Origin of the sequence: Photorhabdus heterorhabditis (assembly GCF_001280945.1) — a bacterium.
Lineage (GTDB): Bacteria > Pseudomonadota > Gammaproteobacteria > Enterobacterales > Enterobacteriaceae > Photorhabdus > Photorhabdus heterorhabditis.
Genome location: NZ_LJCS01000025.1, coordinates 1 through 57,671, shown reverse-complemented (window position 1 = coordinate 57,671; position 57,671 = coordinate 1). Strand labels below are relative to the sequence as shown.

The 57,671-nt window shown below is 39.9% G+C and carries 47 protein-coding genes and 3 pseudogenes (1 of these 50 running past the window's edge); 34 read left to right on the top strand and 16 right to left on the bottom strand.

All coding sequences use genetic code 11. The features are described 5' to 3' along the window. Together prlC and rsmJ are read left to right on the top strand one after the other, a co-directional pair. Positions 1-1,533 carry the 3' portion of an oligopeptidase A gene (gene prlC, locus AM629_RS10650; RefSeq protein ID WP_054478770.1) on the top strand. It extends 510 nt beyond the left edge of the window, so only the last 1,533 of its 2,043 coding nucleotides appear in the window; the start codon falls outside the window, past its left edge; it ends in the stop codon at positions 1,531-1,533. A 6-nt stretch (positions 1,534-1,539) separates the two neighbouring features. Continuing rightward, on the top strand, positions 1,540-2,283 hold the full coding sequence (rsmJ, locus tag AM629_RS23420) for a 16S rRNA (guanine(1516)-N(2))-methyltransferase RsmJ (protein WP_054478768.1): 744 nt from the start codon (positions 1,540-1,542) through the stop codon (positions 2,281-2,283). Between the two features lie 35 nt (positions 2,284-2,318). Here rsmJ and gdhA read toward each other — a convergent pair whose 3' ends face one another. Further along, on the bottom strand, positions 2,319-3,662 hold the full coding sequence (gdhA, locus tag AM629_RS10640) for an NADP-specific glutamate dehydrogenase (RefSeq protein WP_054478766.1): 1,344 nt from the start codon (positions 3,660-3,662) through the stop codon (positions 2,319-2,321). 259 nt (positions 3,663-3,921) lie between these two features. Then, positions 3,922-4,353, bottom strand: coding sequence for a universal stress protein UspA (gene uspA / locus AM629_RS10635; RefSeq protein WP_054478764.1), 432 nt, complete (start codon positions 4,351-4,353; stop codon positions 3,922-3,924). Between the two features lie 780 nt (positions 4,354-5,133). Between uspA and AM629_RS23950 the strand changes: the two genes are divergently transcribed. The 9 genes from AM629_RS23950 (at position 5,134) to uspB (ending at position 14,832) form a co-directional block, all read left to right on the top strand. Next, positions 5,134-5,301 (top strand): hypothetical protein, encoded by a 168-nt coding sequence (locus AM629_RS23950; protein WP_161804225.1) that lies wholly within the window; start codon positions 5,134-5,136, stop codon positions 5,299-5,301. 95 nt (positions 5,302-5,396) lie between these two features. Beyond that, positions 5,397-6,980: an AMP-binding protein gene (locus AM629_RS10625; protein ID WP_054478760.1), complete on the top strand. Its 1,584-nt coding sequence runs from the start codon at positions 5,397-5,399 to the stop codon at positions 6,978-6,980. 262 nt (positions 6,981-7,242) lie between these two features. Next, the gene (locus AM629_RS23415; protein WP_054478758.1) at positions 7,243-8,073 is read left to right on the top strand and encodes a cupin domain-containing protein; all 831 of its coding nucleotides are present in this window, start codon (positions 7,243-7,245) and stop codon (positions 8,071-8,073) included. A 28-nt stretch (positions 8,074-8,101) separates the two neighbouring features. Then, positions 8,102-9,028 (top strand): hypothetical protein, encoded by a 927-nt coding sequence (locus AM629_RS10615; RefSeq protein ID WP_054478756.1) that lies wholly within the window; start codon positions 8,102-8,104, stop codon positions 9,026-9,028. Further along, positions 9,015-9,905 carry a multinuclear nonheme iron-dependent oxidase gene (locus AM629_RS10610; protein WP_054478754.1) on the top strand — a complete coding sequence of 297 codons (891 nt, stop codon included), beginning with the start codon at positions 9,015-9,017 and terminating at the stop codon, positions 9,903-9,905. The genes AM629_RS10615 and AM629_RS10610 overlap by 14 nt, the downstream gene beginning before the upstream one ends. Positions 9,906-10,440: 535 nt before the next feature. Further along, positions 10,441-11,022 (top strand): ATP-binding cassette domain-containing protein, encoded by a 582-nt coding sequence (locus AM629_RS10605; RefSeq protein ID WP_054478751.1) that lies wholly within the window; start codon positions 10,441-10,443, stop codon positions 11,020-11,022. A gap of 3 nt (positions 11,023-11,025) precedes the next feature. Continuing rightward, positions 11,026-12,786, top strand: coding sequence for an alpha/beta hydrolase (locus tag AM629_RS10600; protein WP_054478749.1), 1,761 nt, complete (start codon positions 11,026-11,028; stop codon positions 12,784-12,786). Positions 12,787-12,826: 40 nt separating this feature from the next. Beyond that, positions 12,827-14,023: a hypothetical protein gene (locus tag AM629_RS10595; RefSeq protein ID WP_152911997.1), complete on the top strand. Its 1,197-nt coding sequence runs from the start codon at positions 12,827-12,829 to the stop codon at positions 14,021-14,023. A gap of 473 nt (positions 14,024-14,496) precedes the next feature. Further along, complete coding sequence (gene uspB / locus AM629_RS10590) at positions 14,497-14,832, top strand: universal stress protein UspB (RefSeq protein WP_054478745.1); 336 nt, start codon at positions 14,497-14,499, stop codon at positions 14,830-14,832. A 53-nt stretch (positions 14,833-14,885) separates the two neighbouring features. On the opposite strand, the gene pitA is transcribed toward uspB, so the two are convergent. Beyond that, on the bottom strand, positions 14,886-16,376 hold the full coding sequence (gene pitA, locus AM629_RS10585) for an inorganic phosphate transporter PitA (RefSeq protein ID WP_054478744.1): 1,491 nt from the start codon (positions 16,374-16,376) through the stop codon (positions 14,886-14,888). Positions 16,377-16,676: 300 nt separating this feature from the next. Between pitA and AM629_RS10580 the strand changes: the two genes are divergently transcribed. From AM629_RS10580 to AM629_RS10565, 4 genes and pseudogenes are all read left to right on the top strand, one after another. Continuing rightward, positions 16,677-17,861, top strand: a complete 1,185-nt coding sequence (locus tag AM629_RS10580; RefSeq protein ID WP_054478742.1) for a BaiN/RdsA family NAD(P)/FAD-dependent oxidoreductase — start codon at positions 16,677-16,679, stop codon at positions 17,859-17,861. Between the two features lie 29 nt (positions 17,862-17,890). Continuing rightward, positions 17,891-18,106: pseudogene (locus AM629_RS10575) on the top strand (DJ-1/PfpI family protein); the annotation flags it as partial. 787 nt (positions 18,107-18,893) lie between these two features. Further along, positions 18,894-19,769 (top strand): alpha/beta fold hydrolase, encoded by an 876-nt coding sequence (locus AM629_RS10570; protein WP_054478738.1) that lies wholly within the window; start codon positions 18,894-18,896, stop codon positions 19,767-19,769. 26 nt (positions 19,770-19,795) lie between these two features. Beyond that, positions 19,796-21,307: a flavin-containing monooxygenase gene (locus tag AM629_RS10565; protein WP_054478736.1), complete on the top strand. Its 1,512-nt coding sequence runs from the start codon at positions 19,796-19,798 to the stop codon at positions 21,305-21,307. Between the two features lie 100 nt (positions 21,308-21,407). Here AM629_RS10565 and cynS read toward each other — a convergent pair whose 3' ends face one another. Together cynS and AM629_RS10555 are read right to left on the bottom strand one after the other, a co-directional pair. After that, on the bottom strand, positions 21,408-21,878 hold the full coding sequence (cynS, locus tag AM629_RS10560) for a cyanase (RefSeq protein WP_054478734.1): 471 nt from the start codon (positions 21,876-21,878) through the stop codon (positions 21,408-21,410). Positions 21,879-21,929: 51 nt separating this feature from the next. Continuing rightward, positions 21,930-22,112, bottom strand: coding sequence for a hypothetical protein (locus tag AM629_RS10555; RefSeq protein WP_054478732.1), 183 nt, complete (start codon positions 22,110-22,112; stop codon positions 21,930-21,932). A 171-nt stretch (positions 22,113-22,283) separates the two neighbouring features. Here AM629_RS10555 and AM629_RS22200 point away from each other — a divergent pair. Continuing rightward, positions 22,284-22,566: pseudogene (locus AM629_RS22200) on the top strand (type II toxin-antitoxin system HigB family toxin); the annotation flags it as partial. A 164-nt stretch (positions 22,567-22,730) separates the two neighbouring features. Continuing rightward, positions 22,731-22,961: a LysR substrate-binding domain-containing protein gene (locus AM629_RS25255; protein ID WP_200905764.1), complete on the top strand. Its 231-nt coding sequence runs from the start codon at positions 22,731-22,733 to the stop codon at positions 22,959-22,961. Positions 22,962-23,193: 232 nt separating this feature from the next. Here AM629_RS25255 and pulA read toward each other — a convergent pair whose 3' ends face one another. The 3 genes from pulA to AM629_RS24600 form a co-directional block, all read right to left on the bottom strand. Then, the gene (gene pulA, locus AM629_RS10545) at positions 23,194-26,466 is read right to left on the bottom strand and encodes a pullulanase-type alpha-1,6-glucosidase (RefSeq protein ID WP_072161869.1); all 3,273 of its coding nucleotides are present in this window, start codon (positions 26,464-26,466) and stop codon (positions 23,194-23,196) included. A 316-nt stretch (positions 26,467-26,782) separates the two neighbouring features. Continuing rightward, the gene (locus AM629_RS25125) at positions 26,783-27,055 is read right to left on the bottom strand and encodes a hypothetical protein (protein WP_338049382.1); all 273 of its coding nucleotides are present in this window, start codon (positions 27,053-27,055) and stop codon (positions 26,783-26,785) included. Positions 27,056-27,207: 152 nt separating this feature from the next. Further along, positions 27,208-27,543 (bottom strand): hypothetical protein, encoded by a 336-nt coding sequence (locus tag AM629_RS24600; protein WP_054478727.1) that lies wholly within the window; start codon positions 27,541-27,543, stop codon positions 27,208-27,210. Between the two features lie 683 nt (positions 27,544-28,226). Between AM629_RS24600 and AM629_RS22190 the strand changes: the two are divergent. Further along, a pseudogene (locus tag AM629_RS22190) lies at positions 28,227-28,361 on the top strand (pirin family protein); the annotation flags it as partial. 79 nt (positions 28,362-28,440) lie between these two features. On the opposite strand, the gene pckA reads toward AM629_RS22190, so the two are convergent. The 4 genes from pckA to AM629_RS10515 form a co-directional block, all read right to left on the bottom strand. Then, positions 28,441-30,060: a phosphoenolpyruvate carboxykinase (ATP) gene (pckA, locus tag AM629_RS10530; protein WP_054478725.1), complete on the bottom strand. Its 1,620-nt coding sequence runs from the start codon at positions 30,058-30,060 to the stop codon at positions 28,441-28,443. A 200-nt stretch (positions 30,061-30,260) separates the two neighbouring features. Next, positions 30,261-31,133, bottom strand: coding sequence for an Hsp33 family molecular chaperone HslO (gene hslO, locus AM629_RS10525; protein ID WP_054478723.1), 873 nt, complete (start codon positions 31,131-31,133; stop codon positions 30,261-30,263). A gap of 26 nt (positions 31,134-31,159) precedes the next feature. Beyond that, entirely contained in the window at positions 31,160-31,576 is a 417-nt protein-coding gene (gene hslR, locus AM629_RS10520; RefSeq protein WP_054478721.1) for a ribosome-associated heat shock protein Hsp15, read from the bottom strand. A 63-nt stretch (positions 31,577-31,639) separates the two neighbouring features. Further along, a complete protein-coding gene (locus AM629_RS10515; RefSeq protein WP_054478720.1) occupies positions 31,640-33,745 on the bottom strand; it encodes an IgaA/UmoB family intracellular growth attenuator in 2,106 nt (701 codons plus the stop codon). A gap of 335 nt (positions 33,746-34,080) precedes the next feature. Between AM629_RS10515 and nudE the strand changes: the two genes are divergently transcribed. Beyond that, complete coding sequence (gene nudE / locus AM629_RS10510) at positions 34,081-34,629, top strand: ADP compounds hydrolase NudE (RefSeq protein WP_054478718.1); 549 nt, start codon at positions 34,081-34,083, stop codon at positions 34,627-34,629. A 52-nt stretch (positions 34,630-34,681) separates the two neighbouring features. Here nudE and mrcA read toward each other — a convergent pair whose 3' ends face one another. Then, on the bottom strand, positions 34,682-37,210 hold the full coding sequence (gene mrcA / locus AM629_RS10505; RefSeq protein WP_054478716.1) for a peptidoglycan glycosyltransferase/peptidoglycan DD-transpeptidase MrcA: 2,529 nt from the start codon (positions 37,208-37,210) through the stop codon (positions 34,682-34,684). 120 nt (positions 37,211-37,330) lie between these two features. Between mrcA and pilM the strand changes: the two genes are divergently transcribed. From pilM to trpS, 11 genes are all read left to right on the top strand, one after another. Next, the gene (pilM, locus tag AM629_RS10500) at positions 37,331-38,161 is read left to right on the top strand and encodes a type IV pilus biogenesis protein PilM (RefSeq protein WP_054478714.1); all 831 of its coding nucleotides are present in this window, start codon (positions 37,331-37,333) and stop codon (positions 38,159-38,161) included. Continuing rightward, positions 38,161-38,712 carry a PilN domain-containing protein gene (locus tag AM629_RS10495; protein WP_217277133.1) on the top strand — a complete coding sequence of 184 codons (552 nt, stop codon included), beginning with the start codon at positions 38,161-38,163 and terminating at the stop codon, positions 38,710-38,712. The genes pilM and AM629_RS10495 overlap by 1 nt, the downstream gene beginning before the upstream one ends. Then, positions 38,699-39,244: a hypothetical protein gene (locus AM629_RS10490; RefSeq protein ID WP_054478710.1), complete on the top strand. Its 546-nt coding sequence runs from the start codon at positions 38,699-38,701 to the stop codon at positions 39,242-39,244. Before AM629_RS10495 ends, AM629_RS10490 begins: the two co-directional genes overlap by 14 nt. Continuing rightward, complete coding sequence (pilQ, locus tag AM629_RS10485) at positions 39,237-40,271, top strand: type IV pilus secretin PilQ (protein WP_054478708.1); 1,035 nt, start codon at positions 39,237-39,239, stop codon at positions 40,269-40,271. Before AM629_RS10490 ends, pilQ begins: the two co-directional genes overlap by 8 nt. A 367-nt stretch (positions 40,272-40,638) precedes the next feature. Beyond that, complete coding sequence (gene aroK, locus AM629_RS10480; protein WP_012776266.1) at positions 40,639-41,160, top strand: shikimate kinase AroK; 522 nt, start codon at positions 40,639-40,641, stop codon at positions 41,158-41,160. A 46-nt stretch (positions 41,161-41,206) separates the two neighbouring features. Continuing rightward, a complete protein-coding gene (gene aroB, locus AM629_RS10475) occupies positions 41,207-42,307 on the top strand; it encodes a 3-dehydroquinate synthase (RefSeq protein ID WP_054478706.1) in 1,101 nt (366 codons plus the stop codon). A 148-nt stretch (positions 42,308-42,455) separates the two neighbouring features. Next, positions 42,456-43,373 carry an SPOR domain-containing protein gene (locus tag AM629_RS10470; RefSeq protein ID WP_054478704.1) on the top strand — a complete coding sequence of 306 codons (918 nt, stop codon included), beginning with the start codon at positions 42,456-42,458 and terminating at the stop codon, positions 43,371-43,373. An 84-nt stretch (positions 43,374-43,457) separates the two neighbouring features. Further along, a complete protein-coding gene (gene dam, locus AM629_RS10465; protein WP_054478702.1) occupies positions 43,458-44,270 on the top strand; it encodes an adenine-specific DNA-methyltransferase in 813 nt (270 codons plus the stop codon). 62 nt (positions 44,271-44,332) lie between these two features. Beyond that, positions 44,333-45,013 (top strand): ribulose-phosphate 3-epimerase, encoded by a 681-nt coding sequence (gene rpe, locus AM629_RS10460; protein ID WP_054478700.1) that lies wholly within the window; start codon positions 44,333-44,335, stop codon positions 45,011-45,013. Beyond that, positions 45,003-45,707, top strand: coding sequence for a phosphoglycolate phosphatase (locus AM629_RS10455; RefSeq protein ID WP_054478698.1), 705 nt, complete (start codon positions 45,003-45,005; stop codon positions 45,705-45,707). The genes rpe and AM629_RS10455 overlap by 11 nt, the downstream gene beginning before the upstream one ends. A 4-nt stretch (positions 45,708-45,711) precedes the next feature. After that, a complete protein-coding gene (gene trpS, locus AM629_RS10450; protein ID WP_054478697.1) occupies positions 45,712-46,749 on the top strand; it encodes a tryptophan--tRNA ligase in 1,038 nt (345 codons plus the stop codon). A 269-nt stretch (positions 46,750-47,018) separates the two neighbouring features. On the opposite strand, the gene AM629_RS10445 is transcribed toward trpS, so the two are convergent. The 3 genes from AM629_RS10445 to sodA all read right to left on the bottom strand — a co-directional run bounded on the left by AM629_RS10445 (position 47,019) and on the right by sodA (position 51,069). Further along, a complete protein-coding gene (locus AM629_RS10445; protein WP_054478695.1) occupies positions 47,019-48,998 on the bottom strand; it encodes an autotransporter outer membrane beta-barrel domain-containing protein in 1,980 nt (659 codons plus the stop codon). Positions 48,999-49,651: 653 nt separating this feature from the next. Further along, a complete protein-coding gene (gene yiiM, locus AM629_RS10440) occupies positions 49,652-50,323 on the bottom strand; it encodes a 6-hydroxyaminopurine reductase (RefSeq protein WP_054478693.1) in 672 nt (223 codons plus the stop codon). A gap of 119 nt (positions 50,324-50,442) precedes the next feature. Continuing rightward, a complete protein-coding gene (gene sodA, locus AM629_RS10435; protein ID WP_054478691.1) occupies positions 50,443-51,069 on the bottom strand; it encodes a superoxide dismutase [Mn] in 627 nt (208 codons plus the stop codon). Between the two features lie 374 nt (positions 51,070-51,443). On the opposite strand from sodA, the gene acs reads away from it, so the two are divergent. The 4 genes from acs (at position 51,444) to AM629_RS10415 (ending at position 57,159) form a co-directional block, all read left to right on the top strand. Next, on the top strand, positions 51,444-53,399 hold the full coding sequence (gene acs, locus AM629_RS10430) for an acetate--CoA ligase (protein WP_054478690.1): 1,956 nt from the start codon (positions 51,444-51,446) through the stop codon (positions 53,397-53,399). A 65-nt stretch (positions 53,400-53,464) separates the two neighbouring features. Continuing rightward, entirely contained in the window at positions 53,465-53,776 is a 312-nt protein-coding gene (locus AM629_RS10425) for a DUF485 domain-containing protein (RefSeq protein WP_054478688.1), read from the top strand. Beyond that, the gene (gene actP, locus AM629_RS10420) at positions 53,773-55,422 is read left to right on the top strand and encodes a cation/acetate symporter ActP (RefSeq protein ID WP_054478686.1); all 1,650 of its coding nucleotides are present in this window, start codon (positions 53,773-53,775) and stop codon (positions 55,420-55,422) included. Before AM629_RS10425 ends, actP begins: the two co-directional genes overlap by 4 nt. Before the next feature lie 222 nt (positions 55,423-55,644). Then, positions 55,645-57,159: a phosphoethanolamine transferase gene (locus AM629_RS10415; protein ID WP_235525453.1), complete on the top strand. Its 1,515-nt coding sequence runs from the start codon at positions 55,645-55,647 to the stop codon at positions 57,157-57,159. The last annotated feature ends 512 nt before the right edge of the window (positions 57,160-57,671 follow it).

Sequence of the window (57,671 nt, the reverse complement as noted above, 5' to 3'; positions counted from 1 at the left end):
CTTGATGCCACTATGGGCTGGACCAAGTTAATTACTGACGTGAAGGATCTGTCTGGTCTGCCTGAAAGTGCGATTGCCGCCGCTAAAGCCCAAGCAGAAGCCAAAGGGCAAAAAGGCTGGTTACTGACTTTAGAAGCACCAAGTTACCAGCCAGTTATCACCTATGCAGATAACCGCGAACTGCGTCAGGAAATTTATTATGCCTACAATACCCGCGCATCCGAACAGGGACCAAATGCAGGTAAGTGGGATAACAGCGAAGTGATCGCCGAAATTCTTGCGCTGCGTCACGAACAAGCTCAATTGCTTGGTTTTAAAAATTATGCTGAACAATCCCTTGCTACCAAAATGGCAAAAAATCCTAAGGAAGTATTGGATTTTCTGAATGATTTGACAAAACGTGCTCATCCACAAGGCGAAGAAGAGGTAGATGAATTAAAAGGTTTTGCTAAATGGCATCATTGTGCCCACAAGCTAGAAGCTTGGGATATGACTTATTATGGCGAGAAACAAAAACAGTACGAATTCTCTATCAATGATGAGCAGTTACGTCCTTATTTCCCTGAACAAAAGGCTATTGAAGGGCTATTCGAGGTTGTTCGTCGTATCTATGGTATTACTGCCAAAGAACGCCATGATGTAGAAACCTGGCACCCAGATGTCCGTTTCTTTGATCTGTATGATGACACCAATGAGTTGCGCGGTAGCTTCTATATGGATCTATACGCACGTGAGAATAAACGTGGTGGCGCCTGGATGGATGAGTGTATCAGCAGAATGCGTCGTTCCAACGGCGAACTGCAAAAGCCTGTCGCTTATCTGAACTGCAACTTCAACAGACCTGTTGGCGATAAACCAGCGCTGTTCACTCACAGTGAAGTCAACACGCTGTTCCACGAGTTCGGTCACTGTCTACATCATATGTTGACCCAGATTGAAACCGCCGGCGTTTCCGGTATTGGTGGTGTACCGTGGGATGCGGTAGAAATGCCAAGCCAGTTCATGGAGAACTGGTGTTGGGAACCAGAAGCACTGGCATTTATCTCTGGTCACTACGAAACTCAAGAACCTCTACCACAATCCATGTTGGATAACCTTTTAGCCGCGAAAAACTATCAGGCTGCTATGCGGATCTTACGTCAGCTTGAGTTTGGTCAGTTCGATTTCCGTCTACATGTTGAGTATGATCCAAAGAAAGGTGCTCAGACCATGAAGACCTTAAAGGAAGTGAAGAAATTAGTCTCCGTAGTGCCTTCACCTGAATGGGGTCGTTTCCCTCACTCATTCACCCACGTCTTTTCCGGTGGGTATGCCGCTGGCTACTACAGTTATCTATGGGCTGATGTGTTGGCAGCCGATGCTTACTCCCGTTTTGAGGAAGAAGGCATTTTTAACCGCGAAACCGGGCAATCTTTCCTTGATAACATTTTGTCCCGTGGCGGTTCAGAAGAGCCAATGGAGCTGTTCAAACGCTTCCGTGGCCGTGAACCAAAACTGGATGCAATGCTGCGCAAGGCCGGTATTAAAGGATAATTTAAGGTGGGTATCTGTTTAATCTGTGAACAAGGCGCTGATAACAGCGCCTTATCTCAACGAGTGGAGCGCTGGGGGTTGGTACATGATGAAAACGCTATTATGGCGTTGGTTCTTACCCCTCAACGCCTTGAACTTCGCAAACTGGATGAGCCAAAGCTAGGTGGTATCTATGTCGATTTTATATCAGGTACCATGGCACATCGCCGCCGCTTTGGTGGCGGTCGCGGCGAAGCAGTCGCTAAAGCCATAGGGATCAAAAAAGATTATCTGCCGACAGTTGTGGATGCTACCGCAGGTCTGGGGCGAGATGCCTTTGTATTGGCATCATTGGGTTGCCATGTAAGGATGCTGGAACGCCATCCTGTAGTCGCGGCATTGCTGGATGATGGGCTGCAACGCGGTTATCAGGATGCAGAAATTGGTGGCTGGTTGCAAGAACGTATGACTCTGCTCCATGCCTCGAGCATTACAGCGCTGGCCGATATTACGCCACAGCCTGATGTCGTTTATCTCGATCCTATGTATCCACACAAGCAAAAAAGTGCATTGGTGAAAAAAGAGATGCGAGTGTTTCAGTCTCTGGTTGGCGCTGATGAAGATGCTGATAATTTATTATCCCCTGCTCGCGCTTTAGCAAAACGTCGTGTAGTAGTAAAACGGCCTGATTATGCAGAGCCTTTAGCTGGAATAGCTGCATCAGCAGCTATCACTACGAAAAACCACCGTTTTGATATTTATCCTTGCTGAAAAGTCAGCCGCATATTGCGGCTGATATCTTCAATTCACAAAATGCCTTGGGCAAGCATGGCATCGGCAACTTTTACAAATCCAGCAATATTCGCCCCCTGAACATAATTGGTCTGTTTGTTCTCGCCACCATACTCAACACAAGCGTGATGAATATCTAGCATGATGTGATGCAAACGTGCATCCACTTTCTCAGCCTTCCAGCCTAAACGTGCTGCGTTTTGTGCCATTTCCAAGCCAGACGTTGCCACCCCCCCCGCGTTAGCGGCTTTACCTGGCGCAAACAACACACCCGCTTCAATAAAGGCTTCAGTCGCTGAAATGGTTGCAGGCATATTTGCCCCTTCAGCAACAGCTTTAACGCCATTCTTGATAAGCACTTTGGCCGCATCCAGATCCAACTCATTCTGAGTGGCACATGGCAAAGCAATATCAACTGGCACAGACCAAGGTTGTAACCCCTTTAAGAAAGTCAGTCCCCGTTCTTTGGCATACTCTTCCACACGACCATAGTGTTGGTTTTTAATTTCTTCCAGATGAGCCAATTTCTCCAGCGTGAACCCCTCCTCATCAACCACTGTACCGCCTGAATCAGAAGCAGTAACCACTTTCGCACCCAATGCCATGCATTTTTCGATCGTATATTGTGCAACATTGCCTGCACCGGAAACCGATACACGCATACCTTCAAAGCCCATACCATGGCGTTTCAACATGGCATTGGTGAAATAAACCAGACCATAACCGGTTGCTTCCGGGCGAATCAAACTACCGCCGAAAGAGAGACCTTTGCCAGTGAATACACAAGCCGTATTATTAGAGAGCTTTTTCATCATCCCTGACATAAAGGCCACTTCACGGCCACCCACACCAATATCACCCGCCGGAACATCGGTATCTGGTCCCAGATGGCGATACAATTCTGTCATTAACGCCTGACAAAATCGCATCACTTCGCCCTGACTTTTTCCTTTAGGATCAAAATCTGAACCCCCTTTACCCCCACCCATTGGTAAGGTTGTCAGTGCATTTTTCAATGTTTGTTCAAAGCCAAGGAATTTCAGAATAGAAAGGTTCACCGATGGATGAAAACGCATACCACCTTTATATGGACCAATGGCCGAGTTGAACTGTACACGCCATGCACGGTTTACCTGAACCTTGCCCTGATCATCTACCCAACAAACCCGGAACTGAATAACCCTTTCCGGTTCTACCATACGTTCCAGTAAGCTTTGTTCTCGATATTTTGGGTTTTGTTCAAGGAACGACCAAAGTGAGGTGAAAACTTCCCGGACAGCTTGGAGATATTCGGGTTGATACTCATCCCTGCGCTGAATTGATCCAAGAAATGAAGACAAAGATAGTAAACAGCTCATTTAACCCTTCCTTTTTTACTTCAGTTGTGATGTCTCCCCCACCATTTTCTGATAATTATTTTTGTCGAAAATGTGAGGTAAGTTGTGTTTGCTCTTTGAATATATCACTGTTCTATATTCATCTTTCAAGAAGTTTTTTTACAGAATGGTAAAAAAAATTTCTTGATGGCACTGGGAACAAACCAAACTACACCTCATCTCATCAAAAAAAATACCTGCATAAGCAGGCATTTTAACCGAATAATTTTTCAATTTGTGGTTATTCATCATCACGCAGAGGAACAATCAACATATCAACATGAACAGTGTTAATTAACTGACGAGCAGAAGACATTAGTTTGCTCCAAAAATCCTGATGATGCCCACAAACAACCAGATCTATGTCATATTTTTTAATTGCATCAACCAATACTTGGCCCAGATCACCGCTACCACTCAAAGTTTCCTGAATGTCATAATCTGACTCTGTGGAAAGCTCTTTTAACGCATTGCGGGTTTCATCAGTAATACGTTGCTGCATGTCACCGAGATTAACGTCAATCAAACCGGTGTAGAGATCAGAATAGTTAACATCAACATGGATCAAGGAAACTTTAGCATTGTACGGTTTTGCCATGGAAACAGCTTTTTGCACCAACACCTGACTTTCCGGGGATAAATCAACCGCAACAAGAATATGTTTGTAAGCCATAAGCGAACTCCTTCCATAATGCTAATTAATGAGTTGGCAGGGAAAATTGCCACTATCCTATGTTTATTACTGTTTAGAATGTCCTGAAAGTGTTGTTTCGATCACAACTCATCGTATTTAGCTATCGAACAAAGAACATTCACCCAACAACATATACCACAATCGCTATTCCTGCCACTTGATGGAGAACAAAATCAGACTCTGGTTTTATGGTCTTTCTTGTCCACCTTATGTCTTTCCATTCTCAAATAGCATTTCTTACGTGAAATCCTAATAATCTGAGGTAGATATTACTGATACGGCTCGCAAACAGGAACAGGACATCTCCAATTAATCTGTGTTCATTCACTAAATCATTACTTATCCATCTGATTTTACTAATTTTAAAAACATTATTTAAATTCTTATATGCTAGTGTTAATTTTTTCTTCAACAAGGGTAAAATAATTATTTTATTTTTATAATATTTCAATAAGTTAACAAAAAATAAAGAAAGCTTAATTTTTAATGTTAAAATATCATTGACATTAAAAAATATTAAGGATAAAAAGGAGAAATGGTCAATATTATTCATATTATAATATATGGAAAATAGATGACCATTGTTAGCCTGATAATCATTTGATATAGATTAATTAACGAAATTAATTAATATGTAATTTGTCATCTATATATACCCAATAGATTTCAAGATGGATCGCGACGGCAAGGGAGCGAATCCCCGAGAGCATAGATAACGATGTGACCGGGGTGAGAGAGTGCAGCCAACAAAGAGGCAACTTGAAAGATAACAGGTATAAACTATTATCAAAGGATATTCCAATGAATGAACCTATAATCGATCAAGAAGAACTTAGCCTTGTAATTCAGGAGCTTGAGTCTTTAGAAATGGTAGAAGTTTTAGACCAAGTAGAAGCTGCTGGTATGGGATGCCTAAGTTGTTCATAACTTAAAATTATCGGGTATTATAAATACCCGATTAATACCTATTTTTCAATGAAGTTAGATTAATTTTTATCTTAAAATTTACAAGAGAGCTGAGTATGTCTAATATTAATTTCGATGACATTTTAAACAGTAATAAGATTCATCTTACTGATTATTTGATCTATAGGCATATAAGAGAAAACAATGGAGATAAAATCGCTTTAATTTATAGAGATAAAAATATATCTTATCATGAGCTAGCTGAAAATATATCCTCAGTTTCTTTTTACCTAAAAAATTTAAACATCATTAATAGCACATCACCTGTAATTATTGCACTATCAGATACTCCAGCATTTGTAATAACTCTTTTTTCGATCATAGCATGCGGTGGTACAGCGGTATTAGTCAATCCTTTAAGCAGTTCTGATGAAATATCATATATGGCAAGAAAAGTCGAAGCAAACATGATTGTCGCGGATATTGGTATAAAGGAAAAGCTATCAACCCTAGATTGGAGTGAAAATATACTATTTAGTGGAGATTTTTATACTTATAGTGGAGAGCTTGAAGAAAAATCAAAAGAATACAAAGTTGTATTCAATACATACCCATCTTTGATTTTCAATCAATATGCATATGTTTTATGTAGCTCAGGAACTACAGGAAAACCCAAAGCAATACCAAGAAGACATAAGGATATACTTTATTGTGCTCGTGCATTTGCCAATGATATCTTAAAAATGTCTTCTAAAGATATAGTCGTTGCTGTTCCAAAATTAACATTTGGATATGCTTTAGGTGGTTCTCTGCTTTTTAGCTTAATCTATGGAGCTACTTGTATTATTTTTCCAGAAAGAACTACACATATAAAAATAGCAGAAATAATGAAAACAAACAAACCAACTATGTTTCTAGGAACACCAAGGCTTATTTCAGACATACTAAAGAACAAGGAAAATAAAGAGTTAGAGTCTTTACGTATAGTGACCTCTGCTGGAGAGGTATTATCAAAAACAATTTTAAATAAATGGAGTGAAGTAACAGAAACTCCATTACTTGATGGTTTTGGTTCAACAGAAGTTGGACATATATTTCTCTCAAATAAACCTCAAGATATACAACCTGAAACTGCCGGTATAACCTTAAATGGGTTTGAAACTAAAATTATCAATGATGATGGAGAAATTTCAAATGATGGTGTTATAGGCAAACTATGTATCAAAGGGCCCAGTGTAGCAAATGAATATTTAAATGATGCTCAAAATACAAAACTTAGTTTTTCTAATGGATGGCATATCAGTAATGACTTGTTCAAGAAAGAAAATGGTCGCCTAATATATATTGGTCGTTCAGATGATATGATAAAGAAAGGATGTGGGGAATGGATTTCACCATATGAAATAGAAAGCGAGGTTTTAAAACATGATGCTATTATTGAATGCGCAGTAATAGGAGAAAAAAATAGTGAAAACGTTATAATATTAAAGGCTTGCATAGTTTGTAAGGAACATGCCGAAATATCTATCAATATTGAAGAGGAAGTCTGCAAAATCACCCAAGAGAAATGGCCTGATTTACCATATAAACACATCAGCGAAATTGAAATTTTGGATTGCTTACCTCGAAACAATTCTGGGAAAATATTAAGACATAAACTTAGCTCTAAAACTCTAAATGAATACTCTTATAATTGTTAATGAAAAAATTAATTTGTTTACAATATCTTAAATTGGCGAAACAATATCATTTAAAATATTTAAAAACAAATAACTTGGAGTAGATAAAGAAAACATACTGACATAATATGAAAAATTTTCGCTAAAAGGAAATGTTAAGAATTTTTACAATGTATTGAGAAAGTATTTATTATTGAAGATTATTTTATTAATTACGGAATTTATAGATTATTTCATCCACATAGAAAAAATCAAATTTAATATCTAACTGAGGAATATTAAAATGTTAATTAATTCATTTGTTAATTTAATTAATCATGAGATCATAAATAAAAATTCAATAGAAAATATGATTACAATGCTTAGAAAAATTACTTCACGCGCAGTGAAAAATGATGAATTTATAGAAAGCTGCATTAATAAAATTTTAAATAATGTTGAGAAATACAATAAAACCAGTACTTATCTTCCCATATATATTGATGAAAATAACAAATGGAGAATGAATTTGTTCCTTTGGAATCCTAAAAGTGAAAATCAACCACATCTGCACAATACGTGGAGTGTTAGCGGAATTGTGTACAATAAAATGTTTATTAAAATCTACAAAAATGATGATCATAAGTTAATCGTCAGCCATCATATTTATGCACAAGAAGGAGATACTGGATATCTTATTCCTCCATGTATACATGCTCTGGGAAATCCTGACGAAAATAATTATAGCATTACTCTACATATATTTAGCGACTCTGAGCAAAAAAATGACAGAAATGGAGATACTGTCTGGCTTGGAGACAATGATCCGAGAGATGGAATTAATCACTATGCTTTATCTATTAGAGGATTAATTATTTGCAATTTACTTATTGATAGAATTAAGAATACATCAAAATTTAGTATATTAGAACGTATATTTAAATTAGGGACTCCAGCTATTAAACTAAATTCTTATAAAAAAATGATAAACATTGATCCTATGAAATCAAAGAAATATAGGTTAGAAATTGAATCCAGCTTAGATGGTGAGCTAAAACAAAAACTAATTAAAATTAATAATAAAATTTACGGTATATACCCAATAGATTTCAAGTTGCAGGGCGGCGGCAAGTGAACGCATCCCCGGGAGCATAGATAACGATGTGACTGGGGTAAATGAACGCAGCCAACAAATCAGCAGCTTGAAAGATGAAGGGTATAGAATTATGAACGCTAGTGATTTTTATCATGACAAGGAAGTTCAAAAAGCTTTAGGGATAATTATTACAAATCCATATAGATTAATGGACATTATAAAAGGAGGAAGTTTTGAAGCCATAAATGATTTTCCTGACAAAAATATTAAAAAAGAAGTCGAAGATATAATAAATAAAAACCATAAGAATATGTTGATTATCAGCAATATATTAGATGAAAGATTGCTAAATAACGTTAAACGCTATATACCATTATTAAATATGAAATTAAAAAATTCTCTATTAAATGAATTTTGGATTCATTATAGAAAACAAAAAAAAGAATACAGAAACAACACAGCTCAGTACGCGTTTGATCTTTTATTATCAATGCCTCATGAAACTGAATTATGGAGTCTTTTAAATATTGATTGTAAAAATATATTTGAATATGAAAAAAACATATTACATGTATCTTTAGGGCTAATAGATAATGAGTTAAATTCCATATGTAAAGGAGAAAAAAACAATCAGTATAATTTACTTTATTTATCCCAACCTATTATTATAAACTTACCTCCCCATATTATAAGAAAAATACATGATTTGAGAAATAATAAAACAGAGGAAATTAAACATAATTCCTATGATGATGAGCATTGCAGTGAGGTTAAAATACTAATTTATAAATCATGGAAAAATAAAAAAGTCCATACATTAAGAATAGATAATAAAACATCTATTTTCATTGAAAATTCAAGTAAATATTTTTTTAATCTTCCATTTATTAATGATATTATGAAAGAATTAGAATTTCATAAAGAACACAATAATACAATCCATTTAATAAACAAATTAAAAATATACGGGGTGATTAATAATGATTTTAAATGATATTATGATAAGAAAAATGTCTGACAAATTACCCTCCGGTGTCGGCATTAACTTCCGCCATGAAATTATGAACGATTTATTATTAAATTTAAACTCTTTCGATTTTATAGAAATAATAACAAATTTATTTTTCGTGACTAATACTATTCCTGATGCTATGGCTAACTTATTGAAAATAAAACCATGTGTTTTTCATAGTCTAAAAACTTCATTAGGTTCAGCTGAAGCACTTGATGAAAGTTATATAGAAAACACCATAAATTGTATTAACAAATGGAAACCTTATTGGTTCAGTGACCATTTATCATACATAAAAATATCTGATATTGATGCTAATCAACTTTTACCTATACGACGTAACAAGAAGAATTTAGATTTAATTGTAGAAAAAATAAAATATATAAAAAGAAAAACAAATTTGCCTTTTCTGATAGAAAATATAACATATTACTTTAACATGGGTGATGACGAGTTCACAGAATCCGAATTCATCAATAATATACTAAACGAAACAAGTTGTGGATTATTATTAGATCTTAATAACCTCTATTTGAATTCCAAAAATCATAATTTTGATCCCTATCAATTTTTAAGTGAAATTGATTTATCATATGTTTATGAAATACATATTGCTGGCGGTTTTCTACGTGACGGCCTCTATATAGATAGTCACGCCCATAGTATCTCTCAACCAGTATGGGAACTTTTAGAATTCACCTGTTCAGAAATCACCCCGAATGGAATAGTTTTAGAACGAGACGCTAATTTTGATATGAAGGATATTTTATTCACTTTAGAAAAGGCTAAAAATATTTTATCCTCTAGTCCATATTATCTTGATCTTAATAACAACGCTTCATGGGAGTGTAGAATATAAACTTTAAACATCAATTTTATATACCTTTACGTAATACTATATAAGTTAGATATTTATCTATGTGAATCATCTTTGATATTCCCACAGGCAAGAGGTGGATGAATATCATAATATTGAGTAGTATTTTTTGTTAATAAATGATAGATCCACTGTTTAGAATTCATCAGCAAAAAACAATAAATAAATTGCAATTAAACCTTATAACCTTAAGTATATTGAATTAAATGTTATGCCCGTTATCTTTCAAGTTGCTTCTTTGTTGGCTGCACTCACTCACCCCGGTCACATAGTTCTCTACGACATAGTTATCTATGCTCCCGGGGATTCGCTCCCTTGCCGCCGCGATCCATCTTGAAATCCATTGGGTATATACTGACATTATGAAATAGTTAATGATATTTTTAATCCATTTCTTTGTATTCTTTTACAACTCCAAAATTAAATTGAACTTTTAAATGATTTACACATCTAATGTATTGTCACGTTTAGTCGTATCAAGAAAATATTGATTTTATATTATCAGGTGATTATGAAGATGATTGAAATAATTAATATTAATAAGAGCTTTAGTAATAATAAAATAATTAGCAATGCTAGTTACAAATTTCCATCAAATGGTTTAGTCCGTATTGATGGTATTAATGGATCTGGCAAATCAACTCTCTTAAGTATCTTAGCGGGTATAATTAAACCTGATTCTGGTAAGATTATCTATAAAGAAAAAAAATTATATGTCCCTGAAAAATGTCCTATATATGGTTTTATTAAAGGATATGAGTATATAAATTTAATTGAATCATTGCAACCTTGCTCTCCTCAAACAAAAAATGATCTAATCAACGGCTTCAAATTACGTGAATTTATGAATGTTAGGTTTTCTGACATGTCATTAGGTACCGCTAAGAAATTTATGTTGGTAACAGCTCTCATGTATTTAGATATTCTTCTCGTGTTGGACGAACCCACTAATGGATTAGATCAAGATTCAATTAAATATCTTATTTCAATTCTTATGAAAATTAAAGATCGTAATTTAATTATCTTTGCCTCTCATGATTTGAAATTCAATAATATTATTGATCCAAATACTATCTCTATAACCTACTTCAAGAGATAAATTATGAACAAACCAATAAAGAACGCCTCTTCAGAAAATAACCTATTCTGTGCACCATATGTGTCTTTTCTAAAAACCATTCAAGGAGAAACTTTATTATCATGGATTATATATAAAAACGGAAAAACACTTCAAGAATGGTTTTCAATTGAAGATAATAAAACAAAATTTTTATACAGCTCAGAAAAAATTTCTTTCAACAATGCTTTCGTTACTCATTCATCTTATCTTATTTATAGCAATAGTAACATAATCATTATTAATAAAAATAACATCCAATCTATAAAAAATATTAAACTGAGGAATGTTAAAAAACTGGTAACTGATAATAAAAACAATATCTTTATTCATGCAGGCCGAAAATTATATATTTCAATTGAACCAAAATATGAAACCTATAGAACTCTTTTTTCAAATGTTGATTGTATGACTTACTTCAATGACAGCATAATCATGTGTGAAGTTATAAATAGCTCCTTTTTAAACTTCAAAGAAATTAACCAACAACTTGAGATTATTAGAGAATTTTCCTTCGATATTAAATTCAATTTAAATGAACAAAAAATTGACATTCAAGTTACTAATCAGTATATCTATATTTTTATTGAACCTAAATTCCATGTTGGTCATATAAACTCCTTATCTATAATTGAGATCAATAGAGAAAATCATAATAATATTAAAATCAAAAAATTCCCTCCTTTTATACATCTTGGATTTAAAGGTTCACATCCTAAAAGATTTGACAATAGAATATTGCTTTTAATAACTGAAATAGATGAGGACATTAGTTTAATCTGTTATAACTTTAATAACAATAAAATAAATAAAATCTCATTACCCAAACAAGACGTATTATCTTATTGTTTTTCAGTTTCCAATGAAGATATATATTATACAGCACTTGATAGCTCAAAAAAACTATCTGCGCGAAACTTATATCATGTTAAATATAATGGAAATGAGTTTTTTGTTGAATTAATACATAGAAATATTGGCGTAAAATTCTCGACAAGAACCCCACTTGGATATATTTTTGAATCATATAATACTGATAAAAAGATCTTCTCAATTCAGTCAGATAAAAAAAATCATTGCAATTTCCATATAAACAAAAAATCTTTACCCCCCAGTGTAGCAAGAAACAATAACGCTTTAATATATTATCCTGGAATGCATAAATATTTAACAAATAATACACAAGATAATTATTTTCAAGAATCTCTACTAAGATTACAACAATCTTTTAATGAATATGAAATGACGCCATTTTTATTTAATACAATAGGTGCTATGGGAAAAGGAAAATACTATAGGGAATCTGTTACTCCAAGTAACCAAGAATTTTTAATTAATTACCTTCATGAATTTATTAAACATATCCAAGAGTCTGGATTTAGCAGAATATTTATTTTATCCGGCAGTTTAGGGGCTTTATCTATTTTAGAGTATCTGAATTATAAAAAAGTCACAGCTTCTTTTTTAATTAATCCAGTATATGATCTAAATATTTTAAATATTCATTCATCAAATAGTAATATCAATGCTGATTCTTTTTCAGAAAAAATAACAACTGATATGCTAATATTGCATGGACGAGAAGATGAAGTAGCGCCTTGGGAACAATCAGTTAAATTTACTATTGGTCACCAAAATAGAAAATTAGTTACCATTGAGAACGAAGGTCATATATTTAATTTTGGGAACTCATGGAATATATGTCGTCGTGAAATATTAGATTTTGTTGATAATATTAAACAATAACCGCGTTGCATTTTTTTACGATAAAGTTGAGGTGAAACAGATGTTTAGTATATATAAAATTATATCATGGAGAATAATGTATTATATTAATAATACATTTAATTTATTAAAGAAAAGAGTGTTATTTTTTTTACTTATATTGTTAATGATTTCTCCTATGGCAGTCCCATTTATTTCACAAATGAGATTGTTATCAATACCAATAATGTCATTTCTTTCAATGAGGGAATTATATAACTCCCTTATTTATTGGTCATTAATTGTAGGTATTTTTGTGTTTTGGATAGGAGCGCAAAAAAAATCTATAATGAGTAATGACAGCGATCTATTTTTAAAAACTTTGCCTTTAAAGAGAAATGCGCGTAGATTAGTTGATTATATTACATATCTTATAATTGATATTCCTTTGTTATTACCTTTCCTTTCTAGCCTTTTTTTCAGAGATTACACTAATGAATCATTATCTTCTTCAATAGAAACTAATGTATTAATTATCGCAATTTTGCTTTTATTAGTTTCATTGCAAATTTTATTCTTAAAGTCTATATTAATGGGATTTATTTTATTTATTATATCCTTATCTATACCTTTATTGTTATATAATTATTACCCCTTATTATTTCTTTGTTTATTTTTAATTTTTTCATCTTTATATTTATCGGATAATTTCAGGATAAATTTCTCTATTCTTAAAAAAGACAAAAAAACACACTCTATAAAAAACTCTTCTTTCTTTAAAAACATCACCTTTATATTATTAAAATTCATATTTAGTCCTGATTATTCATTTAGATTAATAGCTAAACTCTTAATATCTTTTTTTTCAATTATAATTGTTCTTTTCTTTAATGAAAAATATATTTCTTTCAATGAATTTACATATCTTATTGTTCTTTCTTATCTGATGCTTTCTCTTAATATAATAAGCTCTGCATCATATTTTGATGTAATAATGAAAGACTTTTTCCTTTACCTAACCTCAATTGGTATCACTAATCAATATTTATATCTAACTAGAATTTTCTGGCTTACTATTTTAATGTTTGTTTTTTTTGTCCCTGTAAGTATATTTTTGTCTTTAATAAATATCCATCATTCTCTTTGTCTATTTTTGTTGTCATTATTTTTTGTTTTTATTATAGACAGGATCAATTCTGTGAAAAAATACTTAGTCATAACAAATGTATTTTCTTGGTCGCTATATGTTTTCCTTATACACCAAGTCTTAGTGAATTAATTTTTCTTTATTGTGGATTATGTTAATAATCTTTCTTCAGGCGTATTTGATGGAATAATTATGCTTCTCCACTTCCACCAAAAAATGTTCATAAATGTTTCAACTCTAACCGTGTGATTCTGACAGGAGTCACTTCTGATAAGCCCTTCAATCCTATTCAAATGCATATTATCACAAATACAATCGAATTTTCCCTGATGTCCAGAGTCCTGCTCAGAAAGCCTAGAGGATGGATTGCCCTTTCCACGCTCACTACCAGCAGGCCATCACTTGAAAGGCTTAAAGCTTCTGACTATTACTACAATCACCACGACTTAACCGCCACTCTAAAGAAAGACAATAACTTTGCTCCAAAGAAGGTTTTTTTGTACTATCTGACTATCTTTCCTACAATAAATATAAGACGTCGCCGCCTGCAATTTTGATTTTTTCCTTTTGTGACAGCTTTGGCTAACCATTCTAAGGAGGGGATTATGTTCAGTACAATTGCGCTGTTTTGGGCGCTGTGTCTTGTCTGCATTATGAATATGATGCGCTACTTCTCTTCGCTGCGGGCATTGCTGTCTATTCTTCGCCAGTCCGATCCCTTGCTTTACCAATCAGTAGACGGTAACGGTTTTTTTACTACTCATGGACAGCTCAATAAGCAGATTCGGTTAGTGCGCTATATCAATTCACAACGTTATCTTGACCATCATGATCCAGAAGTGGTTCTTCGCTGTGAAAGGCTGAGGAAGCAATTTATTCTGACAAGTGCACTGAGTGGGTTAGTTATTGTTTGCCTTATTTCTATGTTGATTTGGTACTAAAACAAAAGGCGGTGTAGTTAACCCATACCGCCTTTCAATTATCCGTTGAACAATTAAATCAATTTCAAAGCGAACCAGTAGAGAGTACCGGACAGCGCGATTGAAACTGGCAATGTCAGTATCCAGGCCAACATGATGTTCTTGATTGTTTTACCCTGAACACCACCACCATCAACCAACATCGTACCTGCAACCGCAGAAGACAATACCTGTGTAGTAGAAACCGGCATCCCGGTATAACTCGCAACACCGATTGAAACAGCCGCTGTCATCTGAGCTGAAACACCCTGCGCGTAGGTCATGCCTTTCTTACCAATCTTCTCACCAATAGTCACCGCAACACGTTTCCAGCCAACCAAAGTGCCCAGAGACAGAGCCAGTGCTACCGCAATGATGATCCAGACCGGTGCATACTCAACAGTATGCAATAAGTCTTTACGCAGTTTATTCAGGAAACGAGCATCTTCACCACTGGTTTCCGGCAGTTTAGCCACAGATTCCGCAGTATCAGCAATACACATCAACATACGGCGCATATTGTTACGCTGTTCAGGATTCAGCTCACTGTAACTCTGAATGCCCTTCAATATGCTTTCTGTATGATTAAGAACAACTACGGCACGGGTGCTATCACAATGGAATCTCCCTTCCGGTTCATTCTTAACAACAGCTACCGATGGCGTCAGCTCAATGGCATGAGATAACGCGGTGCCATGCTGCTGATAATATTGTTGCAGGTGAGTAACAGCATCGTAAGTACGGGCAATGTCATAACCATTAGCATTCATGTTTACGACAAATCCCGCCGGAGCGACGCCAATCAACACCAGCATAATCAAACCAATACCTTTCTGACCATCATTCGCCCCATGTGAGAAGCTTACTCCCACCGCAGACAGAATTAGCGCAGTGCGCGTCCAGAAAGGTGGCTTACGCTTACCATCTTTCTTTTCGCGTTCAGCAGGCGTCAGATGAATACGTTTGCGTTTCTTGGTTCCACTCCAATAATGACGCAGCAGAAATACCATTGCCCCAGCGATAATCAATCCAATTAAAGGAGAGAGGATCAGCGACAGGAAAATCTGTATCATCTTCGGCACATTCAACGCATCAACCACAGAAGAGCTGGTCACAATGGCATTAGTCAAACCAATACCAATGATGGAACCAATCAGGGTATGAGAGCTGGAAGCAGGTAAACCGAAATACCAAGTACCAAGGTTCCAGACAATCGCAGCCAGCAACATGGAAAACACCATAGCAAGACCATGAGCTGAACTGACATTGAGGAGAAGATCGGTAGGGAGTAAATGTACAATCGCGTAGGCGACACTTAATCCACCAAGAAGAACACCGAAAAAGTTAAATACCCCAGCCATGACGACAGCAAACTGTGCTCGCATAGCACGGGTATAAATAACTGTTGCTACCGCATTCGCGGTATCATGAAAGCCATTAATGGCTTCATAAAACAGCACAAACAGCAGTGCCAGTACTAACATGAGGCTGGTGTGAAAATCCAGGCCAGTAAAAAGATGTAGCATAAACGTTAAGCCAGTTAGTTGGACATGAACGCGGCGCATTATCAGTGACAAATGCTAGCGGGGAAAGTGAAATATGAACTTTTTTTGATTTCATGACAACCAGACAACAATAAGAAATAGGAATATATTTTATATATCATACACTTATATATATTTTGAAAAATTGACAATTTTAAGACAAAAAAAAAGTTTACCTGACAAATTCAGGTTATATGGAGCTTTTTCTCTGTAAATTTATCAAAAATGCAACATGTTAGGGGAAATTCCCCACTAAATTATTCAGTTATAAAGAGAAAAATAGTGGAAAGATTTGATGCAATTATTATTGGCGCCGGTGCAGCTGGTCTGTTTTGCGCAGCTCAGGCCGGGCAACTCGGTTTACGGGTGCTGGTTCTGGACAACGGTAAAAAAGCCGGACGTAAAATTTTGATGTCCGGTGGTGGGCGTTGTAACTTCACTAATATGTATACAGAACCATCGGCTTATCTTTCTGCTAATCCTCATTTCTGTAAGTCTGCACTGGCCCGCTATACACAATGGGATTTTATCGAACTGGTTCAGCGTCATGGTATTGCCTACCACGAAAAAACCTTGGGGCAGCTTTTTTGTGATGATTCTGCCCAACAGATAGTTGATATGTTGCTAAAAGAGTGTGAAGCCGGTCAAGTCACTATCCGTCTGCGCAGTGACGTCAGCCACGTAGAAAAAAAGGAGCAGGATTTCGTTATCACCGTTAATGGAAAAGAAGTAAGTACCCGCTCACTCGTCATTGCTTCCGGTGGATTATCTATGCCAGGGCTTGGCGCTACCCCTTTTGGTTATCAGATTGCAGAGCAGTTTGGTCTGAAAATCTTACCAACCCGCGCCGCTCTCGTCCCTTTTACTCTGCATAAGCCACTACTAGAACAACTCCATGTGCTTTCCGGTGTATCTGTTCCCGCTATTGTCACCGCAGAAGATGGCACTCTGTTCAAAGAAAATATCCTGTTTACCCACCGAGGGCTTTCTGGCCCGGCAATTTTACAAATTTCCAGTTACTGGCAGCCCGGAGAGTTTGTGAGTATTAACTTACTTCCAGATATTGATTTGGCAACTTTTCTAGAACAAGAACAAAGTTCTCACCCAAATCAAAGTGTAAAAAATTCTTTGGCAAAATTATTACCGAAGCGGCTAACAGAATGCCTGCAAACGCTCAGCCAGCTCCCGGATATCTCGCTTAAACAACTTAACTCAGCTCAGCAAAGGCAGCTAGTAACCAACCTTCAATCATGGCAAGTGCAACCCAACAGCACTGAAGGTTATCGCACCGCCGAAGTGACAATGGGCGGCATTGATACTCACCAGCTTTCATCTAAAACGATGGAGGCTAATCAAGTAAAAGGACTCTATTTTATTGGTGAAGTGGTAGACGTCACTGGCTGGCTTGGTGGCTACAATTTTCAATGGGCATGGAGTTCCGCCTGGGCATGTGCGCAGGCGTTGTGACAATCTCGATGCTTGTTTAGTACAGGGACATAGTATCTATCTTGCACTTTAAACCGTGTGGAGTGATTCGTCCCATCTGTACTGGTGCCCTGCTGTTGGCACAGACCGGACTGCTGAAGCAGCGTCGGGTGACAACCCACTGGGCATGTGCCGAACTGCTCGCAATGCGTTTTCCCGAAATCACTGTTGAACCAGATGTGCCCTACATGGCTGACGGTTCTCTGAGAACGGCTGCGGGGGTGACCCCCTCTGTTTACAGAAAAATATTCATACAAACACAGCAGACCGGTACAAATGAAGAAAACTGAGGGCCAGACATAGGACCCTGAGCCGGAATCGCGGAAAATAATGAAGCTTAAATTGCGCCGTCTATACTTAATTATGTGAATTATTACCCAATAAAGTAAAAACAATAAGAAAATTAAATTATTCAACAAAAAACAAATCAAACAGGAAAAATAAAGACTATATTCAATGTAATTACTATGGTATGAAAATGATATGGTATGAAAATGAAAGACCCTGTAAATAATTCTGTGCATTTGCCCTTTAATTAAATAGTTGGTCGATACCCCTTGTTCCTTTAAACTACTTAACAAACGACAATCATCATAATTTTTTCAGATTTATTAGCAGTTCATGATTTTATTTTCAATCACCTCTATACCCAATAGATTTCAAGATGCATCGCGACGGCAAGGGAGCGAATCCCCGGGAGCATAGATAACTATGTGACTGGGGTGAGTGAGTGCAGCCAACAAAGAGGCAACTTGAAAGATAACAGGTATAAAATACAATAAACAAGTCCTAATATTGAACTTTATAATAATAATATTCAATCACGATACTATTTTAATTTTATAATTTGACAATAACTCTATCATTAGTTATTAATTTAATTAAGCAATGATAAGACAATGACTTAATTATTTATACCCAATAGATTTCAAATTGCAGCGCAGCGGCAAGAGAAAGCGACCAACAAAACAGCAACTTGAAAGATGACGGGAATATCAGGAGTGTTTAACTACTATGAATAGATCCGAACAAAAATTCAATGCCAATGAAAGTGTTATAAAAGTAGATGGAAAAGATGTAAAGTTTTTTACCTCTAAACCCCTAGAGCCAATTAAGGATAATGAAAAGAAAAATCCGGTGGTCTTAGTGCATGGTACTGGTGGAAGTACACAAATACATTTCAGTTCTCTGTTTCAATTACTTGCTGCAGAACACTGGGTTATATCACTGGATTTTACTCAACCAGTAAACGCAGACGAAACGCTGACTCTTGAACACCTTGGAAAGCAGGTCGAAGCCGTTATTGAAGCAGCGGCATCAGGAGAATCTGTCACACTGATTGGTTATTCTTTGGGTGCAGCCGTTGTTGCTGCTGTTGCCGCTAAACGTCCGGATCTGGTTCGTAATTTAGTTCTGATCGCAGGATGGATGCAATCAGATTTACAGCTAAAACGATTTGCTGCTGTCTGGCATCAGTTATATGCAATCCAGTCACCCGCTATTACCGACTTTATGATGTATTGCGCGTTCAGAGGTCCCTGTCATGTGAACATGCTTCCAGACCAAATTGCACACGGATTTGAAAATACCCATCCGGGGGAATTTGATGCATTGCAAATAACTCTTGATGCCCAAGTTGATATCACCCAACTGGTTCCTGCCATAAAAGCCACGACTCTGATTATTGGTTGCAAATATGATCACATCATTCCTACTTACCATAGCAAAGCACTTTTTGGTGCAATTCAGGATGCACGTTATACAGAGATAGAGTGTGGGCACGCAGTCATTTATGAACGCCCTTTCCAGTTAGTGCAGGTTATTGACCAGTTCTGTACGGCCCCTTCGTTTTATCCTGCCGGAACTATTATCCCTACAGATCAGCCATAATCTCTCTTACCCTCTGGAGAACTATGATGAATAAAAGTACACCAGACCATAATCGACAAACAGATATATCGCGGGCCACTGATGTAGAAATTATTATCATCGGCGCAGGCTTTGCTGGCCTTGGTATGGGAACCCGGCTTAAGCGCAGATCTCAGCACAGTTTTCTTATTCTCGAACGTGCCAATGATGTCGGAGGCACCTGGCGCGCTAATACTTACCCCGGCATAGCCTGTGATATCCCTTCACATCTTTATTCTTTCTCATTTCGTCCCAACCCTGACTGGTCTCATGTTTTTTCACCGGGACATGAAATACTTGCCTATCTTCAAGCTACAGCCAGAGATGAAGGGTTATGGCCCCATATCCGTTTGGGCGCCAACGTTAAAAAAGCTTACTGGGATAACCAAGAAGAACGCTGGGTAATTGTCACAACCACAGGGGTTTTCAGTGGCCGCTTCTTAGTCGCAGGCACCGGGCATTTAACAGATGAAAATATTCCACAGATTGAAGGACTGAACAGCTTTACTGGGGACGTTTTCCATTCAGCCCGTTGGAAACATCACATCCCTCTTCAAGGTAAACGCGTGGGTATTATTGGATCGGGTGCTTCAGCAGCACAAGTAATTCCTGAAGTGGCTAACAATGTCTCTGAACTCGTTATTTTCCAGCGCAGCGCCCCCTACGTCCTACCGCGTCCTGACCGACGTTATTCAGAGGCTGAAAAGCAGTTGTTCCGACGCGATCCAGAGTCTATTTCTAGTCTTCGTTCAGATATATTCTGGCACTTTGAATCTCTGTATCCCGCTTGCCGTTCTATTCCGCAATATTTGGCAGAATTAAAACGTATAACTTTCAATCATCTTAAACAGCAAATCTCCGATCCAGAATTACGCATAAAACTCACCCCCAATTACGAACCTGGTTGTAAAAGAATCCTGTCCGCAAACAATTATTACCCTGCCTTTCTCCGAGATAACGTTCAACTCGAAACATCAGCCTTAAAGCAAGTTGATGGACAAAATGCAATCTCAGTGTCTGGCAACAGTTATCCACTTGATGTACTTATCTTCTGTACTGGTTTTCAAGCCACCCAGCCGGCTTATACCCATCTGGTTCATGGTCGTGATGGCTTTAGCCTCGCAGATCACTGGACCCAAGGTATGAAAGCTTTTGCATCAACCGCAGTTACAAATTTCCCAAATCTATTTATTATCAACGGGCCAAATGCGACGCTTACCCATAACTCAATTATCTACATAATTGAATCTCAAATAGAATACATTCTTGGCGCTATTGAATACAGCAGGCAAAATAGCAACTATGTCCTTGAAGTTTCTGCCGAAGCTCAGGAGCGTTATGTAACTGAATTACAAAATCAGATTAAAGATACGATATGGGTTAGCGGTAGCTGTACAAACTGGTACCTTGATCCCCGAAGTAAGCGTCTGACACTGGTATGGCCGGATTTTGCTCATACGTTCAGGAAACGTAATAGCAATTTTGATCCTGCTCCCTATATACATCACATTACAACATAACCAATAAACACCAAAAGCCATGAGCTCGGATATTCATTATTGAATTGGCAAAGGACTTTTCCCCTCGAACTTAGTCCTTTGCCAATATTAATTAATCGCTTTAGAACGGTTTGGTCGGTAAATATTTTCCATCTAGTGTAATTACAGCCCGCGAGCCGCCATTAGGGTCATCGACCTTTTTGATATCAAGTTTGAAATCAATCGCACTGATAATGCCATCACCAAACTCCTCATGAACCAACGCCTTCAGCGTTGAACCATAAACTTGCACCATTTCATAGAATCGGTAAATAGTCGGATCAGTTGGTATACCACCGGGGATACTGCCACGCACAGGGATAGTTTGCAGCAGACGGAGAGCGTTTTCGCCAAGTTCAAGTCGCTCAACCACAATCTTCGCGGCACTTTCAGGCAATGGGTGCTGACCAAGCAGTGCAGCAGTGACGAATACGAGACTTAGGCCAGTTCCTTGGGCAATATCCTCAAACGTCAAATTTTTGCGTGTCTTAGCGTCGATGATAGCATCGGTAAGGATCTGGCGGGGCATTTGGGAATATTGTGATTGTGTCATGATGATTCCTTTAGATTGATGAACTATTCAAGTACCGTGGTAAAACACGGATTACGTTGCAGAAACATGCGGATAGTCCGCAAGAGAAACAAATTGACCAACCAAACCGTCTTCGGAGTACGCGATAAACAAAGTACGTGGATTTTGGCTGGTGGCAAGCCGTTTGAAAAGCTCGTAACGCTTTGGAAATACCTCGTGCTGGAATTGTAAAAAGCTTTCAATAATATCCTGCATGTCTTCACTACTCCATCGTGATCGGTAAGAAAGCGGATGGATAAAGAATGAACGAATTTATTTATAGCGTCAAAGATCGAATTTCTATCATCTCTATAGTATTTTCCAATAGTTTATTGTCATTCTGCGGCGACGTATTTGTTTTTTGTTGTTTGCATCTTATAAACGGCAAATGATGCGGATGCGATTATTGCAACGTATGAGCAGTTAAAAGAAAAAGATTTTGAGAACTCTGTAGAATTACGAAATCAGTTCCCCAGTCTTGATAATTTCAAGTACAGAGACGAATGGTGGGTAATAGACATAGACGGGCAAAACTTACGAATGATTGCCTATATAAATTTCGTTAATAAACGCCTAGTATGTCAAGCATATAGCCACTCACGCAGAATATATACCCAATAGATTTCAAGTTGCAGCGCGGCGGCAAGAGAACGCCTCCCCAGGAGCATAGATAACTGTGTGACTGGGGTAAGTGAACGCAGCCAACAAAGCAGCAGCTTGAAAGATGAAGGGTATAACAAATTAACTAAGTAAAGACTTTGCAACGCGAAGCCATATTGATTTGTACTTCCAGAAACAGGGGATCACACCACGCATTGCAATTGAGGCAACTCCATCAGTGCAATCGTAGAAATTGTCCGTCGGGGGCGACTCGCGACTCTGTTACCTGATGTCATAGCCCACGAACAGACCGGGCTTTATTCCATTGCAATTCGACCTACGTTACCGCAACGCAATGCCGTACTGTTGTGGCGCCGTGGTGCATATCGAAGCGCTGCGAGTCAGGCATTCGCCAATCTAATCACGCACCGTTTCGATGTACACCAAGAAAGTGACGATTTCTGATAAATAGAAAACACATCTCATCTGGCGGCTTCCCTTTAAAGTCACCTATTTTGTGAAGAAGAGCGGCAACATAATAGTGAAAAACAAAAACTGCTAGCGCAGACAGATAATTAAGGAAGATAAATAGTGTCTCAATTATCATCAACAAGAAAAGCGGTTGGAGTCCCCTTGCAAGGTAAAAATGGGCGGTTTGTCCAAACCGCCCCGATGCAAACAATGGAAAACGCCTGTATTACTTACTACGGACTGGCAAACCTATGCCACGAACGCCATCCTGCGGCAGAACTAGCACAGCCACCGACCAAGACGGCAAAGTGACAGAACCATCCTCAGCTATTCTGATACCCGCCGCCAGAGAAACACTGCCCAGTTCGCTCTGAATATCATTCAACTTCAATCCCCTGACGTTAAGATCTCTCACCGTGGCCGGCTGCGACGCAGCATTAATCATCACCACCAAACCGTCAAACCGTAAATCTCGGTCATCATTAGTGGTATTACCATCATCTATCGTCATCACTAACAGTCCAAGTTGCTGATGCGGCCCGACGTTGCGAAAATCAATGCGTTGCTTAACTGATGCACCATCCCCCAAAACCATCAAGGGTGAAAATTGACGTAAACGCACCAGTTCCTGATAGAAAGCGGTCATCTGTAATAACTCAGTTTGCCCCGGCTTATCTACTGCGTTTTTCACTTGTTCAATCAATGCATAGTTTTCGCCGTCACCGATTTGGCCCGGCATCCCAACATCATAGTTGTTGTCCTGATAGGTGTAGCTAACACGGTTAAACCAATCACCGGCATTATAGGAATCACGAGTAAAAGACTTTGAACGCAGTAGCTCCGATCCATGTTGGGCAAAAGCCAATCCCTGCCCAAGGAACGTGGTAGCGAGGGATACCGCCTGCATACGAACCCGTGTCGCTAAATTCGCCTCACGTGAAGCTTTATAACTGATGATATCCCACAATGTCTGGTTATCGTGCTTGGAGACATAATTGATTACTTCAATCGGATCAGCGGCATAACCAGCTATAGCCCCTTTGTAGTCAATTTCTCTACCGGTTTTTACCGCCCCATTTTTATCAATCAACACAAAATCAGCCAGATTACCCGCCATACCAAGACGTACCAGATCCGCCAGATGACGTACTTCATCAACGTTTAACCCAGTTATTTCGTTCGGTAGTGTGCCCGCACCGTTACCCACGCCTTGGTTAATGCGAATACTGGCAGCGGAATCGAACGGTCCGCCACCTCGCACCGCGTCGCGCAGTCGATCAGAGAAAGTGCCAATCCCCGTGCCTTTAAGATTAATCTGTGAAGCAATCTCGAAACGGTCATCTTGCCCAGAGTTCCAACCTTCGCCCAAAAAGTAGACCGATGGGTTAATCGTTCGTACCTTTGCCAACGCCGATAACATCTGAGCCTTGGGATGGAAGCCCATGAGGTCAAATCGAAATGCATCTATCTTATAATCCTTAACCCAAGTCACCAAAGAGTCTTCAATGAGCTTAGCGAACATACGGTGTTCTGGCGCTGTATCGTGACAACAAGTGTTGGATTCAACATTACCGCTAATTTCATTCAGACGATGATAATACCAAGGGACGACCTTATCCAACACGGAAGATCTGTCTGTTGGACCCGCAGCATTGGTGTGGTTGTACGCTACATCCATGATTACATTCATTCCCAGCTGTTGCTTGATAGCTTGAACCATAGCGCGAAACTCTTTTATGCGTACTGAACCTTCAGCATCAGTGGCATAAGAACCTTCCGGCGCCGAGTAATGGAACGGATCGTAGCCCCAGTTATAGGAGTCGGTTTCTGCAATCATTGCATTCAGCTCTTGTACCTGCGGGTTATTAGCGCTGTCACCACTCTTCAGCTCCTGCAACACTTCGCCCACAGTCTGTAAGCCATTACAGTAAGCAGTAAAACGGCTGTTCCTCACCGCCGCATTGACCTGACATAAACGACTGAATGGGTGATTAAGATCAGCCACTTGGTTGCTAAATTCATTAATGGAAGCCACATCAAATACAGGTAATAGCTCCATATGAGTAACCCCAGCCTGACTTAGCGCCTTGAGATGTTTGAACATATCGCTGTTATTCGCTGTCAAAGCCAGGTATTTACCACGCCAAGCTTCCGGTACCGTGCTGTCTGCAATGGAGAGATCACGGACATGAGATTCGTATATTGTCATACGCGCAATATCCGCCGGTGTACTTTGCGAACGCGGCATAATCAAGCTATCCCAGTTCTGTGGTTTCAACGCTTCGTCATCCAGGTTAACAACTTGACTGTATTCCGAATTCGTAGACAAACTGTGTGAATAAGGATCGGTAACGACATAATGCTCCACGTTGCGGGAACGTGGGTGGTACACCGTTAAAGCGTAGCGGTAGTAAGCCCCGATCAAATCTTTATCGCCTTGCCATGACCAAGAGCCGCTAGCAGGATCACGGTTCATTGTATGATTGGCGATAACTTGTTTATTTGCATCATAGATAACCAACCCAACATGCTGAGCCGTAGGCGCCCACAAGCGGAAGGTAACACCGGCATCGTTGATTAATGCACCATATTCCAGTGTGTCCGCTGCGCTGGCAAAGCGGTCGTCCAACACGCCAGCCGTTTGTACTTGAGTAGCCGATAATAGTAAGCCCTCTTTGTTGGTCGCCAACGCCACCAGATCGCCAGTAAGTAACGTATCAACATCCACGTCCGTTGGCAGGTGGAATGCTGTCAACTTCGCCAAATGAGGGAATCGATCTGCCGTTTTCTGGCTTAGAGTTGTCGGTGTTAACATCAGATAGCCATCAGTGAAGTTTCCTTCGTCATTCGCTTCTACCTTACCGTTCCGGTTGTAATATAAGCGGACATAAGGCTTATCTGCTCCGCCCGACCATAATAGAGTCCGGCTATCAACCCAATGTGCCGAAGCTTGAGAAACGCCAAACACAGAATTAAAAGCTTCCGCACGACTGCCATAGATTTGATGATTACCTGGTATCACAGAGACGGTACGGTTACTAAAATCAGAGAAGGAAATTTTCAGATCATTGTCGATCAATTTATTATTGTTACCATCACGCACAATAACATTGATACAACCCTCGTTCTTAGTTAAGGGTACTACCCAGTAAGGCCCATAACTATCGCTACCTGTAGGAGTTGCACTGATATCATCCCAGCTCAATGAGGGAGAATCTAAGGCGTCACAGCTTTTATCGTTCCATAGATAAAGTGTGTTAGTGCTGTAGTCATGATTTGTTGTTGGACTTTGACCTAATTTAGCAATGTCCACCAAGTGGATCACTGCCTGAAAATTGCCAGCAATAGCAGCCTCACTAGGTACCTTATTAGGAATATACGCCATCGGCTCCTCCGGGGATTTGGGTAAAGAACTATTGTTATCACAGCTTGCCAGTAGTAAAACAAATGTACTGCTTAATAGGGCTAGGTAAGCCTTTTTCCAAAAATGCTCCACCATAATCAGACCTTTTTAATAGAAATAAATCATCGATGATACTATTGTTAATAAAATAAGAATGAAATATTAAATAATGTCTCAGACAGGTCAACATCCTCCTACACCTAATACAAAGAGGGAGGAGAACGCAGGGGGAGCTGTTTTTTCGTGACATTGCGCACGATAATAATGTAATTATCTTTTATTACATAAGACTGGTGTGAATTTATATGTATTACTTCATACATTATATACTCGGGTAAATCACTGTTATACCCTTCATCCTTCAAGTTACTGCTTTTTTGGCTACTTTCACTTATCCCAGTCACATCGTTATCTATGCTCCTGGGAATGCGTTCACTTGCCACCGCGCTGCAAATTGAAACCTATTGGGTATATTATCAACCAACCTTCCATTAGAATAGGTAATTAATATCGAGAGAATATTCACAGGCTGTAAAATAGAGCTACCAGTTTTCAGTTTATCATGATATTGCGTTAATAAATTCGCGATACGTTGAGTTTGCAAAACTGATGAATCCAATATTGCAATAATTTCATCATATTGCTGATTTTTCATTAGTCGCAGTGCACTCTGGTTATAACTCATAATCGCTGTCAAAGGCTGGTTTAATTCATGAACGATCCCTGTTGCCACTTCATCTATCGTATTCAGGCGAGTGAATTCAAAGAAATGTGCCCGTAAATCAGAAGCCTTTCTCAGTCTTCTATTTTTCTGAATTAAAAAGATAAAATAGATAATTACTGCCCATAAAAAACTGAGACAAGTAATATAACCCCATGGCAGTTTAGCATAGGGAAAATTAATACATACACAGGAATCTCTTGTAATCCGACAATTTGCGGAAAATTTTCCTGTAACTGCTTTAATCCGATATTCGCATCCATGAGCGAAACAATGGCATCATGCTGTGCAAGCTTTTCGCTCAATTCTCGATAAAGAATATTAAATGAAACAGTTTGTTGTTGATAATTTTGATTTAATGAATGATTAATCATTCCCAAAGCGGTCAAGACAGTTAATATAATCCACGCAAAAAAATGCCACCTATGATTACCTGAAAAGATATCTTTCATGACGTTAAAGACGTAATCAGAATATATATACCCAATAGATTTCAAGATGCATCGCGACGGCAAGGGAGCGAATCCCCGGGAGCATAGATAACTATGTGACCGGGGTGAGTGAGTGCAGCCAACAAAGAGGCAACTTGAAAGATAACAGGTATAAAGGAAATGGCTATCAGATTCCAGTACTGGGTTAGCCTTGTTCATTTTACCTACACATTTTTTAACCTAAGATAAAACATTGACATAGGGAAAAGGCGAGTATTTATAGAGATTTCCGCTAAGTAATTGAAGGTAATTAGAACGCTATTTAGTGAACAGACTATATGAAATGATTCTCGTTCAATAAACTCACAAATTTCATCCTAAAAAATACCAATATTATCAATCAATTAATTAAATTCCCCATAATTATTTCCTATTTGATCAGAAAAAACGCTTTACAATCGATAGTGATAATTATTATCATTCGTATCGCTTTCAGATGAACCACCTTCAGGGGACATATGAAGGCACGACATTGCTCACATTGCTTCCAGTGTTTACTTTAGCCAGCCGGGTGCTGGCTTTTTTTTATTGGATCAATGCGATCATTATTGATTCAAAATATTTGAATTATAAGGTTAAATTTTTAAGATTTTATGCTCTCTCCTCTCAATTAGACTGTAAAAAAACATTGAGGAGAACTGAATATGATCTATTTACGTAAAGCATCAGATCGCGGTCATGATAACCATGGATGGTTAAATAGTTGGCATACCGTCTCATTTGCCAACTACTATGACGCCAACTTTTTGACATCCTCCCCCACCTTCGCACTTCGTGACTCAGGAGCGAGATATAAGGCGCATTGGATAAATCCCAAATAAACCTCACCCATACGGATGAGGTTTAAAAAATTTGCAATTACAGTTTAGGGCCTGCTTTTACCAAAGCTTCCCCTGCCGGGGTATCCGTGTATTTATCAAAGTTATCCACAAAACGGTGTGCTAAGTCTTTCGCCTTCTCTTCCCACTGAGATTTATCTGCATAAGTATTACGTGGATCAAGAATATTGGTATCAACACCAGGCAATGCAGTAGGAACTGCCAGCTCGAAGATCGGTAATTCGATAGTCTCGGCTTCCTCAATATCACCACTCAAAATGGCATCAATGATCCCACGGGTATCTTTGATAGAGATTCGTTTCCCCGTCCCATTCCAGCCAGTGTTTACCAAATAAGCTTTAGCTCCTGCGGCCTGCATACGTTTTACTAATACCTCTGCGTATTGGGTAGGATGCAGAGTCAAAAATGCAGCACCGAAACATGCTGAGAATGTTGGCGTTGGTTCAGTCACACCACGTTCTGTACCTGCCAGTTTTGCCGTGAAGCCAGATAAGAAGTGATATTGAGTCTGCTCTGGTGTCAGTCGGGATACCGGAGGTAACACACCAAATGCGTCAGCCGTCAGAAAGATCACTTTGGTAGCATGTCCCGCTTTGGAAATTGGCTTAACAATGTTTTCAATATGGTGGATAGGATAAGAAACACGCGTGTTTTCGGTTTTTGAACCATCATTGAAATCAACTGCGCCATCTGCCAGTACAGTAACATTTTCCAGCAATGCATCACGTTTAATCGCATTGTAGATATCCGGTTCCGCTTCTTTGGACAGATTGATAGTTTTTGCGTAACAACCACCTTCAAAGTTAAATACACCGTCATCATCCCAACCGTGTTCGTCGTCACCAATCAGTTTACGTTTTGGATCAGTAGAAAGTGTGGTTTTACCTGTACCGGACAAGCCGAAGAAGACAGCAACATCCCCCTGTTCTCCAACATTGGCAGAACAGTGCATTGAAGCAATCCCTTTCAATGGCAACAGGTAGTTCATCATTGAGAACATCCCTTTTTTCATTTCGCCACCGTACCAGGTACCCCCGATCAGTTGCATACGCTCTGTCAGGTTAAATGCAACAAAGTTCTCAGAGTTCAAACCCTGCTCTTTCCATTGTGGGTTAGTGCATTTTGCACCGTTCATCACAATAAAGTCAGGTTTGAATCCAGCCAGTTCTTCATCTGATGGACGGATAAACATGTTTTTAACGAAGTGAGCCTGCCACGCAACTTCAGTAATAAAGCGGACTTTCAGGCGTGTATCTGCATTCGCCCCACAGAAAGCATCGACAATAAACAAACGTTTTCCTGAAAGTTGTTTAGTGACCAGCCCTTTTAGATGTGTCCATGTTTCCTGATGTAATGGCTTGTTATCATTCTTGCCTTTCCCCTGATCAGACCACCATACGGTATCACGGGTTACATCATCACGAACAATATACTTATCTTTGGGAGAACGACCAGTGAAGATCCCCGTATCGACAGCTACAGCCCCCAGGTTGGTCAGAGTGCCACTTTCGTAGCCTTCGAGTGAAGGTTCAGTTTCTTCTGAAAATAACAGCTCATAACTTGGATTATAAACAACTTCGCTAACATCATGGATTCCGTAGCCCGCGAGTTCCTGCGGGGTAATGCCTTTAACACTCATGTTATTGCTCCTGGGTAGTCACACTTTTTCTGTGAGCAATAATAAATAATTACGATTAATTAACAGCGATTGTTATCAAAAAATTGAAAACCTATCATTTTTTTAAGGTTAATTTGAGGCGAAATGCACGAAAGGAAGACTTTGAATATTATGGATATTGGCAGAAAGGCGCGAACCCGCGCCCTAAAAGCTGAAACAGATTAGTGTAATCGACCCTTTTTTTCCGACCTAATTGCAGTGATATCATCAGCATCAAAAATATAGTGTGTACCACAATACTCACACCCCATGTTAATGTTGCCATCTTTCTGCAAAATATGATGAATATCTTCGTCAGAAAGTGTCACTAACGTGTCAGCACAACGTTGACGGGAACAAGTGCAACGAAATTCAACCGATTGCGGCTCATATAATGTCACATCTTCTTCATGATAAAGACGATGCAGAATCTCTTTAACTTCCAGTGAGAAAAGTTCTTCACCTTTAATGGTAGCAGTAAGTTGCACCAGATGATCAAATGCTTCTGTACTATCCTGTCCCGCCGTCGGCAGAACCTGTAATAACATACCCGCAGCAGCGATACTTCCATCCTGAATACCGGTACGGATAAACAGACGGGTTAGTAATTGCTCAGACTGTCTGAAATAATCATCCAGACAGTCCGCCAGAGTTTCACCTTCTAAAGCAACCACACCTTGATAACGCTCACCATGCGTTGGGGTAATCGTAATTACCATATAACCTGTCCCAACCATCTGCTTCAGGCCGCTGTTTTCAGCAATTAATCCATCAATACGAGCAACACCACGCATCTGTTGCTGGTGATTACCATTAATCACGGCCAGTTTCACCGGCCCATCTCCCTGAATCTGAACAGTAATATCTCCATCAAATTTCAGTGTCGCAGTTAATAAACTGGTTGCTACTAACAATTCTCCCAATAATTGTTGTACTGACTGCGGGTAATCATGATCTTCCAGAATATGCTGGTAAGTTTCACTGGCTAAAACCAGCTCACCACGTACAGAATAATTCTCAAATAAAAAGCGGTGTAATTGGTCTTGTTTAGACATAAATATCTCTCATCTTTATGAGCAAACTATTCCAGCTCACTCAATTTAGTGTTCTTAAACTTAATCAGTGTGCGCCTTTCTTTTTTATCTGGCCGACGATCAGGATGAGGCATAGTTAATGCATTCATTTTACGCGCTATTGCCATTTTCTCCCGGTTAGCCATACTTGCTTCAGTTTCTCGGTAAAGTAACTGAGCTTCTGGCGCACTGCGCCGAGAGCTGCTTAATGCAAGAACTTCAACAATACGTTCATCATTACCCTGACGTAGTTTAATCTCAGCCCTCAGTTCAACCAATTTACTCGGTTTACTTCTTTGACCATTATAATGAACTTTACCACCATCTATCATTTCCCGTGCAACAGCCCGCGTTTTATAAAAGCGGGCAGCCCACAGCCACTTATCCAGACGGACAGCTTGATCGGAGTCTGAATTATCCTTCATCTTTATCTCCCAATATCAGCGCTGGTAAAAAAACAGAGCGTAACACACCATTACTGATTATCGCTAACGCGTAGGCGGGAAAGTCATATTGAAACAGTTATCATAATACTGCCTGATTTTGCTGAAGCGTTGCTTGTTTTGCCGGTTTTTCTTAACAACGAATACAAGATTAATGATCAAAGTGACAAAAAGAGCCAGGAGTAAAAGGGTTGTACTAATACAACGAGCAAGTGTCATAGAATCCAGCACACTGTGCAACACAACCCGACGGGTTCCACTAGTATCCTCAGATAATTCCGTGATAATTCCCGTTGTCTCAAAGGGCGTTTGCAACAACATTTCTGATAACCGCTGTAAATCACGCCACTGTTCCAACGCATTATGATCATAAGAAATGATTAACGGCATCATATATTCAACCAACTGTTTGCCTTCATCACTGATCAGCAGAACCCCTCCCGGTGAAGGGCTATTAAGCAACATTGCTGCTTTGTCTATTTCCCGATAGATAAAGGACGATGTGGTAGCATCAACTAGCTTTCCCAGCGCTTCAGCCCCTGCCGGACGCAATAAAACGTGGGTATCGTCAAACTTGCCACTTTCTGCATCTTTTAACAAAGTTGCCCAATCATTGGCACTGCCAAGGTTAACCAAAGCATTCTTCAATCGAAAACAGTCTGCGTCTTTCCCACATAAGCTTTTAGTTTTCAATATGATATCAGAGAAATTATCCAACAAAATCATACCAGATTTGGAAATTTCCTGAGCAAGACCTAGATTACTTACATCACTGTTTTCCTGTAAGCGCAGTTGCTTATTAACGGTTGCAATGAGTTTAGCCGCATCTTCTATAATTTCTGATTCTGGCATTGGCAGTGGGTTAGCACTATTCCAATATATTCCTGAGCAATCGAATGGAGAAAAATGTGCGTCTGCTTTGCCATTCATATTATTTGGCGGCACATAACACATACCAACGCCTTTTGCTTTCAATACATCCCCGACTCGCAACTCCATCCCTTCCATCACATTAGCATCGGTGACAACCTTTGTACTACTACCATGCAACCAGGCAAAACTCAGCTTCATTGGGACACTAATTGGCTGATAAAAATAGAGCAGTAACATAATAAGCAAGCTGCTACTAATCATCATCAGATTCTTTCCATAACGGTGATAAGGATAATTTTTCTCTTCATCATGCAGAGAAAGATAATGCCCTTGCCTGACTACCTGACCATTAGTGTAAATATCAATATTGGTTTTTTGATCAAGATTGTGAATAACATAAGGTTCCCAGTGAGGTGGGTAAATCAAATCAATCCCACCAAGAGAAATATTACTCATTTGCCCTTGTTCAAACTCTCCAAATAATCCCCATCGTTTTGGTATGCCGGTAAAACAATGAATATCCTGACGCCGACGTACCGAGAATGGGCAGAATAACAACCAGAAGCTAACAGCCATTAAACTGCCTGCAATCAATATCAGCCAAGGCAAAAATAATGCAGGTGAAAACAAAGCAAGGAACCAAATAAAAAATCCGAGACACAAAAATCCCCCTTCCCAAACACCCGATGAGTGATTCAAACGGTATTCTTCCGGCGTCTCTTTGCGGATACTTTGTAATCTTACGCTGGTATCATCATTTTTCTGGATCGATGCCTGTTGATGAGGCACATCTGAAACGACCAGAGCTGAAAGGAAATCCCGCTGAAAATCTTTTAAAAAATGACCATTAATCGAAATGACAAGCGGTATTGTCGCAGTATGAACTACGTCAATAATATTCTGCTGTTTGATAAAAGGCTCAAAGAAAAACGGCAAATGAACTTCTGCCATATCAATATAATAACGCCAGCTATGTGGTTCATCTGTAGCAATAGCAAACCGGGTAATGGAATTACAGATAGTATAAATCGTGTCATTTTTGCCTACCTGGGCTGGCCCTGTTTTATTGATACGATCAGTCATAACCGGAGGTAATACACGGTTCAGATAACATTCAATAGCCTGATATTCATCAGCATTAAGTTTACGACAGCTTGGCTCAGCAACAGAAGGCAGATAACGGACATTATCATGCAGCTTCCATCTGAAAATCAGAAAGGAAGCCATTATAATCAGGCTAATGATCAAGATAACCAATATAATGACCGTTACGCTCATTTCTCCCCCCACATCCATGACAATATTACTGTTTGCAGAATAACAACCACACGTTAAGTTCTGAATCAGACCATTCCCATTTTTTAATCTACTTTACAACAAGTTATGTAATCACACCCTAAACTATTTATAACATAACTCTATTCCCTATGAGGATTAAAGATAGCAGCAACAGAAATGACAAGCGATAATCACTATCATTTATTAAAATAATCGGCCATATTTAGTCAAGCTATGGAGTAGCTCTAATTTCGCCATGAAATCTAAAGTTAACAAAACAATTCATGATGCATAGATACTCAACTCAACCAATATTAATACCATCAGGGGCAATTATGAATGACCCGAAAAACCCTAAAATCTTGAACATAGAGAATATTGCCCATTCACGTTTATTCCATATTCAATCAGTAGATCTCGAATTCAGTAACGGTGTAAAACGCGTTTATGAACGGATGCGTCCGGCCAATCGGGAAGCCGTTCTGATAATCCCAGTCCTTGGAGACGAATTGTTACTTATTCGTGAGTATGCAGTAGGTATTGAACAATACGAATTAGGTTTTCCTAAAGGTGCTATCGACCCTGGTGAAAGTATCTTTGAAGCAGCTAACCGTGAATTAAAAGAAGAAGTCGGTTTTGGTGCGCAAAGAATGGAACAATTAGCCAAACTCACCATGGCCCCCTCCTATTTTTCTAATAAAATGAACATTGTTATTGCTGAGAATCTCTACCCAGAAAATCTGGAAGGAGATGAACCTGAACCATTGCCACAAATACGCTGGCCAATAGCAGATATGATGTCATTACTGGATCACGTTGACTTCAATGAAGCACGAAATGTTAGTGCCCTGTTTCTGGCACAAAAATACTTACAGCGTCGCTGAAGCTAACAGTAACAGGCACAACAGATCTTTCCCAGTTGTGCCTGTCTTATTATCAGAACAATTCCTGGCTTTCACCATCTTCAATCAAGGTTGTGCCAACTTCCTGTATCGCACTTTCTGTAGGCTGAGTTCCGTCAATGAAGTATTCACTGCGAGTATCCCCGCCTCCACCAGCAAGTTTACCTGTCCTACGATCTATCACGACAGAAACAATGCCCTGCGGAGGCGCTATGTCTTTTTCAGGAACCCCCTCCAGCGCCACTTTCATAAAGTCATCCCAAATTGGCTGTGCGCTCTTCGCTCCCGCCTCACCACCACTGGCGGCAGTACGGCCAAGGCTTCTACGGTGGTCATCAAAACCAATCCAGACGGTTGTCACAATATCCGGCCCATAACCTGAGAACCAAGCATCTTTTGAACTGTTAGTTGTACCCGTTTTACCACCAATATCACGACGTTTCAGATCACGTGAGGCACGCCAACCCGTACCAGTCCAACCCGGTTCACCAAAAATATTGGTATTCAGAGCATCATGGATCAAAAACGCTAGAGGAGTACTGATAACATGAGGAGCATATTTTTGCTCATTTCCATTACCATCAATTACCGGCACTTTTTCCAATTCAGGTAACGGCAATATCTCCTGTTGGCTAACGTGAGATTGAGCGACATTTTCAATCGAGTTTTCAGAAAGTTCGATTGAACGTGCAGTATCACCATAAATCACTGGAATATCGCATTGTAGACATGCAATCTTAGGTTTGGTCTCAAACAGAATATTTCCATCCTCATTTTCAATCTTAGTAATGAAGTAGGGATCAATCAGATAGCCACCATTAGACATCACCGAATATCCACGTACCACCTGCATTGGTGTAAACGATGGGGACCCCAAAGCCAAAGATTCTGTACGAACAATATTTTTCCCTGGGAAGCCAAATCGTTGTAGGTAGTCCGCAGCATAATCAACCCCCATTGCCCGCATTGCCCGAACCATCACGACATTCTTCGATTGCCCTAACCCTTGACGCAAACGAATTGGCCCAACGTAAGTTGGTGGTGAGTTTTTCGGACGCCAATCGGTACCCGCTCCCGCATCCCAGCGGCTGATTGGCAGGTCATTGAGCAAAGAGGCCAGCGTCAGCCCTTTATCCATTGCTGCCGCATAAAGAAACGGTTTAATATTGGAACCAATCTGACGTAATGATTGAGTGACCCGGTTAAATTTACTCAAGTTGAAATCAAACCCACCCACCAGCGCCTTCACAGCGCCATCATTAGGATCAATAGAAACTAGAGCAACATTAACTTCCGGTATCTGTGCCAGCCACCAAATATCTTTTACTTTCCGTACCCAAACCTGTTCACCCGCCTGAACCACTTCACTCACATTACGAGGAACAGCACCCTGCGTACTATCAGATCTGAACTTTCTGGCCCAACGAACACCAGCCATTGGTAATTCTACATTACTGCCATCAGCTAACATCACTGTTGCCTGATCAGTACCTGCTCTGGTCACCACTGCTGGCATTAACGGGTCATAATTTGGCAGCGTCTTAAGCTTCTTGAGGATTTGCTCCTGAGCCCAAGCTGGTTCACCCACTTTCCATAAAACTTCCTGCGCCCCACGATAACCATGACGGACATCATAATCAATGACGTTATTACGAGCCGCCTCTACAGCGGCCAACTGAAGTTTACGGGTAATGGTAGTGTAAACTCTATAACCGTCGGTATAAGCATTCTCACCATAGCGCTCAATCATGTTCTGACGCACCATCTCAGATAAATATGGAGCAGAAAAAGCAATTTGAGGAGCATGGTAATTAGCCACCAGCTTTTCACTTCTGGCTTGATTATATTGCTGCTGAGTAATGTAACCCTGATCGAACATACGACCTAAAACCACATTCCGGCGATTAATTGCCCGGCCATAAGAATAAAGCGGGTTAAAAGTAGAAGGTGCCTTTGGCAAACCGGCAATCATGGCGATCTCGCTCAGAGTCAACTCATTGACATTCTTACCAAAATAAACCTGAGCCGCAGCTCCAACACCATAAGCCCGATAACCAAGATAAATTTTATTAAGATAGAGTTCGAGGATCTCATCTTTATTCAGTAACTGCTCAATCCTGATAGCGAGAAAAACTTCCTTGATTTTACGCGTCAACGTTTTCTCAGGACTAAGAAAGAAATTTCTCGCTAGTTGCTGAGTAATAGTACTTGCCCCCTGAGAAGCACGTCCTGAACTCAGCGCTACAGATGCAGCCCGGATAATTCCTACAGGGTCAACGCCGTGGTGTTCATAGAAACGACTGTCCTCCGTTGCAATGAATGCTTTCACCATAATCGGTGGAATTTCGGACAGTGTAAGAGGCATACGGCGCTTTTCACCATACTGAGCAATAAGCTCCCCATCCGCACTGAACACCTGCATTGGTGTCTGTAATCGAACATCTTTTAATGTCGCCACATCTGGTAGCTGAGGCTCGATATATTTGTACATACCAAAAATCGAGACCGTTCCCAGAAAAATGCAACACACAACAAGGATTAGAAAATACTTTACGAACTTCACCTGAAATTTCCCATGCCACGTTAGTTGGGTGGTTTATAAACAATCGGCGCGTAGTATAAAGGTTACACAGCACCTTGAATATGGTCTTTTATTAAAATTACTGATATGGAGATCACCAATATGTACTCACCAAAGTGGTATGTCGGATTGGACATCCAAAATGGCATCGTTCGTGCCGTCGCAGCCATAAAACGCCGTGATGGTTGGCAGCTTCGCCATTGCTGGCAATATCTTTTACCTGATGTGGTTATGCCAGAAGGTCGTTTACAACGACCAGAAATATTACGTGATATTTTAAATCAATGGCGGCAGAAATTACCTAAAAAAATCAGTTTCAGACTCGCCTTACCTGTACAGCAAACGTTGCAGCGGAATCTGATTTTACCTTCAGATATTAGTCTTAAAGAGCCGGAACAAGGTTGGTTTATCAATGCCAGTGCCGAAAAACAATTTCCCTTTAACACCCGTGAATTGACATTGGATTATCGTATTATTGAGCAAAATGCCTATATCAGCGCAGCTCGCCAGAAAGACCTAGACCTCTGGCTACAATGTCTTGCACAAGCAGGAATATGCCCAGATGCCATTGACATTGCTCCCTGCGCACTTCGCTATATGGCGCAATATTCTGGCGTGCCAATTGATAGCTGGTTATTACATAGGCAACAATCCGGTTGGTTATGGGTATCTCCGGCTAATGCACCTTTTGCCTATGATTTGGTATCAGCAAATACTGTTGTCTCTCCACAACAGGTTATTAGCCAATTACCGGCCTCATCCATTACTGAAAAAAATATTTATTACAGCAGCTTCCAGCAGGAAGCTCTACCTGAAGGAACCTGCTCTTGGGACATGCTGGCAGCATTCCGTCACTATCATCCCCCGCTTCCAATTCAACTAATGGAGTATGTGATAGCCGGTGGTTTAGCACTCAGACCGGATGATAAATAATGTATCAAGTTAATTTTCTACCCTGGCGACAAACACGGCTGAAACATCGCTATCGCTGGTGGGTTGTTCTTCTCTTACTGCAATTGATGTTGTGGCTAATCGTATTTATTTGGATCTCTTTTAAACAACAGGAAACAATTAACCAGCATCAAAGGCAACTGCAACAACTCAACCAGCAGCAATTACATTTGCAACAACAGATAACTCAGACAGAAGAAGCGTTCAATCTTCACAACAAACTGGCCTATAAATTAAAGCAACAACAAACACGGCTGAAACAGAATCAGCAGCATTTGAAATTATTTAATCAACTACCGGATTTGCTTCCGGAAGGGAGTTGGCTGACAGCTTTCGATGACCATGCAGGTCAATTGAAACTCGTTGCTAATAGTCTGGATTATTCCAGTATGACATCTCTACTGGATAATCTTGAAAACAACGAACAACTTTCTGAAATTCAACTAAAAAAAATGACCACAACCGAGCAACAAATCAGGCAATTTACTATTGACGCTAACTGGCAGGCGGAGATACCCAATGATAAAAAGTGATAATTTATGGTGGTTTGCCAAACCAGTCTGGTTACTCTTTATTTGGCAGCAAACTATCATTACCCCATTTCTAATTCTGTTTTATTTTTTCTTCTGGCAAGAGAGAACTGAACAGGAAATAAACCTGACACAGAAAATAGCAGCCCAGGAAATTAATACAAAATCAACTAATGACCGACTAAATCAGTTACCTTTATTGGAAAATATACAACAACACATAAACCAAATAGAACATGAACTTAGTAAGTCATCACAAAGTACCGTGAAAATTTCCGCAGTAAAACAACTGCAACAACCATTGATGAATTCTGGTGTGCAAGTTCTTGAATGGCAGCGTAAGAAAGAAGGAGAAAAAACACTCTGGCAAATAATGATTTATTTAAACTACGAACAAATGTTGGATTTTCTTAGTGCATTACAAGCGTTATATCCACCGCTGCTAATCAAACAGTTTTCTATTTCGCCGTCAGGCGAGTCTCTAAATGTCAAAATGACCTTGTCAGAAACCTCACATGAGGAACTTTATGACTAAGAAATTTATTCTATTTATGATTTTTCTGCCTGTTATTTGTGTTGCAGAGATAAGAAATCCTTTTGCTCCCCCCATAACAGAGGCAGAAGAACAACCCATTGAGCTAATTACTCAGTCAGTCTATGAGACTGAAATTCAGTACCTTGCAACAGCATTACAATATGCAGATGCAGAAAGAATTGCCCTTAATCTCAGACAAAATATACCGGCACTCATGACAAAAGAGGGTAAAGCCGATTTTGATCCTGAAACTAACAGCCTAATTTTACAAGATACTCCCATCGCAATCGCGCAGATAAAAAGTTGGCTGAAAGAAATAGATACTCCACAGCAGCAAGTGCAGATTACTGCACATATCGTGACCAGTAGCAGAGAAGCACTGCATGAACTGGGAATTTATTGGGGAATGCCGATAGGAGAACAGCTTAATACATCAACAGGTATAAATCGCCTCAATATCAACCAAACAGCCAACGACAATATGCATCGATTTTCGCTCAATATTGCCCGTATTCACACCAGCTTACTGGAACTAGAACTCAGCGCCCTGGAACAAGAAAATCAACTGGATATCATCGCTAGCCCAAGACTGACAGCCTCACATCAACAGTTAGCCAGCATTAAGCAAGGCTCGGATATCCCCTATGTCAGTCAGGAAAAAGATAAAAGTACCGTGCAATTTAAAGAAGCTGTACTGGGAATGGAAGTCACCCCTCATATACTCAGAAAAGACAAAATCAGACTCTCTCTAAAAATTAGTCAAAATATGCCAGGAATCTCAATAAGTCAGGGAGGAGGTGAAAACCTGACCATCGACAAACAGGAAATAATGACTCAAGTCACTGTAAAAAATGGTGAAACACTTATTCTCGGTGGGATTTTCCAACAAAAAAAAGGTGAGAAAACTCAGAAAGTCCCCTATCTATCAGACATTCCTCTGCTCGGTTCACTATTTGATCAGAAAGGTCATAAACACAGCCGTCGAGAGCTGATAATATTTATCACACCTCAACTGATGGATATTTAACCACAAAAAATAATAAAACAGTTATATCAATGAATTGAAAATAAAAAAACGGCTATTCAGTATGATCATGCGCAGATTTTTTCAGCTAACCCTGTTTATAGATTTGACGCTGAGTCCGATTTAGCATACAAGGGTTAGCTAATTGAGCGGTCGGGTTAACATCACAATAATAAGCCAATAAAACTAGAGCTTCTGCTACAGGAAGCTCATCATTGATTTATATAGTTGCAAAACTGGCTGGTGAACTGAGATAATTTCATCATCTGATCTCACATTACCGCTCATGAGGTTTCAGTTTAGGTCCCGCTGCTGATTTGATTAGCGGGGCGGGTTATCATTAACGAATAGTCTTAGTAATACCAAAAACATGGCAGAGAAACGTAATATCTTTCTGGTTGGGCCTATGGGTGCCGGCAAAAGCACTATTGGTCGTCAGTTAGCTCAGCAACTCAATATGGAGTTTTACGACTCCGATCAAGAAATTGAGCGACGTACCGGAGCTGACGTGGGCTGGGTATTCGATGTGGAAGGCGAAGAAGGCTTCCGCGAACGCGAAGAAAAAGTGATTAACGAACTCACTGAAAAACAAGGCATTGTACTGGCGACTGGTGGAGGCTCTGTAAAATCCAGAGAAACCCGAAATCGTCTGTCTGCCCGTGGTGTCGTAGTCTACCTGGAAACCACCATTGAAAAACAGCTAGCACGCACCCAGCGCGATAAAAAACGTCCTTTACTTCAAGTTGATGCACCAGCACGTGAAGTTTTAGAAAATTTAGCGGACGAACGTAATCCTCTGTATGAGGAAATTGCTGATGTCACTATCCGTACCGATGAGCAAAGCGCGAAAGTTGTTGCTAACCAAATCATCGAGTTACTGGAAAAAAACTGATTTAGGCAAGTCTGTACAGCGATAAATAATTAAGGCTAAAGCTGCTATGGAAAAGATAATTGTTACTTTAGGGGAGCGTAGCTACCCGATTACCATTGCACAAGGATTGTTCGATGATCCTTCTGCTTTTGCACCACTAGAAGCAGACCAGCAAGTTATGCTGGTGACGAATCAAACGCTGGCTCCACTGTATTTGGCAAAAGTAAAAGCCACTTTGCAACAAGCCGGGGTTCGGGTAGATGAAATTATTCTGCCTGATGGTGAACAGTACAAATCTCTTTCCATATTAGACGATGTATTCTCTGCTCTGCTGGAAAATAACCACGGTCGAGATACAACACTTATCGCTCTCGGCGGCGGCGTAATCGGTGATTTGACCGGTTTTGCCGCTGCCTGTTATCAACGTGGTGTCCGTTTTATTCAGGTCCCTACCACTCTTCTCGCTCAGGTTGATTCTTCTGTTGGAGGAAAAACCGCAGTAAATCATCCTCTCGGCAAAAATATGATAGGCGCGTTCTATCAGCCCGTTTCTGTGATGGTCGATCTCAATTGCCTGCAAACGCTTCCAGCCCGCGAACTCTCTTCTGGTCTGGCTGAGGTCATTAAGTACGGCATCATTCTCGACAGTGAGTTTTTCAGCTGGCTTGAAGATAATATGGATAAACTGCTGGCTCTCGACAACAAAGCAATGGCTTACTGCATCCGTCGCTGCTGCGAATTAAAAGCAGAAGTTGTCGCCGCAGATGAAAAAGAATTAAGCGGCCTGCGTGCCCTGCTGAATCTTGGTCATACATTTGGTCACGCAATTGAAACAGAAATGGGATATGGCATCTGGCTACATGGAGAAGCTGTTGCTGCAGGAATGGTTATGGCGGCAAAAACAGCCCAGCTCGCAGGGAATTTCTCTGAGCAAGACACTCAACGCATTATCCGATTGCTGAGAAGGGCAAATCTACCTGTACACGGGCCACAAAACATGCCGCCGGAAACCTATCTTCCACATATGATGAGAGATAAAAAAGTTATAGCAGGGAAATTACGTCTGATTCTTCCAACTGCAATTGGCAAAGCTGGTCTATGCTCAGATATTGGACATGATTGTGTTCTTGAAGCTATTCATCAGTGTTTACCATCCGAGAATGTGTAATTATCAATAAATTAAATGTTTTTTTGCATACATCTGGTTGTTGTGTCATAAAGTAGCTACTTTAATGACGAATTTTTATTCTAGTTAGATCAACCTACCGGACCGATTTTAATTGCAATTGGCAGTATTAGCTCTGTTTGGAGGGCATATGGACGAATTCAAATCAAAAAACGAGCAAAGGGCAGATAGTGAGTTTAAACCAGATACCTCAGATCGCCGCCCTTCACGATCACGTCAGCAATTAAACAAACCCAAGTTTGCAATCTCGCGCCAGCAAATGATGCTCGGTATTGGGATTTTAGTACTGCTACTACTGATTATAGCTATCAGCTCTGCTTTAAAAGCGCCAACTGAACATGAAAAACAGCAATCACCAAATGTTGCAGAGAAAAATATTGATTTATCGGGTTCACCATCCAAGGATGATAACCATCAATCCGTAACATCAGAGAATACCACCTCAGATACAATTAACAGGTCACAGGAAATTAATATTCCTCCTGTCAGTGGTACTCCAACACAACCTCAACAGCACCAAGTTAACAATGGCGAAAGTCAACGAATTGAATTATCAGGAAAGATTCCTGATGCTTTGATTCAGCAACAAAGTAATATAAACCATGCGGTGCAGAATCTGAATCAAACCCAACAACCGCAAACAGTAACACCGCCACCTGAGGTACAACAGAAACCGGAAAATATCCGTCCACTGAAACCAGAGGAATCGGCTAAATCAAAACCATCAACAAGTCACACTAACAGTAAAAATAATGTGACCAACACTGGCAATAATCTGCTGAAAACCCCGGTAAGCCACTACACTTTGCAATTAAGTAGTGCCAGCCGTTCAGATACCCTGACCGCTTTTGCTAAAAAGCATAACCTCATCCACTACAAAGTTTACGAAACTAAACGTAATGGAAAAACCTGGTTTGTCTTGATTCACGGTGATTACAATTCCGTTTCTGAAGCGAAGCAGGCTGTTTCATCTCTACCGGCTGAAATTCAGGCAAAGAAACCTTGGGTCAGAACAATGCAGCAAGTGCAACAAGACCTGAGAAAATAAAACAATATTTATTAGGCGCTGATATGCTGTCCTAAACAGAGTACAATCTGCGGCTCTGGAATGATTGAGTAATTAATTGACAGCATGAAAAAAAAACGCGCTTTCTTAAAATGGGCCGGTGGAAAATACCCGTTGGTAGATGACATCAGACGTCATCTGCCAGCCGGTAGTTGTCTGATAGAGCCATTTGTTGGCGCAGGTTCTGTCTTTCTGAACACAGACTACGATTCTTACATCCTCGCTGATATCAACAGTGACCTGATTAATCTGTACAACACAGTAAAATTAAGGGCTAATGAGTTTATCGTTCATACGCGCCCTCTGTTTACCCAAGAATACAACACAGCCGAACATTTTTATCAGTTACGGGAACAATTTAACCAAAGCACTGACCCGTTTCACCGCAGCGTGTTATTCCTTTATCTCAATCGCCATTGTTACAACGGCCTCTGCCGTTATAATTCTCATGGTAAGTTTAACGTACCATTTGGTCGTTATAAAAAACCCTACTTTCCTGAAGATGAATTATATTGGTTTGCTGAAAAAGCCCAAAATGCGACTTTTATCTGTGAGCACTATCAATACACCTTGAATAAAGCACGGAAAGGTTCAGTTATCTATTGCGACCCTCCTTATGCTCCTTTATCAGCAACCGCAAACTTTACGGCGTATCACACCAACAGCTTTAACATTACTGATCAGGAAAATCTGGCGCATATTGCATTTAAGTTATCATCAGAACGTGCGATTCCTGTTTTGATATCCAACCACGATACGCCAATGACCCGAGAATGGTACTACCAGGCTTCACTTCATATTGTCAAAGCACGTCGTACTATCAGCAGGAATATTCTTGCTCGCAGTAAAGTAGACGAACTTTTAGCATTATATCGCTGACTGTTATCCACCCCCTTTTTGCCTTGCAATTAAGGGATGATAGAAACGATTTGGAGAAGATAATGAAAGATTTTCTAATTGCCCCATCCATTTTATCTGCGGATTTTGCGCGGTTGGGTGAAGATACCGCTAAGGTACTGGCAGCAGGTGCTGACGTCGTTCACTTTGATGTCATGGATAATCATTATGTTCCTAACCTGACTATCGGGCCTATGGTCTGCCAGGCTCTACGAAATTATGGCATTACTGCACCAATTGATGTTCATCTGATGGTAAAACCGGTTGATCGCATTATCCCTGATTTCGCCAAGGCAGGAGCCACTTACATTACCTTCCACCCAGAAACTAGTGAGCATATTGACCGTAGTCTACAACTTATCAAAGAACATGGCTGTAAAGCAGGTCTGGTATTCAATCCTGCAACTCCATTAAGTTATCTTGATTATATCCTGGATAAACTAGATATTATTCTGTTGATGTCGGTAAATCCTGGTTTTGGTGGCCAATCTTTCATTCCTGGAACACTGGATAAGCTACGTCAGGTTCGTAAAATCATCGATAAAAGCGGTTATGACATTCGTCTTGAAGTAGACGGTGGTATTAAGGCTAGCAATATTGCAGCGGCAGCAACCGCTGGTGCAGATATGTTCGTTGCTGGCTCAGCCATCTTCAGTCAGCCAGATTACAAAACAGTAATTGATAATATGCGTAGTGAATTGTCAAAGGTATCTCATGGCAAATAAGGTATTAAAAGGTATCCGTGCTATCGCCTTTGATCTAGATGGTACATTAGTAGACAGCGCCGGTGGTCTAGCCGATGCACTGGATCAGGCACTGTTAGCTAAAGGTTTTCCCACAGCGGGAAAAGAGCGAGTTGCTGTTTGGATCGGTAACGGTGCAGACATTATGGTCGAACGTGCACTGACATGGGCTAAAGTCAACTTGACTGCACAATTGCATAAAGAAACCCGTGAGCTGTTTGACCATTTCTATGAAACAACCGTAACAACAGGTAGTCAGTTGTTCCCGGCAGTCAAAACCACATTAAAAGAATTGGCAAAACACAACCTGCCAATGGGTATCATCACCAATAAACCCACCGCTTTTATTGCCCCTCTGCTGGCCTCTTTAGGCATCAGTGAATATTTTTCATTGGTACTAGGTGGTGACGATGTTAAAGAGAAAAAGCCACACCCAGCACCTATTTATCTAACAATGGGCACATTCGGACTACGTAAGGAAGAATTGCTCTTTGTCGGTGATTCTCGTAATGATATTTTAGCGGCGCAAGCGGCAGGTTGCCCTTGTGTTGGTTTAACCTATGGATATAACTACGGTGAATCTATTGAATTAAGCAATCCAGACTACCTATTAACGAATTTCTCGGATCTGCTATCCACAATTGGACTCCCATCTTTGAAACTTCAGGAAGCATAATAAAATGAGTGAACCCACTGTATCTGAAAAACCAAACTCCCAAAAACCTATTGTATTCAGCGGCGCACAACCTTCCGGTGAATTAACCATCGGTAACTATATGGGGGCGTTACGTCAGTGGGTTAAAATGCAGGATGATTATGACTGCATCTATTGCATCGTCGACCAACATGCAATCACTGTCCGCCAAGACCCAAAAGAATTGAGAAAACGCACTCTGGATACATTGGCACTCTACCTGGCTTGTGGTATTGATCCGAAGAAAAGCACCATTTTTGTTCAGTCCCATGTACCACAACATGCTCAATTAAGCTGGGTTCTGAACTGCTATACCTATTTCGGTGAACTCAGCCGTATGACTCAGTTCAAAGACAAATCAGCTCGTCATGCCGAAAACATTAACGCAGGTCTGTTTGATTATCCAGTACTGATGGCTGCGGATATTTTGGTATATCAAACAAACCAAGTTCCGGTAGGTATTGATCAGAAACAGCACCTTGAACTGAGTCGTGATATCGCTCAGCGATTTAACGCTATCTATGGCGATATATTCACTGTACCAGAGCCATTTATCCCAACAGGTGGCGCTCGTGTTATGGCTCTGCAAGACCCAGAAAAGAAAATGTCCAAGTCAGACGATAACCGCAATAATGTTATCGCCCTGTTGGAAGATCCAAAATCAGCTGCTAAAAAGATCAAGCGTGCAGTTACAGATTCGGAAGAACCCCCTCGCGTTCGTTACAATCTGGAACAAAAACCAGGTGTTTCTAACTTATTGGATATCTTAGCAGGCGTTACTGGTAAAACCATTCCTGAACTGGAAGCTGAATTTGAAGGCCAAATGTATGGTCATTTAAAAAGTGCTGTAGCTGATGCAGTTTCCGGTATGTTGACTGAATTACAGGAGCGTTTCTATCATTTCCGCAATGATGAGGCTCTACTGAATAAAATCATGGCAGAAGGTGCAGCCAAGGCAAAAGCCCGTGCCCAAATTACACTAGATAAAGTGTATGAAGCTATTGGCTTTATAGCCCACCCTTGATAGAGATAAATGTGCACGTTTACCACGTGCACATTTCAAGCTGCCGATAAACCCATTTAAAAACAAGATGTATCTTCTTAGAGGTTCCACGCTCAAACCGCCGAAAATTCCGTCTGGCCTGTAATTGGAATTCCAGATCAGAGCACTCAAAATCTTTGTTCTCTCCTGTTGTTTGTTAAAAACGCCCTGAGAGGCATCAGGACGTTTTTACAGCGGGTGTTAGGATTAATGTGAATCCCGGTGAAGACAACTCCTGGCATTCACCTGTTTTAAAAACTGACTCTGAATCCCGCTGTTGCATAGATCGGAGTTTCTACCTTGTTACCTTTCTGATAGTTAACTTCAGTATAAACCGATGCGTTACCTCCCACGTCTGCAGTTACACCGAGACCATACTTACCGACGTTGCCAGAATAGTTACTGTCGAATGAAACGTTGTTGATTTCTATCTCATTATTCTTGATAAACTCACGGGATACTGCGGTTTTCGCGTAAGGTCTGACGCTGTGTTCCGCAATACTGAATTCACTTTCCAGCAACGTACCAACCTCACCCCGTAAACTGTTGGCCGCATGGACATTTGCTTCCATGCCATTATCCAGTGAGTAGTCAGCCTTTCCTGTACGGGAATAAGCTACTTTACCGTAAGGTGTCAGACTGAACGCATCCGTTAACTTGATGGAATATCCTGCCTCCGTTGATGCGGTGATCGTATTCTGGCTATAATTTCCTTTGACGCTGTTACCGCTGTTCATGTTTGTACGTACCTCATTGCTGAGGTGGTTCGCTTTCAACAGAGTGTCCATGTATAAACCAGAATTATCGAACCATGTGGTGTAAACCCCACCACCATAACTTCGGATATTTCCATTATTTGTATTGTCTGATTTGATGTTGCTCTTGCTGTAAGATGTAAAAACGCCAAGCAATAAAGTTCCGTTACTAAATTCTGTTTTTTTATCTGCACCGAGCTGCATACCGTTTAAATTTGAATGGAACGCGCTGTAACGTTTGTCGTTCAGGCGAGAATTATCACTCAGATAACGAGTCCATACTCCTATACTTCCATCATTGCGGCGCAAATCGCCCATTCTTTGGCGCAGGGTGCTGGTTTCCGTTTCGAGGATATACCATGGAGCCGTTGCCATGTTAATGACTGCACATGCGCTGTTACTCAGTACAGGATGTGGAACAACAGATGGTGTTAAAGGTGCGCTATTGTTTCCTAGTAGTGTATCTGTATTTGTATCAGATGGCGTATTCGTCTCCTGTGGTGCCAATTCCCCTAGTTTTCCGCCCACCAGGTACCATTCAGTATGTCCGTTCTCTGTTTTGTTATGCAGTTTGTATTGCCAGACACCTGCTTCGACAATCCCGCCATTATTCAGTAAATTAAAGTGCGCATCACCGCTGTTGATATAGACCAACTGGACGTTTTTTGGATTAACGACTTCCCGACCGCTATCATTTACCTGTAAACCAAACTTACCGGAAGCACGTTCTGATACATATATTTTGTCGCTAAGGCCATCAGCCAGACTGGTAGTCAGATAAAAATTACCTTCGCCGGAGAGATTTTTTAACTCGAGACGGTTAAACTGCACACCGGAAGCATATGCTTCCATTTTTAATTTACTACCAAGTTGCATTGTCAGATTATCAATGCGAGTCACCAGTACAGGGCCAGGTTTTTCAGGTAGTGGAGCATCCCCATCTTCACCGTCGCCCGTCCATGCTGAGGCAATATCCGCAACTCCAGCAAGTGTCAGGTTTTCGATATAGACATTTCCTGCGGGAACCGGGGAGTTAACGGAAACGTTGGTAAAATACATGTCATTATTATCAATGGATAATTCAGCATCTTTGCCAATAAATAACTGCCCGAATGAGACTGAACCCGCACCCATATCGATTCTTCCGCGACCATTGACAGTCGTGTTCTGGATAACGGGATTACCCAGAGTATTGTTATAGCCAAATTGGCTCATCTGAATATGAGAGTTGTCTTCAACCACCGTATCGGTGGCCTGACTATCCCCTTGTATTCTGAAGATAGTATCGCCTGTAATCTTAATCCCTTGTGTTTTTGTCTGGTTATCTAAGGTGAGATCAGCGTCATTATAAGTAGTATTAGGTTTGATTTGTTCATTATCTAACCTATCCCAACTCCATGCGGTATTAGACAAGCCGATAAGAAATGAAGCGATTCCGATTGATATTGCGCTTTTCTTATAATTATTAACTTTCATAAAGTTACATCCCTATAGAATCTAAAGAGTTATTACCAAATCTGGTGTATGAGACTTTCAGATAATGCTCTGATGTTTCATTCACCCCTGTTCACCGTCATCAAATGGCACATTGTTGGCCGCTGAGGTCAGCAAATAAGTCTTCATCAAAGCTTAATCCCGGCGATCAGCCTATCGATATCGATAGGCATATTTCCGCTTTGTAGTAAACTGATTAAATAATCGGCCCCGAAAAATACGGGGAGGGAAAACACCGAATGAATTATTTAAGAGAATACGAACATGTTTACTTCCCGATTAACGATTTTACACCTGTTATGTGAATATACCCCTGATAAAAAAATCATTAATCACTTATTTTTATCTTTATTGATTAAAGCTTTTACCCTGTTTTTTCATGACAAGCCTCCCCCCTTGCTTCTAAATACCATGAAAAACGATAGTCCACATGATCTAACCTGAGCAAGTCAGGCTCTGTGAAATAAATAAAAAGCGCTAAATCACAAAGTTAAACCATTTGGTAGTAACAAAATTCGATGAAAAGGTATTTAAAACTGCCAGTACAAATTTTTTTATTGATGAAAATCTGGTGGTAACAGTCGAGATGCCAAAAGTCAGCAATCAATGTGCACGTTTACCACGTGCACATTTTATTATTTCCCAAACAACCTGCGATTAAAATCTTCAATCTTTCCAAACCTTACCCTTTTTTGCATAGTAAAGCTCCAACTGGCAGAAAGCGCGGCTGCGCTCATTAAACGCCGATACTGCTCTTCATCAAATGGCATATTAAAAGCAATAGCTATCGCTTCTTTAACTGAAACATCGCTATTACGAGAAACAAGAACAAGAGGCTCATCCGGGCTGATATTTCCCGAAGCAATGACTCTATAAAGCCAGCCACAACGGCCACTCTCCTGCATAATGACAGAAAAATTGCTGATACCGGAATGAGAATTGAGTTTATAACAAGGTGAACGAGGCTGAGTTACCTGAATCATTGCCTCTCCCCAACTGAAAATATCACCTATACAAACATTTTCTTCAGTCAGCCCAATTGTAGAAATATTTTCACCAAATTCCGGCGCAATAAAAAAATCTTCCTGCTCTGGAAATTGACGTTTCCAGAAATCATAGTGTTCTCGAGGATAATGACAAAGCGCCCGATCAGTGCCTCCGTGGAAACGAGTTTCAGCCTGTTCATCACCTTCTAATCCGAGACAAGTCAGATGCAAGCGGCCATCAACCATCCGTTTGTTAATTGCACTGGCAGACAGTTTTTCTGATATTTCAATTTTGCCTGTATATACCTGCGGATAATGCATAATTCACTTTCCTTAAATTGAAATCAGCCCGGCATCATCATAAACCAATACCTTAGCCAATAAAAATGCCGGCAGTAATATCAGCCGGCATAGCAGAAAAGAGAAAATGGGTTAGAAAGTTATTTCACTTTTGCCTGATAGCGGTCTGCTGCTTCATCCCAGTTAACAACATGCCAGAACGCTTTGATGTAGTCAGGACGACGGTTTTGATACTGCAAGTAATAAGCATGTTCCCAAACATCCAGACCAATAATCGGATAGCCAGATGCACCAGAAATAGCTTCACCCATTAATGGGCTGTCTTGATTAGCAGTAGAAACAACCGCCAGTTTACCATCATCTTTCAGTACCAGCCACGCCCAACCAGAACCAAAACGGGTAGCTGCCGCCTGCTCAAATTTTTCTTTAAAAACATCAACACTACCGAAATCACGTTCAATAGCTTCTTTCAATGGGCCTTTCAGCGTTGTTTCTAATTTCAGTCCCTTCCAAAACAGACTGTGGTTAGAATGACCACCAGCATTGTTACGTACAAAAGTACGTTTATCCGCTGGTATCTTATCTAATTGCTGGATCAAATCATCAATATCAAGCTTTGCTAGCTCAGGGAAAGCCTCCAGAGCACTATTGGTATTATTAACGTAAGTCTGATGATGCTTGGTATGATGAATTTCCATCGTCTGCTTATCAAAATGAGGTTCCAGAGCGTCATAAGAATAAGGAAGAGAAGGTAATGAATAGCTCATATCATGTACTCCAGTCATATAAGAATGATTCCAAGTCCACATCTCTGTGAACAACATGATCATTATAGTTAATTAAATATTATTGGAAATGATTATCAAAACCATAGTCTCACTATGGTTTTATCATGCAACTGTGTTTCAGTGACTTATCAGCCAATTTATCTATATTTAACATTATCATTGGATTAGGATTTTAAATTACTATTTTTGCTTAGCGATTAAACCTAAATAAACCTGCCACACTAAATGACAATATTGTGAAAAATATTCTTTTTATTGCGTGATCTTCCGCGCAAAAAAAAAACAAAAATTCTCTTTACACTTTAGTTAACTTTGTTTTGACATAATATTAACATTCGCAAGGAGAATATAATATGACCCAAATAATGAAATATCCCATTCCTGCTACCATTGCAGAACATACCCTGATGAATAAACAACAATATCAGCAAAACTACCAATTATCACTGCAAGATCCCGAAAGGTTCTGGGGTGAAAACGGTAAAATCGTTGACTGGATTAAACCCTACACCAAAGTAAAGAATACCTCTTTTGATCCCGGACATATCAATATCCGCTGGTTTGAAGATGGAACACTAAATCTAAGCGCAAACTGTCTCGATCGTCATTTAAAAGAGCGTGGAGATCAAACCGCTATTATTTGGGAAGGCGATGATCCAACAGAATCCAAAACTGTAACCTATCGTGAACTACATCATGATGTATGCCAGTTTTCTAATGCATTGAAAAATATAGGTATTAAAAAAGGCGATGTTGTTGCTATTTATATGCCGATGGTGCCAGAAGCTGCCGTTGCTATGTTGGCATGTGCCCGTATTGGTGCTATCCACTCTGTTATTTTCGCAGGTTTTTCTCCTGATGCAGTATCTGGACGTATTATTGATTCAAATACCAAACTGGTCATTACCGCCGATGAGGGTTTGAGAGCAGGACGTGCCATTCCTCTAAAAAAGAATGTTGATGATGCATTAAGTAACACAGCTGTTGTCAATGTATCCAATGTGATTGTTTTCAAACGCACGGGAAATATTGGTAACTGGCATTCTGGTCGAGACCTTTGGTGGCACGAATTAACAGCAGGCGTTAGTGCTGACTGTCCAGTTGAAGAAATGAATGCAGAAGACCCTCTATTTATTCTCTATACCTCCGGCTCTACAGGTAAACCTAAAGGCGTGTTGCACACGACCGGGGGCTACCTTGTATATGCATCCCTAACATTTAAATATGTATTTGACTATCATCCGGGTGAAATCTATTGGTGCACAGCAGATGTCGGTTGGGTTACTGGGCATAGTTATCTTCTCTATGGGCCACTTTCCTGTGGTGCTATTACTCTGATGTTTGAAGGTGTACCAAACTATCCTTCAGCTAACCGTTTAAGTCAGGTTATTGACAAACATCAGGTTAATATCCTGTATACAGCGCCAACAGCGATTCGTGCCCTGATGGCAGAGGGAGATAAAGCCATTGAAGGAACGAAACGTACTTCCCTACGTATTATGGGATCAGTTGGTGAACCTATTAACCCAGAAGCATGGGAATGGTATTACCAGAAAATTGGTAATAAAAAATGCCCGATTGTTGATACCTGGTGGCAGACAGAAACCGGTGGCTTCATGATAACGCCACTACCAGGAGCAACCGAACTAAAAGCAGGTTCCGCAACTTTACCTTTTTTCGGTGTTCAACCAGCACTGGTTGACAATCTTGGTGAGCCATTAGAAGGTGCTTGTGAAGGAAATCTGGTTATTACTGATTCCTGGCCAGGACAAGCACGTTCACTGTTCGGCGATCATGATCGTTTCGAACAAACCTATTTTTCCACCTTTAAGGGCATGTACTTTAGTGGTGATGGCGCACGCCGTGATGAAGATGGCTATTATTGGATCACTGGCCGTGTTGATGATGTGTTGAATATCTCTGGTCATCGTCTAGGTACTGCTGAAATTGAATCTGCTTTAGTTTCTCATCCCAAAATTGCAGAAGCCGCTGTCGTAGGTGTCCCACATAACATCAAAGGGCAAGCAATTTATGCCTACGTCACGTTAATTCACGGCGAGGAACCTTCTCCAGAATTATATACCGAAGTCCGTAATTGGGTACGTAAAGAAATCGGCCCAATCGCTACACCAGATATCCTGCACTGGACAGATTCCTTACCAAAAACTCGTTCAGGAAAAATTATGCGCCGCATCCTGCGCAAAATTGCCTCCGGCGATATTAGTAACTTGGGAGATACTTCAACACTGGCAGATCCAGGAGTAGTAGAAAAACTATTGGAAGAAAAACAAACAATGAGTATTTCGTGACAGACAATGCCGCCACAAGGCGGCAGTAATCAATTAATATAATAAATATAAGAGGATATACTCTAATGAATGACGCCATTTACCAAGGGATTGAAAATAACCCTCGTTTCAAAGAATTAGTTAAAAAACGAGGCCGTTTTGCATGGTTGCTATCAATAATTACATTGGTTCTGTATGTCAGCTTTATTTTCATCATTGCATTTGCACCCGAGTGGCTAGGTACTCCCCTTTACACAGGCTCCCATATTACCCGTGGGATACCAGTTGGCATTGGCTTAATTGTTATTTCATTCATCTTAACCGGCCTATATGTAATCAGAGCTAATAGTGAGTTTGATTCCCTTACCTCACAAATTCTCAGTGAGGTAAAAAAATGAAAAAATTTTTGCTGATAGTCATACTACTATTTTCTAATCTCACTTGGGCCAACGCAATCTCTGGGAACGTAGAAAGGCAACCGGTCAACATTCAAGCCATTATTATGTTCATCCTGTTCGTTGGCTTCACACTCTATATCACTTACTGGGCTTCAAAAAGAACACGCTCCCGCACCGATTATTACACCGCAGGCGGACGTATTACTGGATTCCAAAACGGAATGGCAATTGCAGGTGATTTTATGTCCGCAGCATCATTCCTTGGAATTTCCGCCCTAGTCTATACATCTGGTTACGATGGACTGATTTACTCTATAGGCTTCCTGATTGGCTGGCCCATTATTCTGTTTCTGATTGCCGAGCGATTAAGAAACCTTGGACGTTATACTTTTGCAGATGTTGCTTCTTACCGGTTACAGCAACGTCCAATCCGTACATTATCTGCAATTGGCTCACTGGTTGTTGTTGCTCTTTATCTTATCGCTCAAATGGTTGGAGCAGGTAAGCTTATCGAATTACTTTTTGGTCTGGATTACCACATTGCAGTCGTATTGGTTGGCATCCTAATGGTGTTTTATGTTCTGTTTGGCGGAATGTTGGCTACTACTTGGGTGCAAATTATCAAAGCCATTCTATTGCTGGCTGGCGCCACCTTTATGGCTCTTATGGTCATGAAAGCAGTCAACTTCAATTTCAACACACTGTTCAAAGAAGCTGTTGCCGTTCATTCAAAGGGAGAAGCTATCATGAGTCCTGGAGGATTAGTTTCTGATCCGATCTCTGCACTCTCTCTGGGCCTTGCGTTGATGTTTGGTACTGCTGGCTTACCTCATATTATTATGCGCTTCTTTACCGTAAATGATGCCAAAGAAGCACGGAAAAGTGTTTTTTATGCTACTGGTTTCATAGGCTATTTTTACATTCTGACTTTTATCATCGGCTTCGGCGCTATTTTACTCGTTAGCCCAAACCTTTCATTCAAAGATGCCACAGGTGCTCTTATCGGTGGTACTAACATGGCGGCAGTTCACCTTGCTAGTGCAGTTGGAGGTAATTTATTCCTTGGCTTTATCTCCGCAGTAGCTTTTGCCACTATTCTAGCCGTTGTAGCTGGTCTGACACTGGCTGGTGCATCAGCTGTATCACATGACTTGTACGCAAATGTCATTAAACACGGTAAAGTCAATGAACGAGATGAATTAAATGTATCAAAAATTACTGTTGTGATACTTGGGTTTGTCGCAATCGGATTAGGTATTTTATTTGAGAATCAGAACATCGCCTTCATGGTTGGATTGGCATTTTCTATTGCTGCAAGCTGTAATTTTCCAATCATTCTGTTGTCTATGTACTGGCGTAAACTTACAACCCGAGGTGCATTAACCGGAGGGTGGCTTGGGTTAATCACAGCTGTGGTTCTGATGATTCTCGGTCCAACAATTTGGGTTAGCATTCTCGGCCATGAAAAACCAATTTATCCTTACGAGTATCCAGCACTATTCTCAATGATTGTCGCTTTCACTGGTTCATGGCTATTTTCCATTACCGATAATTCACTACAAGGTATACAAGAAAGAGAACAATTTAGAAATCAGTTTATTCGATCACAAACAGGGCTTGGTATCGCTCAAGGAAAAACACACTAATACGATTTTATACCCAACCTCTCCTTCGGGAGAGGTTGTTTTATTAAGAAGCATTCCAAATTCAGAGCTATTTCACAAATTAAGCTCTTGTTTTATTCTTAGGTTAATGATTAACTTTTTATTTCAATTCGCTACCTAACATTATTAACCAATATGCGAAATAAATGGTCTATTCTTATTGTCTTCGTCCTCGCTATATTGCCAATAATTTTCATTGGCAATATGACTAATGAGTATAAGTTAAAAATAGTATTATTGGGTTTCTTGCTAGCAGGTACTAACGCTTTTTTCTATCATTTAAAATATTTTAAACCTTTAGTTGTACTTACCTCTTTATTATGGTCGATCAATACATCCACATCATTTTTTTTCTCCAACGAACACCAGATAAGTTTTTCCTCAACTATTGCAAATACTTTTATCAATACGAATAGCAATGAAGCTGTAGGTATGTTGTCTTACAATAAATACTATGTATTCTTCTTTATTTTCATGCTGTTAATATATTTCTTATCTATTCGATGGCTCTCAAAAAATATAGATAACCGATTACTTAAATCCAGTGTATGGGCTTTGTTCTTTGCCTGCCTATTAGTACCTATTGATTATTATATTTCAGGAAAAAAACATTCCGGGAAAATTATTTTGTCAGAACACTTTTTAATGGGAACACCATTCTATAACTCATCAGCAATGGTAAGGGCAATATACGAAAATCAACAAATCAGGAAAATCGGATCTGTTAGAGTAAATTTCAATTATATACAAGAAGACAAGGATATTGATCTTTATATATTACTGATAGGAGAATCAGCAAGAAGAGACCATATGTCCCTGTACGGTTATGATAAAACTACAACACCAACGTTGGACATGATGCGAGAAAATATGCTGATATTTAATCAAGCTATTTCTCCAGCACCAGTGACTATATTATCCGTACCTATTTCACTTTCTAACATCACCTTATATCAGCTTAGAAATAAAACGCACTATGCCGACAATATTATATCATTAGCTAAAGATGCCAGATTTAAAACAATCTGGATAAGTAACCAAGGGAAAGCCGGGAAAAGTAACAGTCTGATCACAGCTATTTCTAATATGTCTGATAATCAAAAATGGAATAAATATATTGGATATGATGAAGAGTTACTACCCTATTTAGATGACACACTAGAACAGAAAGGTAAAAAACTTATCATCATGCATATCTACGGCAGTCATGAACCATCCTGTAACCGATTTCCAGACAATAAACTAATTTCCTTCTCCTCAAATGAGGATGACAACTGCTATGATAGCTCAATAGCTTATACAGATCAGTTAATAAGAAAAATAATTAACAAAATCAAAGGAAATAAAGCATCTATTCTCTATTTTTCAGATCATGGATTACAACGTTTAGATAAAGATGGCAATATTCGTTATCATCATGGTGTCAGTAATCCACGAAAAGATGCTTATAATATCCCTCTATTTATCTGGTATAACAATAATGTTAATCCACAATATCGCCACACCGGCGTGATAAACACCCACTTCTCAACTTCAGATAATTATTACCTTATTAGTGACTGGCTAGGTATTCACCATAAATCTCCAGAACACTGCCGCTCTCCATTAAGCAACTGTTTTAAACCGTCAAAAGAATTAATGGTAATAGATGGCAATAAAAACCTGATGCAATACAGCAATCTCCCCGACGAAAAAGATATCAAAGCTTCAGGTAAGTGATTTCTAGATGCTCAGATCTATTGCCTCTAGCATTAACTTAAAAGAATAATTCGTAGACATAAGATAAGGATATAACTAATCCGTAATTTTTAAAACTCTTAATGCAATAGTAAGCCATAATAACGGGCTAGCTTTAGCATTCGCCATTGTCTATCAGCCTGAAGAAACCGGGTTTCAGTTATTTTTCGGGCCGGCTATGACTATAACCGGTTTTAATGATTCACAGGCAGATAAGCTGCCGGACTCTTAAAAAGCCGCCATCGGATGAAAACCCAAAACCTGCTAAGCGAGTTTCCACATCCACATCAGCCGGTTACCTAGCGTGTACAAGGAGCCATAACAGGGACGATTTCGCAGACCGGGCAGTGGAGCACTATATGAGCCGCCAGGCGAGCCGACATGTCATCGCGTCTCTGACGCCCAAACGCAAACACCCCCAGCTTACGCTGAGGGGGTTCACCGGATTTAAAGCCTGGCAGTGTCCTACTCTCGCATGGGGAGACCCCACACTA

Excerpts from the sequence above, each read along its gene's own strand:
- gdhA (WP_054478766.1), bottom strand. The coding sequence starts at position 3,662 with ATGAGCTGTTTACTATCTTTGTCTTCATTTCTTGGATCAATTCAGCGC.
- uspA (WP_054478764.1), bottom strand. The coding sequence starts at position 4,353 with ATGGCTTACAAACATATTCTTGTTGCGGTTGATTTATCCCCGGAAAGT.
- AM629_RS10625 (WP_054478760.1), top strand. The coding sequence starts at position 5,397 with ATGTCTAATATTAATTTCGATGACATTTTAAACAGTAATAAGATTCAT.
- AM629_RS23415 (WP_054478758.1), top strand. The coding sequence starts at position 7,243 with ATGTTAATTAATTCATTTGTTAATTTAATTAATCATGAGATCATAAAT.
- AM629_RS10610 (WP_054478754.1), top strand. The coding sequence starts at position 9,015 with ATGATTTTAAATGATATTATGATAAGAAAAATGTCTGACAAATTACCC.
- AM629_RS10605 (WP_054478751.1), top strand. The coding sequence starts at position 10,441 with ATGATTGAAATAATTAATATTAATAAGAGCTTTAGTAATAATAAAATA.
- AM629_RS10600 (WP_054478749.1), top strand. The coding sequence starts at position 11,026 with ATGAACAAACCAATAAAGAACGCCTCTTCAGAAAATAACCTATTCTGT.
- AM629_RS10595 (WP_152911997.1), top strand. The coding sequence starts at position 12,827 with ATGTTTAGTATATATAAAATTATATCATGGAGAATAATGTATTATATT.
- uspB (WP_054478745.1), top strand. The coding sequence starts at position 14,497 with ATGTTCAGTACAATTGCGCTGTTTTGGGCGCTGTGTCTTGTCTGCATT.
- pitA (WP_054478744.1), bottom strand. The coding sequence starts at position 16,376 with ATGCTACATCTTTTTACTGGCCTGGATTTTCACACCAGCCTCATGTTA.
- AM629_RS10570 (WP_054478738.1), top strand. The coding sequence starts at position 18,894 with ATGAATAGATCCGAACAAAAATTCAATGCCAATGAAAGTGTTATAAAA.
- AM629_RS10565 (WP_054478736.1), top strand. The coding sequence starts at position 19,796 with ATGAATAAAAGTACACCAGACCATAATCGACAAACAGATATATCGCGG.
- cynS (WP_054478734.1), bottom strand. The coding sequence starts at position 21,878 with ATGACACAATCACAATATTCCCAAATGCCCCGCCAGATCCTTACCGAT.
- AM629_RS10555 (WP_054478732.1), bottom strand. The coding sequence starts at position 22,112 with ATGCAGGATATTATTGAAAGCTTTTTACAATTCCAGCACGAGGTATTT.
- pulA (WP_072161869.1), bottom strand. The coding sequence starts at position 26,466 with ATGGTGGAGCATTTTTGGAAAAAGGCTTACCTAGCCCTATTAAGCAGT.
- AM629_RS25125 (WP_338049382.1), bottom strand. The coding sequence starts at position 27,055 with ATGAGTTATAACCAGAGTGCACTGCGACTAATGAAAAATCAGCAATAT.
- AM629_RS24600 (WP_054478727.1), bottom strand. The coding sequence starts at position 27,543 with ATGAAAGATATCTTTTCAGGTAATCATAGGTGGCATTTTTTTGCGTGG.
- pckA (WP_054478725.1), bottom strand. The coding sequence starts at position 30,060 with ATGAGTGTTAAAGGCATTACCCCGCAGGAACTCGCGGGCTACGGAATC.
- hslO (WP_054478723.1), bottom strand. The coding sequence starts at position 31,133 with ATGTCTAAACAAGACCAATTACACCGCTTTTTATTTGAGAATTATTCT.
- hslR (WP_054478721.1), bottom strand. The coding sequence starts at position 31,576 with ATGAAGGATAATTCAGACTCCGATCAAGCTGTCCGTCTGGATAAGTGG.
- AM629_RS10515 (WP_054478720.1), bottom strand. The coding sequence starts at position 33,745 with ATGAGCGTAACGGTCATTATATTGGTTATCTTGATCATTAGCCTGATT.
- nudE (WP_054478718.1), top strand. The coding sequence starts at position 34,081 with ATGAATGACCCGAAAAACCCTAAAATCTTGAACATAGAGAATATTGCC.
- pilM (WP_054478714.1), top strand. The coding sequence starts at position 37,331 with ATGTACTCACCAAAGTGGTATGTCGGATTGGACATCCAAAATGGCATC.
- AM629_RS10495 (WP_217277133.1), top strand. The coding sequence starts at position 38,161 with ATGTATCAAGTTAATTTTCTACCCTGGCGACAAACACGGCTGAAACAT.
- AM629_RS10490 (WP_054478710.1), top strand. The coding sequence starts at position 38,699 with ATGATAAAAAGTGATAATTTATGGTGGTTTGCCAAACCAGTCTGGTTA.
- pilQ (WP_054478708.1), top strand. The coding sequence starts at position 39,237 with ATGACTAAGAAATTTATTCTATTTATGATTTTTCTGCCTGTTATTTGT.
- aroK (WP_012776266.1), top strand. The coding sequence starts at position 40,639 with ATGGCAGAGAAACGTAATATCTTTCTGGTTGGGCCTATGGGTGCCGGC.
- aroB (WP_054478706.1), top strand. The coding sequence starts at position 41,207 with ATGGAAAAGATAATTGTTACTTTAGGGGAGCGTAGCTACCCGATTACC.
- AM629_RS10470 (WP_054478704.1), top strand. The coding sequence starts at position 42,456 with ATGGACGAATTCAAATCAAAAAACGAGCAAAGGGCAGATAGTGAGTTT.
- dam (WP_054478702.1), top strand. The coding sequence starts at position 43,458 with ATGAAAAAAAAACGCGCTTTCTTAAAATGGGCCGGTGGAAAATACCCG.
- rpe (WP_054478700.1), top strand. The coding sequence starts at position 44,333 with ATGAAAGATTTTCTAATTGCCCCATCCATTTTATCTGCGGATTTTGCG.
- AM629_RS10455 (WP_054478698.1), top strand. The coding sequence starts at position 45,003 with ATGGCAAATAAGGTATTAAAAGGTATCCGTGCTATCGCCTTTGATCTA.
- trpS (WP_054478697.1), top strand. The coding sequence starts at position 45,712 with ATGAGTGAACCCACTGTATCTGAAAAACCAAACTCCCAAAAACCTATT.
- AM629_RS10445 (WP_054478695.1), bottom strand. The coding sequence starts at position 48,998 with ATGAAAGTTAATAATTATAAGAAAAGCGCAATATCAATCGGAATCGCT.
- yiiM (WP_054478693.1), bottom strand. The coding sequence starts at position 50,323 with ATGCATTATCCGCAGGTATATACAGGCAAAATTGAAATATCAGAAAAA.
- sodA (WP_054478691.1), bottom strand. The coding sequence starts at position 51,069 with ATGAGCTATTCATTACCTTCTCTTCCTTATTCTTATGACGCTCTGGAA.
- acs (WP_054478690.1), top strand. The coding sequence starts at position 51,444 with ATGACCCAAATAATGAAATATCCCATTCCTGCTACCATTGCAGAACAT.
- AM629_RS10425 (WP_054478688.1), top strand. The coding sequence starts at position 53,465 with ATGAATGACGCCATTTACCAAGGGATTGAAAATAACCCTCGTTTCAAA.
- actP (WP_054478686.1), top strand. The coding sequence starts at position 53,773 with ATGAAAAAATTTTTGCTGATAGTCATACTACTATTTTCTAATCTCACT.
- AM629_RS10415 (WP_235525453.1), top strand. The coding sequence starts at position 55,645 with ATGACTAATGAGTATAAGTTAAAAATAGTATTATTGGGTTTCTTGCTA.